The organism is Kitasatospora sp. NPDC036993 (genome assembly GCF_055607525.1).
Window position 1 is genome coordinate 115344 of the sequence record NZ_JBVJRP010000005.1, and the last position, 55772, is coordinate 171115.

Annotated in this window: 50 protein-coding genes and 2 pseudogenes (2 of these 52 cut by a window edge); 27 read left to right on the forward strand and 25 right to left on the reverse strand. The window is 74.2% G+C overall.

Annotated elements, in window-relative coordinates; genetic code table 11:
* The 3 genes in view from narH to narI are tightly spaced (each overlapping or abutting the next) and all read left to right on the forward strand, a layout consistent with a single transcriptional unit that may run on beyond the window.
* Positions 1-1102: the 3' portion of a nitrate reductase subunit beta gene (narH, locus tag ACZ7C5_RS12195; RefSeq protein ID WP_401081658.1), read on the forward strand. The gene continues 491 nt to the left of window position 1, outside the view; the window shows 1102 of its 1593 coding nt (coding positions 492-1593); its start codon lies off the left edge, out of view; it ends in the stop codon at positions 1100-1102.
* Entirely contained in the window at positions 1099-1770 is a 672-nt protein-coding gene (narJ, locus tag ACZ7C5_RS12200) for a nitrate reductase molybdenum cofactor assembly chaperone (protein ID WP_401081661.1), read from the forward strand. The genes narH and narJ overlap by 4 nt, the downstream gene beginning before the upstream one ends.
* Positions 1770-2495, forward strand: coding sequence for a respiratory nitrate reductase subunit gamma (narI, locus tag ACZ7C5_RS12205; RefSeq protein WP_401081664.1), 726 nt, complete (start codon positions 1770-1772; stop codon positions 2493-2495). Before narJ ends, narI begins: the two co-directional genes overlap by 1 nt.
* Before the next feature lie 13 nt (positions 2496-2508).
* On the opposite strand, the gene ACZ7C5_RS12210 is transcribed toward narI, so the two are convergent.
* Entirely contained in the window at positions 2509-3354 is an 846-nt protein-coding gene (locus ACZ7C5_RS12210) for a siderophore-interacting protein (RefSeq protein WP_401081667.1), read from the reverse strand.
* 342 nt (positions 3355-3696) lie between these two features.
* On the opposite strand from ACZ7C5_RS12210, the gene ACZ7C5_RS12215 reads away from it, so the two are divergent.
* The 6 genes from ACZ7C5_RS12215 to ACZ7C5_RS12240 all read left to right on the forward strand — a co-directional run bounded on the left by ACZ7C5_RS12215 (position 3697) and on the right by ACZ7C5_RS12240 (position 13168).
* A complete protein-coding gene (locus ACZ7C5_RS12215) occupies positions 3697-6246 on the forward strand; it encodes a lantibiotic dehydratase (RefSeq protein ID WP_470322509.1) in 2550 nt (849 codons plus the stop codon).
* Between the two features lie 178 nt (positions 6247-6424).
* A complete protein-coding gene (locus ACZ7C5_RS12220) occupies positions 6425-9106 on the forward strand; it encodes a lantibiotic dehydratase (protein WP_470322510.1) in 2682 nt (893 codons plus the stop codon).
* On the forward strand, positions 9103-10371 hold the full coding sequence (locus tag ACZ7C5_RS12225) for an MFS transporter (RefSeq protein ID WP_401081676.1): 1269 nt from the start codon (positions 9103-9105) through the stop codon (positions 10369-10371). Before ACZ7C5_RS12220 ends, ACZ7C5_RS12225 begins: the two co-directional genes overlap by 4 nt.
* Before the next feature lie 39 nt (positions 10372-10410).
* Entirely contained in the window at positions 10411-11520 is a 1110-nt protein-coding gene (locus ACZ7C5_RS12230) for a hypothetical protein (protein WP_470322511.1), read from the forward strand.
* A complete protein-coding gene (locus tag ACZ7C5_RS12235; RefSeq protein WP_401081682.1) occupies positions 11517-12254 on the forward strand; it encodes an HAD family hydrolase in 738 nt (245 codons plus the stop codon). Before ACZ7C5_RS12230 ends, ACZ7C5_RS12235 begins: the two co-directional genes overlap by 4 nt.
* The gene (locus ACZ7C5_RS12240) at positions 12251-13168 is read left to right on the forward strand and encodes a phosphotransferase family protein (RefSeq protein WP_401081685.1); all 918 of its coding nucleotides are present in this window, start codon (positions 12251-12253) and stop codon (positions 13166-13168) included. Before ACZ7C5_RS12235 ends, ACZ7C5_RS12240 begins: the two co-directional genes overlap by 4 nt.
* A 78-nt stretch (positions 13169-13246) precedes the next feature.
* On the opposite strand, the gene ACZ7C5_RS12245 is transcribed toward ACZ7C5_RS12240, so the two are convergent.
* Together ACZ7C5_RS12245 and ACZ7C5_RS12250 are read right to left on the reverse strand one after the other, a co-directional pair.
* Positions 13247-13564, reverse strand: coding sequence for a hypothetical protein (locus ACZ7C5_RS12245; RefSeq protein WP_470322512.1), 318 nt, complete (start codon positions 13562-13564; stop codon positions 13247-13249).
* Between the two features lie 106 nt (positions 13565-13670).
* A complete protein-coding gene (locus tag ACZ7C5_RS12250) occupies positions 13671-15746 on the reverse strand; it encodes a heavy metal translocating P-type ATPase (protein ID WP_470322513.1) in 2076 nt (691 codons plus the stop codon).
* Positions 15747-15856: 110 nt separating this feature from the next.
* Here ACZ7C5_RS12250 and ACZ7C5_RS12255 point away from each other — a divergent pair, with 110 nt between their 5' ends.
* Positions 15857-16252, forward strand: coding sequence for an ArsR/SmtB family transcription factor (locus ACZ7C5_RS12255; RefSeq protein WP_401081694.1), 396 nt, complete (start codon positions 15857-15859; stop codon positions 16250-16252).
* Between the two features lie 107 nt (positions 16253-16359).
* Here the strand turns inward: ACZ7C5_RS12255 and ACZ7C5_RS12260 are convergent, their stop codons facing one another.
* Positions 16360-17814, reverse strand: a complete 1455-nt coding sequence (locus ACZ7C5_RS12260; RefSeq protein WP_470322514.1) for a carboxylesterase/lipase family protein — start codon at positions 17812-17814, stop codon at positions 16360-16362.
* Positions 17815-18149: 335 nt separating this feature from the next.
* Between ACZ7C5_RS12260 and ACZ7C5_RS12265 the strand changes: the two are divergent.
* The 5 genes and pseudogenes from ACZ7C5_RS12265 to ACZ7C5_RS12285 form a co-directional block, all read left to right on the forward strand.
* Positions 18150-18416: pseudogene (locus ACZ7C5_RS12265) on the forward strand (hypothetical protein); the annotation flags it as partial.
* The gene (locus tag ACZ7C5_RS12270) at positions 18413-19618 is read left to right on the forward strand and encodes a cytochrome P450 (RefSeq protein WP_470322515.1); all 1206 of its coding nucleotides are present in this window, start codon (positions 18413-18415) and stop codon (positions 19616-19618) included. The pseudogene ACZ7C5_RS12265 and the gene ACZ7C5_RS12270, both read left to right, overlap by 4 nt.
* 3 nt (positions 19619-19621) lie before the next feature.
* The gene (locus tag ACZ7C5_RS12275; protein ID WP_401081703.1) at positions 19622-19822 is read left to right on the forward strand and encodes a ferredoxin; all 201 of its coding nucleotides are present in this window, start codon (positions 19622-19624) and stop codon (positions 19820-19822) included.
* Between the two features lie 270 nt (positions 19823-20092).
* Positions 20093-20422, forward strand: coding sequence for a hypothetical protein (locus ACZ7C5_RS12280; RefSeq protein WP_470322516.1), 330 nt, complete (start codon positions 20093-20095; stop codon positions 20420-20422).
* Positions 20419-20616 (forward strand): hypothetical protein, encoded by a 198-nt coding sequence (locus tag ACZ7C5_RS12285; protein ID WP_401081709.1) that lies wholly within the window; start codon positions 20419-20421, stop codon positions 20614-20616. Before ACZ7C5_RS12280 ends, ACZ7C5_RS12285 begins: the two co-directional genes overlap by 4 nt.
* A gap of 109 nt (positions 20617-20725) precedes the next feature.
* Here ACZ7C5_RS12285 and ACZ7C5_RS12290 read toward each other — a convergent pair whose 3' ends face one another.
* Entirely contained in the window at positions 20726-22216 is a 1491-nt protein-coding gene (locus ACZ7C5_RS12290; protein ID WP_470322517.1) for an ATP-binding cassette domain-containing protein, read from the reverse strand.
* Between the two features lie 212 nt (positions 22217-22428).
* Positions 22429-23370: a GlxA family transcriptional regulator gene (locus ACZ7C5_RS12295; RefSeq protein WP_401081715.1), complete on the reverse strand. Its 942-nt coding sequence runs from the start codon at positions 23368-23370 to the stop codon at positions 22429-22431.
* A 71-nt stretch (positions 23371-23441) separates the two neighbouring features.
* Between ACZ7C5_RS12295 and ACZ7C5_RS12300 the strand changes: the two genes are divergently transcribed.
* Positions 23442-24074, forward strand: a complete 633-nt coding sequence (locus ACZ7C5_RS12300) for an HD domain-containing protein (RefSeq protein WP_401081718.1) — start codon at positions 23442-23444, stop codon at positions 24072-24074.
* Positions 24075-24091: 17 nt separating this feature from the next.
* On the opposite strand, the pseudogene ACZ7C5_RS12305 reads toward ACZ7C5_RS12300, so the two are convergent.
* Positions 24092-24208 (reverse strand): annotated as a pseudogene (locus ACZ7C5_RS12305) (polysaccharide deacetylase family protein); the annotation flags it as partial.
* 148 nt (positions 24209-24356) lie between these two features.
* On the opposite strand from ACZ7C5_RS12305, the gene ACZ7C5_RS12310 reads away from it, so the two are divergent.
* The 4 genes from ACZ7C5_RS12310 to ACZ7C5_RS12325 all read left to right on the forward strand — a co-directional run bounded on the left by ACZ7C5_RS12310 (position 24357) and on the right by ACZ7C5_RS12325 (position 29054).
* Positions 24357-25901 (forward strand): MFS transporter, encoded by a 1545-nt coding sequence (locus ACZ7C5_RS12310; protein WP_401081720.1) that lies wholly within the window; start codon positions 24357-24359, stop codon positions 25899-25901.
* 138 nt (positions 25902-26039) lie between these two features.
* Positions 26040-26429 carry an SCO5389 family protein gene (locus ACZ7C5_RS12315; RefSeq protein ID WP_188296784.1) on the forward strand — a complete coding sequence of 130 codons (390 nt, stop codon included), beginning with the start codon at positions 26040-26042 and terminating at the stop codon, positions 26427-26429.
* A 208-nt stretch (positions 26430-26637) separates the two neighbouring features.
* Positions 26638-27675, forward strand: a complete 1038-nt coding sequence (locus ACZ7C5_RS12320) for an LLM class flavin-dependent oxidoreductase (protein WP_470322518.1) — start codon at positions 26638-26640, stop codon at positions 27673-27675.
* 371 nt (positions 27676-28046) lie between these two features.
* A complete protein-coding gene (locus ACZ7C5_RS12325) occupies positions 28047-29054 on the forward strand; it encodes an NADP-dependent oxidoreductase (protein ID WP_470322519.1) in 1008 nt (335 codons plus the stop codon).
* 92 nt (positions 29055-29146) lie between these two features.
* Here the strand turns inward: ACZ7C5_RS12325 and ACZ7C5_RS12330 are convergent, their stop codons facing one another.
* The 4 genes from ACZ7C5_RS12330 to ACZ7C5_RS12345 all read right to left on the reverse strand — a co-directional run bounded on the left by ACZ7C5_RS12330 (position 29147) and on the right by ACZ7C5_RS12345 (position 33911).
* The gene (locus tag ACZ7C5_RS12330) at positions 29147-30583 is read right to left on the reverse strand and encodes a WGR domain-containing protein (protein WP_470322667.1); all 1437 of its coding nucleotides are present in this window, start codon (positions 30581-30583) and stop codon (positions 29147-29149) included.
* Between the two features lie 157 nt (positions 30584-30740).
* Positions 30741-32816 (reverse strand): HEAT repeat domain-containing protein, encoded by a 2076-nt coding sequence (locus tag ACZ7C5_RS12335; protein WP_470322520.1) that lies wholly within the window; start codon positions 32814-32816, stop codon positions 30741-30743.
* Positions 32817-32963: 147 nt separating this feature from the next.
* Positions 32964-33260 carry a WhiB family transcriptional regulator gene (locus tag ACZ7C5_RS12340; RefSeq protein ID WP_401081736.1) on the reverse strand — a complete coding sequence of 99 codons (297 nt, stop codon included), beginning with the start codon at positions 33258-33260 and terminating at the stop codon, positions 32964-32966.
* Between the two features lie 357 nt (positions 33261-33617).
* Positions 33618-33911, reverse strand: a complete 294-nt coding sequence (locus ACZ7C5_RS12345; RefSeq protein WP_401081738.1) for a helix-turn-helix transcriptional regulator — start codon at positions 33909-33911, stop codon at positions 33618-33620.
* A gap of 166 nt (positions 33912-34077) precedes the next feature.
* Here ACZ7C5_RS12345 and ACZ7C5_RS12350 point away from each other — a divergent pair, with 166 nt between their 5' ends.
* Both ACZ7C5_RS12350 and ACZ7C5_RS12355 read left to right on the forward strand, forming a co-directional pair.
* The gene (locus ACZ7C5_RS12350) at positions 34078-34569 is read left to right on the forward strand and encodes an STAS domain-containing protein (RefSeq protein ID WP_470322521.1); all 492 of its coding nucleotides are present in this window, start codon (positions 34078-34080) and stop codon (positions 34567-34569) included.
* 170 nt (positions 34570-34739) lie between these two features.
* Positions 34740-35705 (forward strand): alpha/beta hydrolase, encoded by a 966-nt coding sequence (locus tag ACZ7C5_RS12355; RefSeq protein WP_470322522.1) that lies wholly within the window; start codon positions 34740-34742, stop codon positions 35703-35705.
* Between the two features lie 58 nt (positions 35706-35763).
* On the opposite strand, the gene ACZ7C5_RS12360 is transcribed toward ACZ7C5_RS12355, so the two are convergent.
* The 11 genes from ACZ7C5_RS12360 to ACZ7C5_RS12410 form a co-directional block, all read right to left on the reverse strand.
* Positions 35764-36381 (reverse strand): response regulator transcription factor, encoded by a 618-nt coding sequence (locus ACZ7C5_RS12360; RefSeq protein ID WP_470322523.1) that lies wholly within the window; start codon positions 36379-36381, stop codon positions 35764-35766.
* On the reverse strand, positions 36378-37607 hold the full coding sequence (locus tag ACZ7C5_RS12365) for a sensor histidine kinase (RefSeq protein WP_470322524.1): 1230 nt from the start codon (positions 37605-37607) through the stop codon (positions 36378-36380). Before ACZ7C5_RS12365 ends, ACZ7C5_RS12360 begins: the two co-directional genes overlap by 4 nt.
* Positions 37608-37622: 15 nt before the next feature.
* The gene (locus tag ACZ7C5_RS12370; RefSeq protein ID WP_401081750.1) at positions 37623-38036 is read right to left on the reverse strand and encodes a hypothetical protein; all 414 of its coding nucleotides are present in this window, start codon (positions 38034-38036) and stop codon (positions 37623-37625) included.
* Between the two features lie 101 nt (positions 38037-38137).
* Positions 38138-39406 carry a hypothetical protein gene (locus ACZ7C5_RS12375; RefSeq protein WP_470322525.1) on the reverse strand — a complete coding sequence of 423 codons (1269 nt, stop codon included), beginning with the start codon at positions 39404-39406 and terminating at the stop codon, positions 38138-38140.
* A 58-nt stretch (positions 39407-39464) separates the two neighbouring features.
* Entirely contained in the window at positions 39465-40103 is a 639-nt protein-coding gene (locus ACZ7C5_RS12380; protein ID WP_470322526.1) for a GNAT family N-acetyltransferase, read from the reverse strand.
* The gene (locus tag ACZ7C5_RS12385; RefSeq protein ID WP_401081761.1) at positions 40087-41022 is read right to left on the reverse strand and encodes a class I SAM-dependent methyltransferase; all 936 of its coding nucleotides are present in this window, start codon (positions 41020-41022) and stop codon (positions 40087-40089) included. Before ACZ7C5_RS12385 ends, ACZ7C5_RS12380 begins: the two co-directional genes overlap by 17 nt.
* 122 nt (positions 41023-41144) lie before the next feature.
* On the reverse strand, positions 41145-41597 hold the full coding sequence (locus ACZ7C5_RS12390; protein ID WP_401081764.1) for a Pycsar system effector family protein: 453 nt from the start codon (positions 41595-41597) through the stop codon (positions 41145-41147).
* Between the two features lie 155 nt (positions 41598-41752).
* Entirely contained in the window at positions 41753-42706 is a 954-nt protein-coding gene (locus ACZ7C5_RS12395; RefSeq protein WP_470322527.1) for a hypothetical protein, read from the reverse strand.
* Positions 42690-44954, reverse strand: a complete 2265-nt coding sequence (locus ACZ7C5_RS12400) for a hypothetical protein (RefSeq protein ID WP_470322528.1) — start codon at positions 44952-44954, stop codon at positions 42690-42692. The genes ACZ7C5_RS12395 and ACZ7C5_RS12400 overlap by 17 nt, the downstream gene beginning before the upstream one ends.
* Positions 44951-45925, reverse strand: coding sequence for a hypothetical protein (locus tag ACZ7C5_RS12405; protein WP_470322529.1), 975 nt, complete (start codon positions 45923-45925; stop codon positions 44951-44953). Before ACZ7C5_RS12405 ends, ACZ7C5_RS12400 begins: the two co-directional genes overlap by 4 nt.
* A gap of 124 nt (positions 45926-46049) precedes the next feature.
* Entirely contained in the window at positions 46050-46742 is a 693-nt protein-coding gene (locus ACZ7C5_RS12410) for a Crp/Fnr family transcriptional regulator (RefSeq protein ID WP_470322530.1), read from the reverse strand.
* Positions 46743-47175: 433 nt separating this feature from the next.
* Between ACZ7C5_RS12410 and ACZ7C5_RS12415 the strand changes: the two genes are divergently transcribed.
* From ACZ7C5_RS12415 to ACZ7C5_RS12435, 5 genes are all read left to right on the forward strand, one after another.
* Positions 47176-48885: an ATP-binding protein gene (locus tag ACZ7C5_RS12415; protein WP_470322531.1), complete on the forward strand. Its 1710-nt coding sequence runs from the start codon at positions 47176-47178 to the stop codon at positions 48883-48885.
* Positions 48886-48902: 17 nt separating this feature from the next.
* On the forward strand, positions 48903-49289 hold the full coding sequence (locus tag ACZ7C5_RS12420) for a roadblock/LC7 domain-containing protein (protein ID WP_188296815.1): 387 nt from the start codon (positions 48903-48905) through the stop codon (positions 49287-49289).
* Between the two features lie 104 nt (positions 49290-49393).
* Entirely contained in the window at positions 49394-49756 is a 363-nt protein-coding gene (locus ACZ7C5_RS12425; protein WP_401081781.1) for a DUF742 domain-containing protein, read from the forward strand.
* Entirely contained in the window at positions 49737-50354 is a 618-nt protein-coding gene (locus ACZ7C5_RS12430) for a GTP-binding protein (protein WP_470322532.1), read from the forward strand. Before ACZ7C5_RS12425 ends, ACZ7C5_RS12430 begins: the two co-directional genes overlap by 20 nt.
* Before the next feature lie 67 nt (positions 50355-50421).
* On the forward strand, positions 50422-51909 hold the full coding sequence (locus tag ACZ7C5_RS12435) for a cytochrome P450 (RefSeq protein WP_470322533.1): 1488 nt from the start codon (positions 50422-50424) through the stop codon (positions 51907-51909).
* 30 nt (positions 51910-51939) lie between these two features.
* On the opposite strand, the gene ACZ7C5_RS12440 is transcribed toward ACZ7C5_RS12435, so the two are convergent.
* From ACZ7C5_RS12440 to ACZ7C5_RS12450, 3 genes are all read right to left on the reverse strand, one after another.
* Positions 51940-53586, reverse strand: coding sequence for a purple acid phosphatase family protein (locus ACZ7C5_RS12440; protein ID WP_401081786.1), 1647 nt, complete (start codon positions 53584-53586; stop codon positions 51940-51942).
* 5 nt (positions 53587-53591) lie between these two features.
* Entirely contained in the window at positions 53592-54407 is an 816-nt protein-coding gene (locus ACZ7C5_RS12445; RefSeq protein ID WP_470322668.1) for an SAM-dependent methyltransferase, read from the reverse strand.
* Between the two features lie 160 nt (positions 54408-54567).
* On the reverse strand, positions 54568-55772 hold the 3' portion of the coding sequence (locus ACZ7C5_RS12450) for an MFS transporter (protein WP_401081789.1). The gene runs 148 nt beyond the window's last position; only the last 1205 of its 1353 coding nucleotides appear in the window; its start codon lies beyond the right edge, outside the window — the gene reads right to left on this strand; the stop codon is at positions 54568-54570.

Here is a 55772-nt window from a genome sequence, read left to right on the forward strand (position 1 = left end):
GCAGGCCGAGGAGAAGGTGCGGTTCGCCTTCGAGGAGAGCTTCATGTTCTACCTCCCGCGGATCTGCGAGCACTGCCTCAACCCCTCCTGCGTCGCCTCCTGCCCGTCCGGGGCGATGTACAAGCGCGCGGAGGACGGCATCGTCCTGGTCGACCAGGACCAGTGCCGCGGCTGGCGGCAGTGCGTCACCGCCTGCCCGTACAAGAAGGTCTACTTCAACCACCGCACCGGCAAGGCCGAGAAGTGCACCTTCTGCTACCCGCGGATCGAGGTCGGCCTGCCGACCGTCTGCTCGGAGACCTGCGTCGGCCGGCTGCGCTACCTCGGGGTGCTGCTGTACGACGCCGACAAGGTCACCGCCGCCGCCTCCGTCCACGACGAACGGGACCTCTATGAGGCTCAGTTGGGCGTCTTCCTGGATCCGGCCGACCCGGCGGTGCGGGCCGCCGCCGAGCGCGACGGCATCGCCCACGACTGGATCGAGGCGGCCCTGCGCTCCCCGGTGCACGCCCTGGTCTCGCGCTTCCGGGTCGCGCTGCCGCTGCACCCGGAGTTCCGCACCCTGCCGATGGTCTGGTACGTCCCGCCGCTCTCCCCCGTGGTCGAGGCGCTCACCGCCACCGGCTTCGACGGCGAGGACGCCGGCAACCTCTTCGGCGCCATCGACGCGCTGCGCATCCCGGTCGAGTACCTGGCCGGCCTGTTCACCGCGGGCGACCCGGAGCCCGTCCGGGCGGCCCTCGGCCGGCTCGCCGCCATGCGCACCCACCAGCGCGCCCGCAACCTCGGCGAGGTGCCCGACCCGGCCGGGCCCGGCGCCGTCGGGCTGACGGCGGAGGACGTCGAGGAGCTGTACCGGCTGCTGGCGATCGCCAAGTACGAGGACCGGTACGTCGTCCCGACCGCCGCCCTGCCCGACGCCCGGGCGCTGGAGGAGTCGGCCGTCCCCACCGAGTGCGCCGTCGGGCACCAGGACGCCCCGGGCGGCAGCGGACCGTTCGGCGAGAACTCCGGCCGCCGGGCCCTGCCGATGGTCTCGCTGGAGTCCTTCCACGCGCTGCGCCGCCGCCAGCGCGCCGACCACGAGGAGGACGCCCGGTGACGCTCCGGGGACGACTGACGACCGGCCGCGCCCACCGCCGCGCCGTGGTCCGCCAGGCCGCCGCGCTCTGCCTGGTCCACCCGGACGCCGAGCTGTACGAGCGGCTGCCGCTGCTGCGCGAGGCCGTCACCGGCCCCGCGGCCGACGGGCTGCGGCGCTTCCTCGACCACGCCGAGCGGGTCGGCCCGGCCGCCCTGGCCGAGCACTACGTCGAGGTCTTCGACTTCACCGACCGGCACAGCCTCTACCTGAGCTGGTGGACCGACGGCGACACCCGGCGCCGCGGTGCCGCCCTGCTCCGGTTCCGCGAGGCCTACCGGCGCCACGGCCTGGACCAGGCCGGCGGCGAACTGCCGGACTACCTCCCGGTCGTGCTGGAGTTCGCCGCCGCCACCCGCACCGACGACCTGCTGCGCGAACACCGGCCCGGGCTGGAACTGCTGCGCCTGGCCCTGCTGGAGGCCGGCACCCCCTACGCCGGCCCGCTCGCAGCCGTCTGCGCCACCCTGCCGGGCCCCCGCCCCGCCGACCGCGCCCAGGCGCTCGCCCTCGCCCGCTCGGGCCCGCCCCGCGAGGAGGTCGGCACCGGAGCCCGACTGCCGCCGTACGGACAGCTGCCGCCGTACGGACACCTGCACCAGCTCCCCGTGATCGCCGGAGACCGCTGATGAACACCTTCCTGTGGGGCGCGCTGCCCTACCTCGCCTTCGCCTCCCTCGTCCTCGGGCTGCTCTGGCGCCACCGCTACGACCGGTTCGGCTGGACCACCCGCTCCAGCGAGGTGTACGAGTCCCGGCTGCTCAACTGGGCCTCCCCCGCCTTCCACTACGGCATCCTGTTCGTCCTCGCCGGGCACCTGCTCGGCCTGTTCGTCCCCGCGGGCTGGACGGACGCCCTCGGCGTCGACGAGCACGCCTACCACCTGCTGTCGCTGATCGGCGGGACCGTCGCCGGCGTCCTCGCGGTGGCGGGCCTGGCCACCCTGCTCTACCGCCGGCGCACCAACACGCCCGTCTTCCGGGCCACCACCCGCAACGACAAGGCGATGTACCTGCTGCTCTTCGGCGAGATCTGCCTCGGCCTGTACGCCAAGCTCGCCACCTCCGACCTCAGCGGGGGCTACGACTACCGCGCCACCATCGCCCCCTGGGCCCGGAGCCTGTTCACCCTGCGGCCCGACACCGGTTTGTGGGACACCGTCCCGGCCGTCTTCCAGGCCCACGCCGTGCTCGGCATGCTGGTGATCGCCGTCGTCCCGTACACCCGGCTGGTGCACATGTTCAGCGCTCCGTGGTTCTACCTGTTCCGTCCGTACCTCGTCTACCGCGACCGGCCCGCCGGGCGGCCGGCCGAACGCCCGGCGCGCCGCGGCTGGGAGGGCATCGACACCTGAGCGGAGTCCGGCCTCAGTCCTCGGTGTCCGCCGGGCCGTCCTCGGCGCGCTGGTCCTCGGTGCGCCCGGCCCGCCAGTAGCCCATGAAGCAGACCGCGCGCCGGTCGATTCCCCGCTCGCCCACCAGGTGCCGGCGCAACTCCCGGACGCAGGAGGCCTCTCCGGCGATCCAGGCGTACGGCCGCCCGGCCGGGAACCGGGCGGCGCGCACCGCCTCCGGGAGGCCCGGCGCGCCGGCCCGGCGGTGGAGCCAGACGGTCTCGACGCCCGGGCGACGGGCCGGGAGGTAGGCCTCGTCCTCCGGTCCTTCCACCTCGGCGAAGATCCGGACCGGCAGGTGCCCGGGCAGCTCCTCCAGGATGGCGGCGATGGCCGGCAGCGCGGACTCGTCCCCGGCGAGCAGGATCCAGCCGGCGTCGTCGGGCAGCCGGAACTCCACGCCGCCGGCCTCCTCCACGGCCGGTCCGCAGACCACCACCCGGTCGCCGGGGCGGGTCCTGACGGCCCATCGGGAACCGGGGCCGAGGTCCCCGTGCACGGCGATGTCGATGTCGATCTCGTCGGGGTCGCGGCGCTGGGCGCGGACGGTGTAGGTGCGCAGCACCGGGCGCACCTCGGCGGACATCCCCCGCCAGTTCTGGTACCAGCCGAACTCGCCGTCGCCGGAGGGGATCAGCGGCTCGGTCTGGCCGGCGAGCGGCAGCAGCAGTTTGATCCGCTGGTCGAGGCCGCCGTTGACGAACCCGGCGAGGCTCTCGCCGGTGAGGGTGATCCTGACCAGGTGCGGGGTGAGGGTCGTGGTGCGGGCGACGCGCAGGGGGAAGAGCGCGAAGCGGGCGGGGGCGGTGACGGTGGACATGTCGGGCTCCTTCCGGCGAAACGGGCTGACGCCGCGGCCGTGCCGGTCCGTACACCGTCGACACACACCGTAGCTTAGGTGAGGCTAACCTAAGATCTCCATCGAGGACACCCACCCCGGCCTGCGAAAGCTTGACGACAATCACACGTGACCAGGTCTTGGAAGAACACGGTCAAGCTGAGTACGATCCATCGAAGTTACGAATCCGGGGGACTACACGGAGCTACCGGCTCAAGGTCATCCGCCGGTCCGTGCGGCACTGTGGCACCAGGCACCGGTCCCGCACCACGACCGGCGACGACCCGAGGCCCGGGCACCTCCGTGCGCAATGGGGGATGAGTCATGGCTGAAACCTGGACCGCGATGAGCCACGGGCTCCTGCGACAGGCGGGCTTCGCACTGGACACGCTGGATCCGCTGGCACACGACCTCGCCGCCGAGCTCTCGGCGATCCGGGCCGCGACCGGCCGCGCCACCGAACTGGCCGATCGACTGGCGAAGACGCTGCGCCAGGGCGACGTGGGCGGCCGGCAGCGCGCGCTGTCCCGGCTCGGCCTGCTGCGCGACCTCACCGGGGAGGACACCGCCGGACTGCCGGCGGACGTCGCCGCGCCGCTGACGGAGTACCAGGACGCGGTACTGGCCCTGAAGAGAAGCGTCTCCGCCCTGGAGCAGCGGCACGCCGCGGCACTGAAGGACTCCCGGCACCACGTCGCCCGGCTGTTCCGCGAGGACCCCGCGCTGCGGCAGGTGCTGCTGCTCTCCAACGAGGCCCACTACCCGCGCTTCGAGGCCTGGCTGGACCGGGACGGCGAGATGGCGGACCGCACCGCCCGCCGGATGACCGACCTGCTCACCATGTACCTGCAACGGGTCGCCTCCAAGAACGAGACCACCTCCCACTTCGGGCCGGTCAGCGTGGCCTCCCTCACGACCGGGGCCGAGGCCGGGACCGGCGACCGGGGCGCGGACGACGGCCTCGACTGGACGGACACCCCGATCGAGCGCGTCGCCTTCTTCAGCCACTGGGCGGCCGAACGCCTCGCGGAGACCTTCAGCGCCGACCCGCGGCTGCGCGGCCACGTCCGCCCCCGGCTGCGCCCGCTGGCCTTCCGGGACGGCGACCGGATCGACCTGTTCGCCTTCCGCACCGAGACCGGCATGCCCGGCGACTGGCGCTTCGTGGTCGTCGGCAGCTCCCCCGTGGACGAGGCGGCCGACTGGCTCTGGCGCCACTGCGACGCCCGGCGCACCGTCGGCGAACTCCACCGGGACTGGGCGGCGGACACCGCGCGCCCCGGCACCGACCTCGACGAGGCGCTGCGCAGGGCCGCGGCGGACGGCTGGCTGGTGACGGTGGCGGAGATCCCGATCGGCGCCGTCCGGCCGCTGGAGACGCTCCGCGAGCTGGTCGCGGAGGCCGGCGGCGAGGCGAGCGACCTCGGCGCGGCCCTGGACCGCTTCGACCGGTTCCTCGCGGAGTTCCCGCTCGCCGCGGCCGCCGACCGGCCCGCCCTCCTCGCCTCGCTCAGGTCCGACTTCGAGACGCTCACCGGCGGCGCCGCCGAACGGCCCGGCGGCACCCACTACGCCGACCGCTCCCTCTTCTACGAGGAGGCGCACGGCCCCCAGCGCGACCTGACCGTCGGCCCCGGCCTCACCGACTTCGTCACCGGCGAGCTGACGCCCGTCTACGGCCTCGTCCTGCTCGCCCCGCGCCTGCGGATGCGGCGCGAGCGCGCGATCCTGACGCGGTGGGCGCAGCACCGCTTCGCCCTCGGCACGGACGTCCCGCTGCACCACTTCTACCAGGCGTTCTTCGCCGACCGCCCGGAGCTGGAGGCCGCCTGCGCCGAGGTGGACGCCGAGATCGCCGCCGTGGAGCGCGAGCTGCGGCAGGTCCTGCTCCCGGACGGGCAGCAGGACCGGCGCGAGGTGCGGGCCGACCGGGCGCGCCTCGAAGAGCTGATCGCCCGGCACGCCGGTGACGTGCCGGCCCTGTGCAGCCCCGACGTGATGCTCGCCGCGCGGGATCTCCGGGCCCTGGCCGACGGGGACTTCACGGCCGTGGTCGGCGACTGCCACGCGCTGCGCGACCCGCTGACCCACTCCAGCCTCGCCCCGCTGCTGGCCGCCCGCGCCGACGGCATCGTGGCCGAGGCGCAGCAGCGCTACCAGGACCTGCTGGACCCCGACGAGGTCATCGTCGACCTGGCCCGCGCCCACCTCGACAAGACCGGTGCCCAGCTCGCTTACCCCTGCCTGGACGTCGAGGTGCACGGACGCTCCGGCAAGCCGCGCGACCGGGTCGTCCAGCCCGCGCAGCTGTCGATCACGGTGACGCCCGAGCGCCTCGAACTGCGCGCCCGCGGGGTCTCCGGCCGGCTGCGCCTCAAGTCCCCCTTCGCCGGCGGGCCCGGCATCCGGCACGATCCGCTGTCGGTGTTCGCCTTCCCCCGCCACTTCGGCGGGATCGGCATCCGCACCGACGACCTGGCGCACGTGCCGCGGATCCGCTGCGGCCGGGTGGTCCTGCGGCGCGAGAGCTGGCGGGTGCCCGTCGCCGAGCTGCGCCCGTGGTCGCCCGGCGGCCACCCGGTGGCCGCGGACGCGGCGGCGCACCTGGGGGCCGTACGGCTGCGCGAGCGGCTCGGGCTGCCCCGGCACTGTTTCGTGAAGATCCCCGGCGAGCCCAAGCCGGTCTTCCTGGACTGGGAGGCGCCGCTGCTGGTGCGTCAGCTCGTCCGGCTCGCCAAGGGGACCGAGGGGGCGCTGGAGTTCAGCGAGATGCTGCCCGGGCCCGACGAGCTCTGGCTCGACGTGGCCGGGCACCGCCACACCAGCGAGCTGCGCTGCACGGTCTTCTCCCGGACGGACGCGCCGCCCGCGTAGTCCGGAGCCCTGTCGCGGTCCGGTCCACCCGTCGGCCCGCGCCTCTCCCCTGCCCCCTTCTCCCCTTTCCCCGCATCTCCGTACCCGTTCGCACCCGCCCGTCGGCGGACCCGCGGCCGGTCGGTGTGCCCTGCCCGCACGGGCTCCCCACCCTCCCACGAGCCGAGAGGTTCCCCTGATGGCGACCACGGACAGCCCGGACCGGCCGGCCCGGCCCGGTTCCCTCCCAGCCCCGAGTTCACCACGGTGGTCACTGGCGCCGACCGCGCTCGTCCGCCAGGCCGGGTTCCCGCTCGAACTGCTCTCCGGCCTGGTCGACGGGGGCGCCGACGCCCAGGCCCGCGCCCTGCTCGACCGGCACGCCGCGCTGCTGGAGGCGGCGGCCGCGGCCAAGGAGGAGCTGAAGCGCTCCCCGGTGGCCCTCAGCGGGCCCGTCGTCAACGCGATCGGCAACTCGATCGGCATGCTGCGGCCGCTGACCGAGCCCGACCTGGCGGCGGCGCTGCGCGAACTCGGCCCCCGCAGCGGCCCGTTGGCCGCCTTCCAGGAGGCCGTCACGGAACTGCGGCGCACCTGCCGAGAGTTCACCGAGGCCCACGCGGAGCGGCTGTGGGCGGGCCGGCTGGCCGTCGCCGGGGCCTTCGCCGACGAGCGGCTCAGGGACGTCCTGCTGCTGTCGAACGACGCCGCCGCGCCCCAGTTCCTCGCCTGGCTGGACGCCTTCGACCCCACGGTGACCGGGCGCCGGCGCGCCCACGCCCAGAAGATGACCGACCTGCTGACGATGTACCTCCAGCGCGTCACCATGAAGAACGAGACCCACTCGCACTTCGGGCCGCTGAACGTCGCCCGGGTCGGCGGCGAGGGGATGCTCGACTGGACGAGCGGATCCGCCGTCCGGCGCCGCGCCCACGTCAGTCACTGGGCGGCGGCCCGGCTGGCCAGGAAGCTCGGCGAGGACCCCGCGCTGCGCGGACTCGTCCGGCCCCGGCGGCTGCCGCTCGCCCTCCTCGGCCGGGGCGACGGCGACCGAGGAGTCGTCGACCTCTACTCGTGCGGGGTGGAGGCCGCCCCGGGCGTCGACTGGCGGTTCGACCGGATCGGCGGGTTCGCCGTCGATCCGCCGCAGGAGTGGCTGCTGCGCCACTGCGACGGCGTCCGTACGGCCGAGGAGCTGGCCGCCGAGTGGAACGCGAGGTTCGGGCCCCTCGGCTGCTCCACCGACGACGGCTCCGGGTTCGACAAGGCGCTGGCGGACCTCGCCGACCGCGGCCTGGTCACCGCGTGGCCCGAGGTGCCCGTCGGCGACCCGCGGCCGCTCGTCGCCCTGCGCGGACAGCTCCTCGCCGCCGGCGCCGGGGACCACCCCGCGATGGAGTGGACAGCCGGCCTGGAGGCCGCCGTCGCCGCCTTCACCGAGGCCCCGTACCCCGAGCGGCCGGCCGCGCTCGCCGCCCTCAAGGCCCGCTTCGAGGAGCTCACCGCCGGCCCGGCGAACCGCTTCGGCGGCCACCACTACGCCGACCGCAGCGTGGTGTGGGAGGAGGCCCACGGCGAGCTCGACGACCTGCGGATCGGCTCCGGGCTCGCCGCCGTGCTCAGCGAGGAGCTGGCGTTCGTCTACGAGATCGCCCTCGCGGCCCCCCGCCTGCGGCTGCGGCTGGAGACCGGCCTCCTCACCCGCTGGTTCCGCGACCGATTCGGCCCGGACCGGCCCGTGCCGCTGGCCGACTTCTACCGCGCGTTCGTCGAGGACCGCGAGCGACTCGCCCTGCGCTGTGCCGAGGTGACCGTCGAGGTGGACCGGCTGCGGGCCACCGTGGCCGGTCACCTGCTTGGCACCGCCGACCCCGCGGCCCGCGAGGTGGTCGTCCCGGACCGGGCCGTCCGCGAACTCAGGGCCGCGCTCCCCCGCGAGCCCGCCGCCTTCTGCAACCCGGACGTGCTGCTCGCCGCGGACGGGCCCGAGGCCCTGGCCGCGGGCGAACTCCAGATCGTCGTCGGAGAGTTGCACGCCGGCCGGGACCTGCTGACGCACAGCAGCATGTCCGTCCAGGCCGCCGAGCGCTCCCCTCTGCTCGCCGAGGAGGTGTACGCCCACTACCGGACCCTGGTGGACGAGGACGAACTCCTGGTGGACGTGCTACGCGGCCACCAGGACAAGACCGCCTCCCAGCAGCGCTTCCCCGGCCCCGACCTGGAGATCCTCGGCCGCTCGCCGAAGGACCGCGCCGACGTCCTGCACCCCTCGGACCTCCACCTGGTGCTCGCCGGCGACCGGCTGGAGCTGCGCGCCGAGGGCCGGCCCGGACGGCTGCGGCTGCTCGCGCCCCCGGCCGGCGGCTACACCCTCATGGACGACCCGCTGGCGCCCTTCGCGTTCCCCCGGCTGCACGGCGGCAACGGCCTGGAACTCGACGGGCTCCCGCACGTGCCGCGGATCCGCCACGGGCGCACCGTCCTCCAGCGCGAGCTGTGGCGGGTGCCCGCCTCCGAGCTGCGCGGCTGGTCACCCACCGGCAGCCCGGTGAAGGCCGACGACGCGGCCGAGTACCTCACCGTCTGCCGGCTGCGGGCCCGGTACGGGTGGCCCCGCCGGGTGTTCGCGAAGCTGCCCGGCCAGCCCAAGCCCGTCTACGTGGACTGGGACGCCCCCCTGATCGTCCGGCAGTTCTTCCGGCTGGTGCGCGGGGTCGAGGGGACGGTGGTGATCTCCGAGCTGCTGCCGACCGCCGAGCAGCGCTGGCTGCGGGTGAACGGGGCCTCGTACACCAGCGAGCTGCGCTACGCCGTGTTCGCCGGGCCCGCGGCGGCCTCCGCCGCGGGCGGTGCCGGGGCAGCCGACGGGCAACCGGCATGAGCCGGACCGCGGGGAGCGAGACCGCCTACCGGCGGCTGCTCACGGCCTCGACCGTCTCCGCGCTGGGCGACGGCGTGCGCTTCTCGGCCCTGCCGCTGCTCGCCGCCGCCCTGCTCGGCTCCCCGTTCGCGGTGAGCCTGGTGACGGCCGCCTCCACCCTGCCCTGGCTGCTGCTCAGCCTCCCGGCCGGCGCCCTCGCGGACCGCTGGGACCGGCGGGCGCTGATGGTCGCGGCCGACCTGCTGCGGGCCGGCGCGCTCGCCGTCGCCGTGCTCCTGCTGCTGAGCGACGCGCTGCGCCTGTGGCCCCTGGTCGCGGTCGCGCTGACGCTCGGCATCGGCGAGGTCCTGTTCGACTGCGCGTCGTTCGCCGTGCTGCCCGCGCTGGTGACGGCCGAACGCCTGCCGGCCGCGAACGGGCGGCTGTTCACCTCCCAGACGCTCAGCCGGGACATGGTCGGGCACGTCCTCGGCGGCTGGCTCTTCGGGCTCGGCCAGTTCGTACCGCTGCTGGTCAACGCCGTCTCGTTCCTGCTGTCCGCCGGCTTCCTCAGCGGCCTTCCGGCCAGCCGGTCGAGCCGTCCCGACGCCCCCCGCAAGCTGCGCCAGGAGATCGCCGAGGGCATCGCCTTCGTCGCCCGCGACCGCCTGATGCGGGCGCTCACGCTCGCCGCAGGACTCGTCAACGCCGTCTACCTCGGGCAGATCGCGATCTTCGTACTGCTGATCAGGGAGGTGCTGCACGCCCCCGCGTCCAGCTACGGCCTGTTCGTCGCCGCCTCGGCGCTCGGCGGCGTGCTGGGCGGCGCGGTCGCCGACCGGATCACCCGCCGGCTGGGCCGCGCCCGCGCGCTCGCCGGCGCCCTCGCGGTGGTCACCGCCTGCGGCCCCGCCATCGCGGCCACCACCAGCCCGTGGGTCGTCGGCGCCGCCAACTTCGCCTCCGGGGCCGCCATCATGGTCTGGAACGTGGTGGCCGTCTCCGTGCGCCAATCCCTGGTGCCCGAGGAGCTGTTGGGGCGTTCCATCGGCGTCTACCGGCTCTTCGCCTGGGGCACGATGCCGCTCGGCGCCGCCCTCTACGGCCTGCTCGCCGACCTCTGGGGCACCCGCGCCGCGTTCCTCGCCGGCAGCCTCCTGGCGGTGGCCGCCCTGGTGCTCGTCGTCCCCGCCCTGCTGGCCGAGGCCCGGCTCGCCCGGACCACCCCGGCCGCGCCCGCCGACGGCCGATCGTCGGATTCCCAGTCCTGCGATGACCTGCGATGACCTGTGTTGACCCGCGATGAAGGGACAGTTGTGATCCTTGTGGAGAATGAGGCCGCCCTGGTCGGCATGGCGGTGTTCCGTGCCGCCGCCGCGGTCAGGAACCGGACCGTCGTGACCGCCGGCGGGGAGCGCCATCCCGTCTCCCCGGTGTCGGGCGGGTTCGTCGCGCTGCGGCCCCGCGGGTTCGAACAGGACCTGACCGCCTCGCTCGGCGCCCTCGGCTGGGGCCGTCCGGTCGCCTTCGTCGGGGACCGGTGGGGGCTGGCCGGGTTCGCCGCCGCGGCCACCGAGTCCGCCCTGCTGGAGGCACCGCCCGGGGCCGGCCCGGCCGGGGTGTCCTTCGTGATGCCCGACGCGTTCCTCGCCCGCAGGAGGACCGCCATCGAACGCCGACTGGAACGATGTCGCCCGAGGCCCCAGGGCGCCGTCCAGACCGTCCGGGCCGTCGGCGTCGGCCCCTGGACCGTCACCGACACCCGTGACGCCGTCCGGGCCCTGGAGGGCGTCGAGGACATCGTCATGTCGGACTGGACGTACGCCAACACCTTCCCGCTGCTGCCGGACCACGACCGGCTGACCGCGCACGTCCTCCCGTACGAGTTCGGCGACTTCGACGCCAACATCCACCACGTGGACGACGCGCTGCGCGGCCTCCACGAGAAGGGCGTCGACCGGGTCGGCCTGCTCATCGAGGGGAACCCGGACACCTACGACGTCCTGGACGGCCTGCCCGTCACCAACCGGGAGATCGAGGTGACCCCCGGCGTGCCGATCGGCCTGCTCGCCGCCTCCCGCAACGCCGACCGCTTCCGCACCGACCCGTTCGGGCGCTCCTTCGCCTACTTCTCCGGCCTGCACAGCCGGCACAAGCTCCCGGCCGAGCAGTTCCTCGGCGAACTCACCTGCTACCTCGCCGCCGGCATCACCTGCGTGCTGGTCGAGATGTACAAGGGTGACGTCGAACTCGCCCTGCGGGCCGCCCGGTTGAGCGGACGTCCGGCCACCGCCGTGCTGATGAGCGACTACTTCTCCGGCTCGGAGAAGACCCTCGTCCTGAACCGGCCCGACGCCGAGGCGGCCCGCAGCGCCGCCGAGGCCACCCGGGGCGGTCTGTGCACCATGCTGATCACCGACGAGGAACTGCGATGACCCCCGCGCCGACGCCCGGCCCCGCCCTCCCCGCCGTCCTGTTCGACGCCGCCGACACCCTCGTCGAACTCGCGCCCTCCATCCCCGAGCTGCTCACCACCGCCTGGCTCGGCGAGGCCGGCGCCCCCGACGCCGCGGCCGTCCGCCAGGCGCTGTGGGCCATCGGCTCCGAAGGCGACTGGCCCGACGACGAACCCGACCCCGGACGACGGCAGGCCATGTGGAGCCGGTTCTGCCGCGAGGCCCTGCGCAGGGCCGGGGGAAGCGACTCCGCCGAGGCGGCCGACCGCGCGGCCCGGCACATCCTCGACCCGGCCCAGTACCGCGCCTACCCCGACGCCGTGCCCTGCCTGCGGGCGCTGCGCGCGGCCGGCCACCGGCTCGCCCTGGTCTCCAACTTCGACCGGTGGCTGCGCGACATCCTCGACGGCACCGGTCTCTCCGGGCTCTTCGACACCGTCGTCATCAGCAGCGAGGTCGGCCTGGAGAAGCCCGGCCCCGGGATCTTCGCCCTCGCCTGCGAGCGCCTCGGCCGCCCGCCGCAGGAGTGCGTCTTCGTCGGCGACTCGGTCGTCATCGACGTCGAGGGAGCCCGGGGGGCGGGTCTGCACCCCGTCCTGCTCGACCGCTACGCTCGCTTCCCCGACTTCACCGGACCGCGCGTCACCACCCTGGACGGCTTCGCCGCCCTCGCCGCCCGGCTCCCGATCCCCGCAGGAAGGACCGTCCAGTGACGACCGACTCCCAGCACGGAGAGCTGGACACCCGTCGGGTGGCCGTCCGGGTGGCCGAGGAGCGGGGGCTCGAACTCCTCGGCCTCGCCGGGGAGGGCGTGGACTTCGCCGTCCACCGCGCCCGCTGCGCCACCCACGGCGAGGTCGCCCTGCGCATCCCCCGGCACCGGGTCTACTCCGCGCCCTACGGCGAGGTCGACGCCGGCGACCTGGTGCGCCAGGAGCACGAGATCGCCCGGCTCCTCACCGGCCGGGGCCTTCCCGCCGCGCCCGCGCTCGAACTGATCACCCTGGGGGACGGTCTGGTCGTCTCCCTCGCGGGCTACGTGGAGCACGACGGGCTGCCCGTCGCCCCGAAGGAGGTCGGCCGCTTCCTGGCCGCTCTCCACCGGCTGGAGCCGCCGACCGTCAAGCTCGCCTACCAGGAGCCGGGGGACTTCCCGTCCTTCCTCACCAGGCGGCTGACGACCCGGCACGCGCACCTGCGCGACCTCGACGCCGACCTGCCCGAGCTGCCCGGCCCCGGGGAGATCCGCGCGGTCCTCGAAGCCGAACCCGACGACCCGCGCCTGCTGCACCTGGACGTCCGCCGGCAGAACCTGCTCGGCAGCGGGGGCCGGCTCAGCGCCGTCGTCGACTGGTCCAACGCCCTGGTCGGCCCCGTCCTGATGGAACTGGCCCGGGTCGCCGAGTACGCCAGGCTGGCGGACAACGGCATCGACGCGGACGGCATCCTGGCCGGCTACGCCGACTCCGCCGACCTGCCCGACCTGCACTCCCGGGCGGCCCTGCTGCACCGGCTCGACACCACCGTGATGCTGGCCCTGGTCTTCCACTCGGTGGCGCCCGACCCGGCCCGCGCCGCCGACCTGGTCGCCCGCTCCCGCCACCTGCTGGAGCTGCTCGGGGGCTGATCCCGCCCCCGCCCCGGCGCACAGGACCGGACCGCCGCCCCCTGCCCGGGGACGGCGGTCCGGTCGTCGCGGTGCGCGCTACGAACCGCCGTGGACCCCGAACTCCCGGCAGACGGCGGCCAGGGCCTCCGCCGGATCGGTGGTGCGGATACGGCCGGCACCCTCCACGACGAACGGCGGCTGCCCGTGCTCGCCGGAATCGACCTGGACCCGCCCGGTCCGGGAGCCGACGCCGAGGAAGTACACGTTGTCGTCATCGCCCGGACGCGTCACGCGCAGCCGCTCGACCCCGAGGCCGGGGAGCAGCCGCCGGGCGCCGTCGAGAACCTCGTCCAGCGGCCCACCGCCGCGATCGGCGGGACCCCGTTCCCCGACCGGAATCACCTGTCCACTCATGACGTGCGTCCTCCCACCCGGGACGGCCCCGTGATGGTCCGTTGCCGCACCCGGATGGCGCAGCAGGGACAGTGGGACGGCCACCCCGCACGGGGACGGGCTCCGGTCAGGCCTTGGTCCAGGCGGCCTCGCGCAGCAGCCGCAGGCCGTTCAGGCCGACGATGACGGTCGAGCCCTCGTGGCCGAGCACGCCCAGCGGCAGCGGGAGGGTGGCGACCAGGTCCCAGACCACGAGGACGGTGATGAACACCGAGGCGATCACGAGGTTCTGCACCACGAACGACCTCGCCCGCCGGGAGAGCGCCACCACCGCCGGGACGGTGGCGAGTTCGTCGCGGACGATCACCGCGTCGGCGGTCTCCAGGGCCAGGTCGGAGCCGGCCCGGCCCATCGCGATGCCGGTGTGGGCGGCGGCCAGCGCGGGCGCGTCGTTGACGCCGTCGCCGACCACCAGCACCTTGCGCCCGGCCGCCTCCTGCTCCCGGACGGCGGCGACCTTGTCCTGCGGCAGCAGCCCGGCCCGGACGTCGGCGATGCCGACCTCGGCGGCCAGGTGGGCGGCGGCGCGGGGGTTGTCGCCGGTGAGCAGCAGCGGCGTGCGGCCGGTGAGTCCGGTCAGCGCGGTGACGGTGGCGGCGGCGTCCGGGCGCAGCCGGTCGGCGATGCCGAGCACGCCGACCGGGACACCGTCCGCCTCGACCAGGACGGCGGTACGGCCGGCCTCCTCCAACCCGGCGGCCAGTGCGGCGGCTTCGGCGGCCGCGGTGGCTGAGGTGGCTGCGGTGGCTGAGGTGGCTGAGGTGGCTGCGGTGGCGGCGGTGGCTGCTTCGGCGGGCGCTTCGGTGACGGCCTCGGTGACGGCCTCGGTGACGGCGGGCCCCCTGGTCAGCCGGGCGGGCGCGCCGACCGCGACCGCCCTGCCGCCGACGGTGGCGGTGACGCCGACGCCGGGGGTGGAGGTGAAGTCCCCGGCCACGGCGATCGTCAGGCCGCGGCCGCGGGCGGCGTCGACGACGGCGCGGGCGAGCGGGTGCTCGCTGGGGTGCTCGGCGGCGGCCGCCAGGGCCAGCAGTTCGTCCTCGGTGAGGCCGGAGCCGGTGAGCGGCCGCAGGTCGGTGAGACGGGGGGTGCCCTCGGTGAGGGTGCCGGTCTTGTCCAGCGCGACGGCGTCGACCTGGCCCAGCCGCTCCATCACGACGGCCGACTTGACCAGGACGCCGTGCCGTCCGGCGTTGGCGATGGCGGAGAGCAGCGGCGGCATGGTGGCCAGCACCACCGCGCACGGGGAGGCGACGATCATGAAGGTCATCGCCCGCAGCAGCGAGCCGGTGAAGGCCGCGCCGAAGGCCAGCGGGACGGCGAAGACCGCGAGGGTGGCGGCCACCATGCCGATCGAGTAGCGCTGTTCGACCTTCTCGATGAACAGCTGGGTGGGCGCCTTGGTCTCGGAGGCCTCCTCGACCAGCTTCACGATCCGGGCGATCACCGTGTCCGAGGCGTCCCGCTCGACCCGCAGCCGCAGGGCGCCGGTGCCGTTGAGGGTGCCGGCGAACACCTCGTCGCCGGGCTGCTTGGCGACGGGCAGCGGCTCGCCGGTGATGGTGGCCTGGTCGACGTCGCTCGCGCCGTCGAGCACCCGCCCGTCGGCGCCGATCCGTTCGCCGGGCCGCACCAGCACGGTGTCGCCGACGGCCAGTCGCCCGGTCGGCACGGTCTCCTCGCCGCCGTCGGGCAGCAGCCGGGTGGCGGTGGCCGGGGCGAGGTCGAGCAGTCCGCGCACCGAGTCGGCCGTACGGGCGGTGGCCAGAGCCTCCAGGGCGCCCGAGGTGGCGAAGATGACGATCAGCAGGGCACCGTCCATCACCTGCCCGACGGCGGCGGCGCCGAGCGCGGCCACGATCATCAGCAGGTCGACGTCGAGGGTCTTCTCGCGCAGCGCCCGGAGCCCGGCCCAGGCGGGTTCCCAGCCGCCGGTGGCGTACGCGAGGGCGTACAGCGGGGCCCAGGACCAGGCGGGCGCGCCGGTCAGCTGAAGCGGCAGCGCGACCAGGAACAGCACGGTCGCGGCGGCGGCCCAGCGGGCCTCGGGCAGCGCGAGTACCCGGGTGCGCCGCCGGGGCGCGGCGTCCGGTCGCGGCGCGGCCGGGGGCGCGGGGCGCTCGGTCAGGGTGGTGAAGGACATGGCGGGCGGGACCCTTTCGGGGCGGGCCTGGACAGGGCGGGGCCGATGGGCCACTCACGATACATGAACATATGAACGCTCCTTCATTCATCAGTTGTACTATGGCCCGTATGGGTCATGGAGCCGCCCCCGCCACCGCCGTCCCGCACACGCGCCTGGACGCCACCAGCGCTGCCCGGGTGGCCACCACCCTGCAAGCCCTGGCCACCCCCTCCCGCCTGCTGATCCTCTCCCGGCTGCGCGAGGGCCCCTGCGCCGCCACCGAACTCGCCGCCGAGGTCGGGCTGGAGCAGTCCGCCTGCTCCCACCAGCTACGCCTGCTGCGCAACCTCGGCCTGGTCGTCGGCCGGCGCAACGGCCGCCAGGTCGTCTACGCGCTCTACGACAACCACGTCGCCGCACTGCTCGACCAGGCCGTCTACCACATCGAGCACCTCCGGCTGGGCCTCAGCGACGCCCTCGACGGACAGGACGCGGACGAGCCGGCCGCCGCCCCGGCCCGCTGACCTCCGCGCCGATCCGATCGCCCCGCCGGCACCGCACGGGCCCGGCTCGGAGGGGCTCCGGGTCGGGCGCGCGGGCTCCGGGTCGGGCGCGCGGGCTCCGGGCCCCCTCAGGTGAGCCAGATCTCCCGGACGGTGCGCAGCGGGTCGTGTTCCACCCGGGGTTCGGTGTGCCAGCGCATGGTGGCGCGGCCGTCGCCGTACGGGGGCCAGGCGGGGCCCGGGTCGAGGTCGCGGACGAAGGCCACCCAGGCGGCATGGACGGCGTCGGCCAGTGACCGCGGCGGGTGGGCGCCGAGGGCGGCGGTGACGCCCTCGGCGTCCAGCAGGTCGAAGGCGAACGGGAGGTCGATGCAGTGGAAGGCCTGCCCGGTGCGGCCGGGCGCGGCACCGGACCAGTCGAACTGGTAGAGCCAGGTGGGATGTCGGCGCTCGCCGCGGGCCTCGGCGATGGCCAGGGCGGGGGCACGGAACAGCCAGTCGGTGATCGCGTCGCCGCCGGCCGCGCCGGGCCGCTCGGCGAGGAAGCGCGCGGACCGGCGGTCGTCCAGGCCCAACCCGGCCAGCAGGCCGAGCAGTTCGTCCACCTGGGGCGGCGGCGGGGTGCCCTCAGCGGCCGAGGCGGCGAACTCGTGCGCGGTGAAGCCGAGCAGCAGCGGAACGCCGGCGTCGGCGAGCGCCTCCGGCACCGGCAGTGGTACCAGCTCGCCGTCGGCGAAGGGCGCGACGGGCAGCGCCGGCAGTCCGTCGGGGTCCGGCCCGCCGGCGTCGAGGGTGTCCTGGAGGGCCAGCAGCTCGGTGTCGGTGGTGCCCCGCAGGGCGGCCGCCGTGGCGGGCACGCCGGTGCGGGCGGCGAAGGCCCGGCTGACGGCCTCGGCGGCGGCCCGGTCCTGCGGGCGCATCACGGCGCCGGAGGCCGAGATCGCCGCGCGGAACAGCCCCCGGGCGGCCGGTGTGGCGAGCAGCGTCTGGACGGCTCCGCCGCCGGCCGACTGTCCGGCGATGGTGACCTTCGCCGGGTCGCCGCCGAAGGAGGCCACGTTGTCCCGTACCCATTCCAGGGCGGCGATCCAGTCCCGCACGCCCCGGTTGTCGGGGGCGTCCGGCAGGTGCAGGAAGCCCTCGACGCCCAGCCGGTAGCCGATCGAGACCACGACCACGCCGTCCCGGTTGAAGGCGGTGCCGTCGTACCAGGGGCTCGCCGAGCAGCCGGCCACGTAGCCGCCGCCGTGGATCCAGACCAGTACCGGCAGGCCCGCCGCCGGGGCGAGGTCAGGGGTGAAGACGTTGAGGTTGAGGGTGCCCGCGCCCGCGATGGTCGGCTCGGGGATGGTGGTGACCTCGCCGAACGGGCGGCGCTGCGCCGTCGGCCCGTAGGCCGTCGCGTCCAGTACCTCGGTCCACGGCCGGGGCGGCACGGGTGCGGCGAACCGCAGTTCGCCGACCGGCGGCCGGGCGTACGGGATGCCCAGGAAGCGGGTGCTGCCGTCGGCCCTGCGCTCGCCGCGCACCTGGCCCCGGCGGGTGGGGACGACCGGCTGCGGCTGCGGGCTCGGGGTGGTCATGCGGGTCCTCCTGTGCGGGGCACGGGCGCGGTGCCTCGTGGTCGATGTGGCGCCGGAGCCGGTTCGGCTCCTGGGGGCGGCCGTCCGGACACCGTAGGCCCGGACGGGGATGACGAGCGAGACGGAGATCCGGCCAGGCGGGACGACCGAGGCCGCCGGGGTCGTTCCCCTCCGGCACCCGGCCGGGCGCCGGGGCGATCACGGCGCGGATCCCGGACCGGATCCCCCGAGCAGGCGCCTTATGTCAACACCATTGACGTTGAACCGCGCACGAAGGGGACCGCTTCGGCCTCGGCTTCGACAGCTGACGGCCGGTCGTCGGGACCTTCACCCGGGCCCTGCTCGGCTCGGTGAGCACCCACTGCGCGCAGTACGCGACCTGCCCGGTGGTCATCGTCCGCGCCCGGGACCGATCCGCGCCGGCATTGCCTTCGCCATCCTTCATTGCAACGCGCCATTGCATTCGCATTCAGCGTCATTGCATCAATTTGCCGATTCTCACCTGGGCAATCGCCTTCAAGGCGATTGACACCCCGTCAAAACGCAACGTAGCTTTCCAGTATCGCAAACGCTCGGCAACGCGAAACGAGGAATGGCCATGAGCGAATCCCCGCACACCCTCGCGGCAATGCCGACGACACGTCGGGCCGACTGCCCCTTCGACCCGCCGGCCGAGCTGACCGACGCCCGCCGGCACGCTCCGATGAGCCGCTTCACCTTCCCCGGCGGAGAGCCCGGCTGGGTGATCACCGGCTACGACCTGGTCAGGTCGGTGCTGGCCGACTCCCGGTTCAGCTCGCGCAAGGAGCTCATGCTCCACCCGACCATCGACTACGGGGGCATCCAGGTCCCTCCGGCGCCGCCCGGCGAGTTCCTCCTCATGGACGAGCCCCTGCACAGCCGCTACCGGAAGCCGCTGACCGGCAAGTTCACCGTACGGCGGATGCGGCTGCTCGCCGAGCGCGTCGCCCGGATCACCACCGAACGCCTGGACGCCATGGAGGAGACCGGGCCCCCGGCGGAGCTGGTGACCGCGTTCGCCAAGCCCATCCCCGCCATCGTGATCTGCGAGCTGCTGGGAGTGCCGTACCAGGACCGGGACTCCTTCCAGGAGCAGGTCGACTCGTTCATGAACGGGGAGACCAGCGACGAGGACATGCTGGCCGCCTACACCGCGACCCAGGACTACCTCGCCCAGCTGGTGGCCGCCAAGCGCGCGCACCCCACCGACGACGTGCTCAGCGACCTCACCGACAGCGACCTCACCGACGAGGAGCTGAAGGGGATCAGCCTGATCCTGCTCGCGGCCGGGCTCGACACCACCGCCAACATGCTGGCGCTCGGCACGTTCGCGCTGCTGCGCAACCCGGAGCAACTGGCCGCGCTGCGCGCCGATCCCTCGCTCACCGGCCGGGCCGTGGAGGAACTGCTGCGGTACCTGAGCGTCGCCAAGACGTTCATGCGGACGGCACTGGAGGACGTCGAACTCGGCGGCCGGACCGTCCGGGCCGGCGAGCGGCTGATCCTCTCGTACAACACCGCCAACCGCGACCCCGACCGCTTCCCCGATCCCCACGCGCTCGACCTCCACCGGCAGAACGGCGGGCACCTGGCCTTCGGCCACGGCATCCACCAGTGCCTGGGCCAGCAACTGGCCCGCGTCGAGATGCAGGTCGCCTTCCCCGCCCTGCTCGACCGCTTCCCCACACTGCGCCTGGCCGTCCCGCCGGAGGACGTCGCGCTGCGCCCGGAGATCGCGGACATCTACGGGGTCAAGAGCCTCCCCGTCACCTGGGACGCGTGACCGATGAGGATCACCGTGGACTCCGAGCGCTGCATCGGCTCCGGAATGTGCGTGCTGACGGCGGGTGAAGTGTTCGACCAGCGCCAGGAGGACGGCACGTCCTTCGTGCGGCAACCCGAGCCGCCCCCGGAGGCGCTGGAGGCGGTCCGCGAGGCCGTCGACCTGTGCCCCGCCTCGGCGATCACCCTGTCGACCGGCCGCTAGGCGGCCCCGCCGGGCCTCCCGGGCCTTGCGCCACCAGCCCTCCCTGGCCCCGCCAACCCGCTCGCGCGCGACACCTGCCGTCGCGTCAACCGCACGCGCGGGTTGGACAACCTGACATCTGACGTCACATCAACTACGTGCGGGAACAAGGTAGTCCAGCGGGCGACGACCGCGTGTGGGCTTTGTGCTTCGTGCCACGCGGCCGGGCTCGCGCAGCTACTGCCGGTACACCGGCGAACGTGTCCCGCGGAGGGAGCGAACATGGTGGGCATGGAGCTGGTGGTCGGGTATCTCTTCGCGTGGGCCGTGGGCAAGGCGAAGCGGGTGGCGGGCCGGGTGGCGCCGCGCCGGCGGGCGTGGGAGGGCCGGCGCCGGGACCCGGAGCGGGTGTCCCGCTGGCTCGGCTTCCTCGCCCGGCACCTCGAACAGCGCGGAAAGCCCGACCTCGCCTGGTGGGAACCGGGCACCTCCATGCGGCTCGTGACGCGCATGACCATGACCGGACTGGTCTCAGGGGCGTGCATCGGACTCCTCATCGGGCCCATGGACGGGCCCTCACCGCGTACACCGCGGGCGGGCTCGGCACCATGCTCAGCGTGACCGCGTGGGGCCAGTGGACGGTCGTCGCACGCGTCTGGCTGCCGCTGACCGGACGGCTGCCCGGGGCGGCGATGACGTTCCTGGAGGACGCCCACCAGCGGGGCGTGCTGCGCAAGGTCGGCGCGGTCTACCAGTTCCGCCACACCCGCATCCGGCACCACTTCGCCCGGCTCCCGGACCGGCGCCACCGGTGACCGGCGGCTCCGGTGACCGGCGGCTCCGGTGACCGGCGGTTCGCACTCCCCCGCGCGAGCAGCGTGACGCCGTCCGCCTGACGGCCGAGGAGGCGGGCGTGCGGGGCCGTCAGGGGTTCCCGGCGCGGGGGCCCGGGATCCGGCGGTCGTTCTGCAGGGTCCACAGCTCGTGGAACAGGCCGCCGGTGTCGGCGACGAGGTCGGCGAACGTCCCCTGCTGGATGATCCGGCCCCGGTCGAGGACGACGATCCGGTCGGCGATGGCGACGTTGGCGAGCCGGTGCGTCACCAGGACGACGGCGCGGTCCTGGGCGAGCCCGCGCAGGCCCGCGAAGATCCGGTGCTCCGCCCGGGCGTCGAGGGCGCTGGTCGGTTCGTCCATCACCAGGAGGCCGGCCTGCCGGTGGAACGCGCGGGCGATCGCGATGCGCTGCCACTGGCCGCCGGAGAGCTCCTCCCCTCCCCACCACTCCCTGGCGAGCAGGGTGTCCAGGCCGGAACGGAGTCCGGCGACGACCTCGTCCGCGCCGGCCGCCTCCGCCGCCGCGAGGACCGCGGCGTCGCCGCGTGCGGCCGGCTGACCGAGATGGATGTTGTCGCGGGCGGACATCGGCCAGCGGGCGAAGTCCTGCGGCACCACGGCCACCCGGCCCCAGAGCGCACCGGGTTCGATGTCCGCGATGTCGGTCCCGTCCCAGCGCACCGTGCCGCCGGTGGGGAGGTAGAGCGCGGAGATGACGCGGGAGAGCGTCGTCTTCCCGGCGCCGTTCTCGCCGACCAGCGCGAGGATCTCGCCCCGGCGGACGGTCAGGTCGATCCCGCTGAGCGTGTTCTTCTCGCTGCCGGGGTAGCGGTAGTCCATGGCGCAGATCGCGATCTCCCTCGGATCGCCCGGCGCCTTCCGGCCGCGCGCCATCCGATGGCCGCCGGCCTCCTCCAGGAAGTCCGACCAGTCGTCCAGGTAGAGGCCCGTACGGAACAGCCGGGTGCCCTCGCCGATGATGCCGCGCACGCCGGCCGTGGCCGTCTGGAGGCCGATGACGGCCGTCCCGGCGGACGGGATGCTGATCCGGCCGCTCGCCATCAGCAGCACCAGGGCGCCCCACACCACCACGGAGCCGGCACCGCCGCCGAGCGCCCCGACGGTGGCCGCCTTGGCGCCCTTCCAGACGGCGCGGTCCATCGTGCGGTCCACCCGTGCCCCGGTGGACCGGTAGTGGGAGAGGAGGAAGCCGCCCATGGTGTTGGAGCGGATCTGGTCGGCCGCGTGCTTGTCGACGACGTACCAGCGCAGCATGCCCAGCATCCGGCGGTCGGAGTTCGTCTCGACCGACGACAGGTAGTGCACCCGGGCCGCCCGGATCGACGCGACGCCCTGCGGAAGGCCCGCCAGGACCAGCAGCGGCAGCAGGACCGGGTGCAGGTAGGCGAGGACCCCGGCCGCGCCGACCAGCGAGGCGGCGGCCGCCATGATCGTCTGCGACTCGCCGAGGAGGTCGGGCGCCACGTCCGCACCCCGGTCCGCGGCCTCCCAGCGGTCGTTGTACCCGGCGGTGTCGTACGCGCACAGCTCGGCGTCCAGGGCCGCCGTCAGGAGCATCAGCTCGGCCTCCCGGCCGATCCGCGGCGCCAGGCGCCCGTTCAGCCGGCGGAGATCGGAGCGACGAGGCTACGGGAGGGCCGGCAGCGCCTCACAGGTAGTCGTCCACACGCACTCGATCGAGTGAACACCGATGCGTAACACGCGGTCCGAGCAGCACAGTTGGCCCGTTTCGCCGCCCACGGGGAAGGCGCCGGGCCCACGCGGCCGCGCTACGCCCTGAAGGTGGCCCGATAGTCCGCGGGGGACGTGCCGACATGGCGGTGGAAGGCCGCGCGGAAGGCGGCGGGGCTGCCCAGTCCGCTGAGCCGGGCGACCTGTTCGACGGGGGTCGTGGTCGTCTCCAGGAGTTCCCGCGCCCAGTCGATGCGGGCGGCGGTGAGCCAGGCCATCGGGGAGCTGTCCGTCTCCTGCTGGAAGCGGCGGATGAACGTCCGCCGGGACATGTGCGCGCGCTGGGCCAGCTCGTCCACGGTCTGCCGGCGGGCGAGGTTGTCGAGCATCATGGCACGGACCGGCGCGAGTTCCTCGCCCCGGTCGGGCGGCCGGAACCGATCGATGAACTGCGCCTGGCCGCCCGGGCGTTGGGGCGGGGCGACGAGGGCCCGGGCGCGGGCGTTGGCGGCCGCGGCGCCGAAGTCCCGCCGGATGATGTGCAGGCACAGGTCGACGCCCGCGGTCACGCCGGCCGAGGTCAGGACGTCGCCGTCGTCGACGTAGAGCCGGTTGGGCCGGACGTCGATCCGGGGGTACCGGCGCTGGAGCGCCGCGGCGTCCAGCCAGTGGGTCGTCGCGGGGCGCCCGTCCAGCAGCCCGGCGGCCGCCAGGGCGAACGCCCCCGTGCAGATCGACACCAGACGGGCTCCGCGCGCGTGCGCCGAGCGGATCGCCGCCAGTGCCGCGGCGGGAGGCGGCTCGTCCGGGTCCTGGCAGCCGGGGACGACGACCGTGCCGGCGCCCTCCAGCGCCTCCAGCCCGGCGTCCGCGGCGACGGTGAACCAGCCGCTGCGCACCGGCCCGGCCGCCGGATCGGTGCAGACGGTGACCTCGTAGTGCGGGTCAGGCCCGAAGGCCTGCACCGGGATGCCGAGGTCGAGCGGGAGGACCCCGGGAAGTGCCAGCACCGCGACCCGGTGCGCTTCGATCGCCGTCATGGCACGATCCTAGCGACCCATGGCCCGCGTGCCACTGTCGAGGCCGCGGGCCCGGTTCCTAACCTTCGGCCATGGACTTCTCACTCGACCTGCCGACCGGCCCCCTGGCCGAGGCCATCCTCGCCGCCGTGCACGCCTCCGAGACCCCGCCGGTGGCCAACCACAGCGTGCGCAGCTTCCTCTTCGCCGAGCTCCTCGCCGCCCACGAGGGCTGCCTGGACGACGCCGCCTACGACCGTGACCTGCTGTTCGCCGCGACCGTCCTGCACGACCTGGGCACCGGCACCCTGGCGAAGGGCGAAGCCCGCTTCGAGGTGGAGGGCGCCGACCTGGCGGCCGACCTGCTGCGCGGCCACCAGGTGCCCGAGGCCGACATCGACCGCGTCTGGGAGGCGATCGCGCTCCACACCTCCCCCGGCATCGCCGAGCGCCGCGGGCTGCTGAGCCACCTCACCCGCGAGGGCGTGGGCGCCGACTTCGGACGCAACGCGGCCCTCGTCTCCCGGCAGGCGGAGCGGATCCACGCCGCCTACCCCCGCCTGGCCATGGTCCGCTCGCTCGTCGACGCGATCGTGGAGCGGGCCGCCCGGTCGGACGCCGCGGCGCCCCGCCACTCGCTCGGCGGCGAACTGCTCCGCGAGCGCCGGGCCGGCGGCGTGACCGAGCTGGAGCGCTCCGCCGCCTCCTGCCCCTGGGGCGAGTAGGCGGCGGCCCCCGCGGCTCACCGCTGGGGGAAGCTGAAGGCGTAGCCGTTGTCCTTGAGCCAGGGCAGGAGCTGTTCGAGGGCGGCGAGGGTCTGGGCACGGTTGCCGCCGCCGTCGTGGACGAGGACCGGCCCGGGTGAGCACGGCGCCCACGGTGCCGGCGGGGCCGCGATGTCCGTAATGAACGATTGTGTTCCCTATCCCCCGGGGATACCGTCGGCAGTGGTGAACGAATCCGTCCCCTGCCCGTCGTTCACCCCCGAACCCATTGGGGGACCTGCCATGGCCACCTCGCGCGCTCTGGCCGAGGCTTCGCCCGCGACCGCACGTCGGGGCCAGCACCCGGGGATTGCACTCACCGTCATCGCGGCCACACAGCTGATGGTCGTGCTCGACATCACGATCGTGAACATCGCGCTGCCGCACATCCAGCGGGCGCTGAGCTTCAGCACCACCGACCTGTCCTGGGTGATCAACGCCTACACCCTCACCTTCGGCGGGCTGCTGCTGCTCGGCGGACGGGCCGGCGACATCCTCGGGCGGCGGCGGGTGTTCATCGTCGGCGTCCTGGTCTTCAGCATGGCCTCGCTGCTCGGCGGCGTCGCACAGTCCTCCGGCTGGCTGCTGGCCGCCCGGTCCCTCCAGGGACTGGGCGGCGCCATCGCCTCACCGACCGCGCTCGCGCTGATCGCCACCAACTTCAGGGAGGGCCCGGAGCGCAACCGGGCCTTCGGCGTGTTCTCCGCCGTCGCCGGGGCCGGCGGCGCGATCGGCCTGCTGCTCGGCGGCATGCTGACCTCCTGGCTGTCCTGGCGCTGGGTGCTCTTCGTCAATGTGCCGATCGGCATTGCGATCGCGCTGCTGGCACCGCTCTACATCAACGAGTCCGAACGGCACCCCGGACGCTTCGACCTGGCCGGCGCGTTCGCCGCCACGGCGGGCATGGTCTCGCTGGTGTACGGCTTCATCCGCGCCTCCGCGCACGGCTGGACGGACCCCGTGACGCTGACCGCGTTCGGCCTGGCCGTGGTGCTGCTGACGGCCTTCCTGGTCCACGAGCGGCGGGTGCCGCAGCCGATCACCCCGCTGCACCTGTTCCGCAACCGCAACCGCTCCGGCGCGTACGCGCTGATGCTCTGCGTGGCCGCGACGATGTTCAGCATCTTCTTCTTCATCACCCTGTTCGTGCAGGAGATCCTCGGCTTCAGCCCGCTGCGGGCCGGCTTCGCGTTCCTGCCGATCAGCGTCGCGATCGTGGCCGCCGCCCAGTTCGCGGCCCGCACCCAGGTGCGGTTCGGCGCCAAGCCCTTCCTGGTGGCCGGTTCGCTGCTGGTGCTGGGCGGGGTGATCTGGGCGACCAGGATCGACATCGACAGCAGCTACGTGGGCGGCATCCTCGGGCCGACCCTGATGTTCGGCTTCGGCATGGGCTCGATCTTCGTCCCGGCGCTGCTGACCGCCGTCTCCCGGGTCGCCCCGCACGAGACCGGCGCCGCCACCGGCATGCTCAACACCACCCAGCAGGTCGGCGGCTCGCTCGGACTGTCGATCCTCGTCACCGTGTACGGCACGGCCGGCCGCAACGAGGCCCGGCAGCAGGCCGCCGCGTTCCTGCGGCAGGCCACCCCGCAGCAGGCCGCCCAGTTCCGGGCCACCGGCCGGCTCCCGGCGCCGTACTCCTCGCAGGTGCTGGTGCACGGCATCGGCAGCGCCTTCCAGATGGGCGTGGTGTTCGCCGCACTGGCGGTGACGATCGCGGTGTTCGTCATCAAGGCCGGCCGGCTGCCGCTGCCGCCCGCCGTCAGCTCTTCGGGGGGCAGTGCTTGACAGGGCGTCAGGGTGACCGGGAGAGTCTTTCTTGCAATGGTTTTCATCTTCGATAAACCGTTGCGGGCGGCTGCCGCCTGCCCACCTGCGGGTGAGCGCCGCCCATCGAAGCCCACGCCCTCCCGAAAGAGGACCGCCATGTCGCTCGACGTCTCCCCCGCCCTCCTCGACCAGGCCCGGCAGGGCCGCGTCGACGAGGCCGAGTTCCTGGACACCGTCCGGGCCTCGCTCCCGTACGCCTACCAGGTCGTCGCCGGGCTCAGCACCGAACTCGCCGCCGGAGAAGAGGAGTTCACCACCGACAACACCACGCCCAGCGACGAGCAGCGGGCCCAGCTGCTGCGCGCGCTCGCCAGCAACGCGATCCGCGGCAGCCTGGAGGACCACTTCGGCGTGAAGCTCGCCTTCGTCAACTGCCACCGCGTCGGTGCCTTCCGCCCGGGCACCGAGGACAGCGCCGCGTACCGCGAGTTCACCTCGCTGCACAACCAGATCCGCAACCAGAGCCCGGAGCTGCGCAGCTGCTGACGGCGGCCGGACGCGACCTGCCCGCGGCGGCTCCCACCCAGGTTCCGAGGAGGTGGGAGCCGCCGCACGTGTCGCCGTGTTGCGCCCCGTTGCGGGCCGGTGTCGGGATCGCGCGGCGATCTTGTCGCACGGCCCGGCGCCTGCGTACGTTCGGAACGCACCACCAGACCGGCCCGCCCCGGGCCGCCCTCACCCCGCGGAGCCCACCATGTCGCCGGACCCTCGCCCACTGCGGAAACTCGGCTTCCTGACCATCGGGCTCTTCGACGAGGCGGACCCGCGCCGGGGCCACGAGTCCACCCTGGAGATCATCGCCCTCGGCGAACGGCTCGGCTTCGACAGCGCCTGGCTGCGCCACCGCCACCTCCAGTACGGCATCTCCTCCCCGGTCGCCGTCCTCGCCGCCGCCACCCAGCGCACCAGCCGCGTCCAGCTCGGCACCGCCGTCACCCCGCTCGGCTGGGAGAACCCGCTGCGGCTCGCCGAGGACCTGGCCACCGTGGACGTGCTCTCCGGCGGCCGGCTCAACCCCGGCTTCAGCGTCGGCCCGCCCGTCCACTACGAGCACGTGCGCGGGGCGCTCCACCCCGACACCGCCGAGCAGGAGGACTTCAGCCCCCGGCGCGCCGAACGGCTGATCGCCCTGGTGCGCGGCGAGGACGCCTCCGACTTCGCGGGCACCGAGGGCATCGAGGTCTACTCCCGCCGGGTCCAGCCGCACTCCCCCGGCCTCGGCTCCCGGCTCTGGTACGGCGCCGGGAGCCTGCGCTCGGCCCGCTGGGCCGGCGAGCAGGGGCTCAACCTGCTCACCAGCAGCGTGGTGAAGACCCAGGACGCGGCCGGCCCGGGTCCGCTCGACTTCGCCGCCATCCAGGCCGCCCAGATCCGCGCCTTCCGCGAGCGCCACCCCGACGGCGAGCGCGCCCGGGTCTCCCAGGGCCTGGTGGTCATCCCCACCGACAGCGCCACCCCCGACCAGCGCGCCAGGTACGAGGCGTACGCCCTCGCCCGCACCCCGCGCACCCTCGCCCCGCAGGGCCCCGCCCGGATGCTCTTCGCCCCCGACCTGGTCGGCACCACCGAACAGCTGGTCGAGCGGCTGCACGCCCACGCCGGCTACCGCGAGGTCGACGAGGTCGCCTTCGCCCTGCCCTTCTCGTTCGAGCACGAGGACTACGTGCAGATCCTCACCGACCTGGCCACCCGCCTCGGCCCCGCCCTCGGCTGGAGCCCGGCCGAGGGCTGAGGGACGGCTCCCCGGAAGCCGCCGTCCGGGTACGTCCGCCACGAGCGCCACAGCCCTGGCACCGGCCTCACGGGAAGCGGTGGCTCGCCCTGTCCGCGTCGACGTCGGCCCGGGCGCGCGGGGTGACCAGAGGTCAGCCTCAGAACTCGCTGGTGTCGATGTCGAGTTCGAACGGCTCGGGCAGCGCGTCGATGGTGTGCTGGTGGGCCCAGGAGTGCGCCACCGGGGTGGCGACTCCCTCGATGGTCTCCGTTTCCACGGGAGGAAGCCCATCGGCGTTTCCGAGGATCACCGGCTCTGGTCAATGGAATAAGCGCTTGCTTGGAATCGGGCGCGTGCAGCCGTGGAACCCGAGCGCTCCAGGAGATGTCATGGCCGGAACCAACCGTCAGATACGCCTCGCCCGTCGGCCGGTCGGGGAGGTGCGGCCGGAGGACTGGACGCACGGGGAGGAGGCGGTTCCGGAGCCCGGGGACGGGGAGTTCCTGGGGCGGACGCGGTACGTGTCGCTGGATCCGGCGATGCGCGGGTGGCTGGACGACCGGCCGTCGTACCTGCCGCCGGTGGGGCTCGGCGAGGTGATGCGGGCGGGCTCGGTGGTGGAGGTGGTCGCGTCCAACCACCCGGGGTTCCGGGTCGGCGACCACGTGGTCGGCAGCTTCGGGGTGCAGGAGTACGCGGTGTCGGACGGCAGGGGCGCGCTCACCGTCGATCCCGCGCTCGCGCCGCTGTCGACGTACCTGGGCGCCCTCGGGTTGCCCGGCATGACGGCGTACTTCGGGCTGCTGGAGGTCGGGGCGCTCAAGGAGGGCGAGACCGTCGTCGTCTCCGGCGCCGCCGGGGCCGTAGGCAGCCTGGTCGGGCAGATCGCCAAGGTGAAGGGCTGCCGGGTGGTCGGCATCGCGGGCGGCCCCGCGAAGTGCGCGCTGCTCACCGGGGAGCTGGGCTTCGACGCCGCGATCGACTACCGCGCGGAGGACGTCCGCAAGGCGCTGCGCACCCACGCCCCGGACGGCATCGACGTGTACTTCGACAACGTCGGCGGCCCGGTCCTGGACGCCGCACTGACCCGTCTGGCGCTGCACGCCCGGGTGGTGGTCTGCGGCGCGATCAGCCAGTACAACAACGAGGGCGCCGTGCGGGGCCCGTCCAACTACCTGTCCCTGCTGGTGCGGCGGGCCCGGATGGAGGGCTTCGTGGTGTTCGACTACGCCCGCCGGTACCCGGAGGCGGCCGCCGAACTCGCCGGCTGGATCGCGGACGGCCGGATCAAGGTCAGGGAGCAGGTGGTGGAGGGCACCGTGGACGACTTCCCGGACACCTTCGGGATGCTGTTCCGGGGCGAGAACACCGGCAAGCTGGTGCTGCGCCTGGCGTGAGGCTCCTCGGGCGGCCGCCACCCCGTACGGCCGCCCGAGTTCACCAGGCCGACAGGTCACCGAGCCGACGGCAGGTCAGAGCAGGCGGCAGGTCAGAGCAGGCGCTTGATCTCGCCGCGCGCCCGGTAGAAGCCGCCGGAGGCGGACTCCCGCACCTCGGCGACCAGGTAGCGGGCCCCGGCGATCCGGACGTCCTTGGGGAACTGCACCCGCCAGGACGGGTCGTAGCCCTGCGACACCACCCGCACCCGCAGCCGGGCGCCGTCCTGGACGCACTCGACCTCGATCTCGCCGCCGGTCCTCTCGGCGGTCACCGTGACCGTCTCCAGTCCGGCCCCGGCCAGCACCGGCTCCCGGTCCGCGCCCTTGACCTCGGCGGTCTTCGGCAGCGTGCCGCCCTCCGCCGCCCGCACCGCCTGCTCACTGGCGTCCAGGCAGGCCAGCGAGCCGTCCGTGGTCACCAGGTAGAGCCGGCCGTCCCGGTACTGCATGCTGTACGCCGAGCCGCAGCCGGTGGCGAGCTTCCACAGCCGGGTGCCGTCGGCGGCGAAGCAGTACACCGAGGAGTGGTTGTCCCCGGCGAAGACGTACTCGCCGTCCGGGGAGGCCGCGCAGGAGAAGACGGCGGCGTCGCAGCGGTAGGCGGCCACCTCGGCACCGTCCGACTTGCGCAGCCGGTGCACCCAGCCGCGGCCGGTGCCGGCGAACACCTCGTCGGCTTCCTGCCAGCCGAACAGCACCTCGCCCTTGGTCGGGGTGTGCCACCGCGGGTCGCCGCTGCGGTTGTCGTAGCGGGCGACGCCGCGCGAGTGGCCGTGGTAGACGCCGTCGGCGTCGCAGCGCACCATCCAGCCGGCCCGGCCGTCGGCCTGGCGGCGCCACTGGAACTCGTCCTCGTGGTCCACCGTGGTCAGTCCGCCGCGCTCGTCGGCGACGCCGAGCACGCCGTCGTGGATGTCGAGCCAGAAGATGTCCACGTCCTGGGCTATCTCGTACGCCACCCGCGGGACCTTGCCGCCCAGGTCGTACACCTTGCCGTCGTCGCAGCCGGCGTAGATCCACCAGTCGTCCGCGACGATGCACTTGACGCCGTCCGGCAGGCCGTAGCGGGCCGTCACCTCGCCGTCGTGGGTGAGGGTGTAGACGTCGCCGCGCTCGTTGCCGACCCAGGCGTGCTCCTCGCCGACGAAGATCCCGAAGGCGGGCGAGCCGGAGCGGAAGCGCCAGAGCAGCGGCGCCTGACGGGCGGTCGAGCCGCTGCTGACGATCTGCCGCCTGGTCACCGACCGGCGCTGGCGCACACCCCGGACGGCCGGGGCGTACCCCTTGCGGACCTTCTCGCCGATCTTCTTGGCCGCCGACGCGGACGCCTTCTCCGGGCTCGGGTACGTGGTCGACTTGCTCTGCCCGGGCTCACCGATCCGCCCATACCGCACCGTCACCACCTGGCCGGCGAGCCGCACCTCGTAGAACTTGTGCGCGCTCCCCTCGTCCTCGGACAGTTCGAGGTACGTGACCTGCTCTTCCACGGCGACGGACACGGCGGGGTCCTTTCGGGCAAACGGAGATGGGGGCGTCGGGCGGGACCGGCCCGCCGACATCACCAAAGCTATCGCCAGGCACCGACAGCCGGCCCTGGTGGGTGCCGGCGGGTGCCGGTCCCGACGCTCCGCGGACCGCCCGGGGTCAGTACAGCCCGGCCAGGAGGGCGCGCAGCCGCTCGTCCTCGCTGATGATGTCGTACGCGAGGCCGGAGGTGACGATCCGGCCGTCGCGTTCGACGAGATCGCCGACGTACCGGCCCAGGTCGATGTCCCCGGCGGCGGCGAGCGTGTGCAGGGCCTCGCAGCCGCCCGTCACGTCGGCGCCCGACTCGACCGACCGGAGCGCGGCCTCGGCGAGGCGGCCGAGGTCCACGGTGTCGGGGCCGGCGATGTCGAGCAGCGCGAGGACGGCGCCGGCGGCCTTCTCCGGGTCGTCGAGCAGCGCCTCCAGCCGGGGTATCAGGTCCCGGCCGGCCGCGCCGAGGGAGGCGGCGGCGCGCAGGGCGCGGACCACCGTCCAGCGGGCCCACAGCCGTGTCCCGGTGGTGCGGTCGAGGACGGAGGCCAGGATCCGGACGGCCTCCTCCGCGTCGCCGTCGATCTGCCAGAACGCGCGGGCCGTCGCGATGTCGGCGTCCAGCTGCGGGGCGGTCGGCTCCGGGTCGTCGCCGACCGCCGCGAGCAGGGCCGGGAGCAGCCCGGCGGCGGCCGCGCCCAGGTCGGCGGCGGCCTGCGCCGCCTCGGCCCGCTCGCGCGAGGACGCCAGCCGTTCGGCGACGGCGTCGAGCAGGAGGCCGGGTTCGCCGGTGACGTCGTAGTGGGCGCGGGCCACCTGGAGCGGACCTGCCGCGGACCGCAGCCCCTCGGCGGCCCGGTCGCGCACCTCGGGTGGGCCGCCCGCGGCGACGGCCGTGACAGCGGAGGCCGCGTAGGGGAAGTGCGGCAGCACCGCGCACAGTTCGGGCAGGCCGACAACCGCCCGCGGGCCCCACTGGCGCAGCAGGTGGACCAGGTCGGCGGTCTCGTTGTTGCCGAGTCCCTCGACGGCCAGCCGGGCGCGGACGGCGGCGAGCAGGTCCCGGTCGAAGGGGAAGGCCGTGGCCCCGGAGTCACCTGCGGCGGCGCGGGCGAGCGGGCGTCTTTCGAGGTCGCGGGCCAGCAGCGGGGCGGCCTGCCGGGGGTCGATCCGGACCAGCGCGGCGAGGGCCCGGTCGGCCGCCGCGTCGTCGGGCAGGCCCGCGAGTCCGAGCAGCCGGGGCGCGGCCTCGGCGGCGAGCGGGCCGAGCTTGGCCAGCAGGCTCGCCGCCGCGTCCTGGGCGGCGAGCGGGGCGATGGCCGGGATCAGCCGCGGCGGGGCGCTGCGCGAGACGTAGCAGGCGTGGTCGGCCGCCCACAGGGCCTCGGCCCGCACCTCGGGGCGCGGGTCGCCGAGTGCGGCCTCCAGCAGGGCGAAGGCCGCCTCGCGGTCGGCGTCGGTGTCGCGGTCCAGCAGGGTGTCGACGACCGTGTGCAGCAGTTCCTCGTGGTCCTGGCTGTAGTGGTCGACGGTGTGCTCGCGGGCGGGAAGCAGGCCGAGCACGGCCGCGTGGTGGCCGGGCCCCCAGCGTTCCCCGTTCCTCAGGCAGACCAGGACCGCGGCCAGCCGCAGTGGCACCGCGGTCTCCTCACCGAGCAGTGCCCGGGCCGCGTCGGCGGCCGTGCCCGGGTCCAACCGGCCGAGGGCGACGAGCAGTTCGGCGGCGACGTCCGGATCCCGCTCGGCCGCCCAGCGCTCCCGCAGGGCGGCCACCGCCCCGCTCTCGCCGGTGTGGCCGACGGCCCAGGCGGCGGTCAGCCGGACGGCCTCGTCCGGATCCGACAACATCGGGAGCAACAGCGGAAGTTGGGCGACCACCGCGGCCCGGACGGCGCCCTCGGCGGCCTCCCACTCGTCCTGGCTCTCGGCCAGCCCGCCGAGCAGGCCCAGCACATCCACCGTCCGGATCCCGGCGGCGGCGATCCTGGCCAGGAACGGCACGGCGTCCACGCTTGCCGAGTACACCGTGCCCTGGTGGAGGATGCTGCCGTACAGCTCGGAGACGGCCTCCCCGGCCGCCCCGTCGTCGCCCTCGGCGAGTTCGCGCAGCAGGTCGGGCAGGTCCCCGGCGGGGCCGTAGGCGTGCGAGACGGCGGCCCAGGGGTGGTCGTCGAGCCCGGCGAGGGCGGCGGTGAGATCCATGGGCGCGATCCTCGCAGCCGGGACCGACAACTCCACCGGCCGGCCGGTGAACCCGGTGGCCCGCTCCGCCGCCGGAGGGGGCCGTTCGGTGGAACGTGTGGACCGCTCACCCCCGTACGGGTGATCAGCTGTCACGGGGGCCTGCTGTCACGCCGCCCGGTGCCCGCGTGCGGGGCCGGCCAGCAGGTCGGCCCGCTCGTGCTCGGTGAGCCCGCCCCACACGCCGTACGGTTCACGGGTCAGCAGGGCGTGCCGGCGGCACAGGGCCAGCACCGGGCACCGGCGGCAGACCCGCTTCGCCGCGTCGTCCCGCTGCTCGGCGGCGGTGCCCCGCTCGTTCTCCGGATGGAAGAAGACGGTGCTGTCGGCAGTGCGGCAGGCGGCGCTCAGCTGCCAGTTCCAGTGGTGCTCGACCGCCCCGGGGAGTCGGGAGACGTCTGTCATGGCCGTGTGTCCCTTCAGGTGAGCGACCGTCACAGGTCGGTGTGCCGTGCGTGTGACCCGATCCGCCGGGTTCATGCACGGCACTTCGCGGCCGGATCCCCGGACATCGCGGCAGACCTCTCGGACGCGGGACCGGAGGCGGCCGGCATCGCGAGGGGGCGTTGTCAGTGACCCGCGTTAGGCTCCCAGGACCCTGAGGAAACACCGGGGCCCGCTCCCTCGAATTCGCCTACGGGGAGCGGGCACCGGCTCGCACCGGTGTGCCGTGGGCCGGGCACGGTGGCCCGCGGGGCCCGGGGCGGGCACTGCCGACGACCGGTGCCGGCGGTTCGCCGAACGGCCCGCGGCGGGGCGGCTTCAGCGCAGGAGGGTGGCGAGGAGTTCGGCGATGGTGGGGCCGGCGTCGGCGGGGTGCCGGAGCTGCTTGCTGGTGATGACGCTGTAGTGGTTGGTGCGGCCGCGGCGCTCGTGGCTGAGGTATCCGGCCTGTTCGAGGTCGACGATGATGCGCTGGACGGCGCGTTCGGTGAGCAGGCAGCAGGCCGCGATGTCGCGCACCCGGATGCCCGGGTCGCGGGCGATCTGGACCAGCACGCGGGCGTGGTTGGTCAGGAAGGTCCACTGCCGTTCGGTCGCCGTGCCGTTGTCCATGCCTCCACGATAGGACCCAGGTTTCCTGACAGGCGAAACACGACAGAAGATTCGTGCATTGGTTGACATGTCTGCCGGACGGGCGAAGAGTGGGGGGAGAACCCGCACCGCTTCCGCAGCACGACCGTGCGGAGGCCGTCGTCTGGAGATGGTGTGCGTGGACCCGATGAACAGGCACGAGCCGGAGGGACTCGGGTCCCTGCCGGCCGAACGCACCGGCCCGCCCGGCGAGCCCACCCGGGGCTCGCTCCTCGTGCCGCTCCAGCCGGGCGCCCGGCCGAGGCGGGCGACGGCGCTTCCGTGCCTGGTGGCGGAGACCGTCCGGGTCGGTGACGCCCTCGTGTGCTCCTTCACCGGGGACATGATCCTGGACAGCGAACCGGTGGCCGCCCGAGCCCTGGGCGCGGCACTCGACCGGCGCCCTGCCCTGCTCGCCGTCGACCTGGCCGGCGTGGAACTCTTCACCTCCACCGGCCTCAACCTGCTCCTCACCGTCCGCCGGCGTGCCCTGGACGCCGGCGTCCCGCTCGTCCTCGTCGCCCCCTCCACCAGGACACTGCGGGTCCTGGAGCTCACCGAGACCACCGCGCTGTTCCCGGTCCACGCCACCGCGGAGGAAGCCCTGCGGCACCGGCCGCCGGACACGCCGTCCGGATGACCGGACCGCCCTGGCCCGGCCGGGCGGCCCTCCCGCGTCGGCCGGGAGAACCGTCCGCGGGGGCGCCGCTCGTCGACGCGGGCCGGGCTGGCAGGCTGTGCCGTTCGGGGCGCTGCCGGGCGCCCCTCGGCGAGGGGGTACCGGTGGTGGACGGATCGGCGGATCGGCGCGTGCCGCCTCTGGACCCGCAGGTGCGGGCGGCCCTGACGGCCGCCGGCGAGCGGGCCCGGCAGGTGCTCACCCCCGAGGACCTGGTGGCCTGGCAGGAACGGGACGCCGCCGCCCGGCCGCGTCCGGCGCTCGACCGGCTGCGCGACGACGGCCGGTTCGAGGTCGAGGAACTGCGGGTGCCGCGGGGCGACCGCGAGGGCGAGGTCACGCTCGTCAGCGCCCGGCCCGCCGGGGTCCGCGAGGAGCTTCCGCTGCTGTACTACCTGCACGGCGGCGGGATGGTGACGGGCAACGCGTGGTCCGTCCTGCCACGGCTGCTGCGCGGGTGGGCGCTGCCCCTGGGCCTGGCCGTCGTTTCCGTCGAGTACCGGCTGGCGCCCGGCACCCGCTTCCCCGGCGCCGTGGAGGACTGCTACGCCGGACTCGTCCGGGTGGCCGGGCACGCGGACGGGCTGGGCGTGGACGCCCGGCGCGTGGTCGTCGGCGGCAAGAGCGCCGGCGGCGGCCTCGCCGCGGCCCTGGCCCTGCTGGCCCGCGACCGCGGCGGTCCGGTGCCGGCCGGCCAGCTGCTGCTGAGCCCGATGCTCGACGACCGCGGCGACACCTTCTCCAGCCACCAGATGACCGGCCACGACACCTGGGACCGCACCTCCAACGCCACCGCCTGGCAGGCCGTGCTCGGCCACCGGTACGGCGCCGCCGACCTGTCGCCGTACGCCGCCCCGGCCCGCGCCACCGACCTGTCCCGGCTGCCCGCGGCGTACGTCGAGGTCGGGTCCGCCGAGACGTTCCGGGACGAGGCCGTCGCCTACGCGAACGCGATCTGGCAGGCGGGCGGCGAGGCCGAACTGCACGTGTGGCCGGGCGCCTGCCACGGCTTCGACACCCTGGCCCCGCACGCGGCCCTCAGCCAGGACGCCCACGACGCCCGCACCCGCTGGCTGCGGCGCGTCCTCCGGCGGTGAGCCCGGCTCCGAGCGGTCCGACCGGCGCCGAGCCGCGCACGCCGGCCGGACTCGCCGGTCAGAGCCAGCCGCGCTCGTCGGCGACCCGCAGGGCCTCCGTGCGGTTGCGGGTGCCGGTCTTGGCGATGGCCGAGGAGGAGTAGTTGCGGACCGTCCCCTCGGACAGGTAGAGCTTCGCGGCGATCTCGGCCACCCCGGCGCCGGGGCGGGAGGCGTTCAGCACGTCCCGTTCGCGGGCGGTGAGCGGGGAGGAGCCGGCCGCGAGGGTGGCGGCGGCCAGCTCCGGGTCCACCACCCGCTCACCCGCCGCGACCCGGCGGATCACGTCGGCCAGCACCTCGGCCGGGGCGTCCTTGACCACGAAGCCGAGCGCGCCCGCCTCCATGGCCCGGCGCAGGTAGCCCGCGCGGCCGAAGGTGGTGAGGATGACGACCCGGCACCACGGCGCCCGCTGAGCCAGTACGGCGGCCGCCGCCAGGCCGTCCAGTCCCGGCATCTCGATGTCGAGCAGGGCGACGTCCGGCCGGTGCTCCGCGGCCGCCTCCGCGACCTGGTCGCCGCGGCCGACGGCGGCGACCACCTCGAAGTCGTCCTCCAGGTCGAGCAGGGCGCGCAGCGCGGTCCTGACCAGTTCCTGGTCCTCGGCGAGCAGCAGGCGGATCGTCCGGATCGTCATCTCGTCCCTTCGTTGCCGGTCCCGGGCCTGCCGGGGTCAGGACCGTCCGGCGGGACGGTGACCAGCAGCCGCCACCCGTGCGGGTCCAGCGGGCCGGCCTCGACCGTACCGCCCGCCGCGCCGACCCGTTCCCGCAGGCCGGTCAGGCCCTTGCCGGCGGTTCGGTCCAGGCTGATGCCGCCGCCGTGGCCGCCGGTCCCGTCGTCGCGGATCTCCACCGTGGTGGCGGTGAGCAGCACCGAGCAGCGCCCGGCCCTGGCGTGCCGGACCACGTTGGTGATCCCCTCGCGCAGCACCCAGCCGAACAGTTCGCGCTCCCCCGGCGCGACCTCGTCCGCCGCCGTCGGCAGGTCGGCCACCACCCCGGCGGCGCGCAGCAGTTCGCGTCCGCGGGCGAGTTCACCGGCCAGGGTCACCTCTCGGTAGCCGGTGACGGCGGCGCGCACGTCGGACAGCGTCTGGCGGGACAGCGTCTCCACGGCGGCCATCTCCGCCACCGCCTGGTCCAGGTCCTTGACCGCCATCCGTTGCGCGAGGCGGGACTTGACGGTGATCGCGGTGAGCGAGTGCCCCAGCAGGTCGTGCAGGTCCCGGGCGATCCGGTTGCGCTCGGCCTCCGAGGCGAGCCGCGCCACCTCGGCCCTGGCGGCGACCAGGGCGCTGTTGGTGGCGGCGATCTCGGCGAAGGCGCCGCAGGTGAGCGAGGTGAACAGCAGGGCCAGCGCCTGGAATCCGCCGGGCCCGGTGTGCCAGGGACGCACCGCCCAGGGCACCACCAGCGCGGCCACCGTACCGGCCGCCACCGCCCTCGCCGCGTACCCGCGCCACCGGATCGCGACCGCGGAGACGACCACGGTGGCGAGGAAGAAGGAGTCCTCGTGGGCGAACGGCAGCACGGCCAGGAAGAGCGCCGTCATCACCGCCAGCAGCGGGGCGATCCAGCGCGGCCGACCGCGCCCGAGGGCGAGGGCCAGCAGCGCGTAGCAGAGGCAGAACGCGACGACCACGGCGTACCCGGCGATCGCCGCCGCGCCGGAGACGGTGCCGTTCACGGCCACGGCGGTGAGCGCGGGGAAGACCATCATCCCGCTGCCCAGCAGGAGGCGCCGCCGGCCCTGCCCCCAGCCCTCGACGGGGTGCGGCGGGCCGTCCCGGCCGGGGGCGGCGGCCGGGCTCTCGTGCACGGGGTCACTCCCGTGCACGAGGTCGTGGTCGCGATCGGTCACCCTTGCGTCCCCTCCTCAGAGCCTGGCGAACAGGCTACGCAGGTGCCGTCCGTTGACCACCGCGGCCACACCCAGCAGGGCGAGCCCGCACACGGCCTGCTCGGCCTTCATCCACACCGGGAACGTCCCGGGCAGGGCGACGATGGCGGTGATCGCGACGATCATGACGGCCGAGAGGATCCGCAGCCGCCGGAAGGCTGCCCGGGAGCCGTTGGCGGCCCGGCCGGTCAGCAGGAGGGTGAGCGCGGCGCTGGCCACGACGATGGTGCCGCGGACCAGCACCGCGTCGTTGACCACCGCGTGGTGGTCACGGAGGGCGATGGCGGCCACCAGCGTGACGACGCTGAGGCCGAGGTAGGCGAGCACGAGCCGCCTCACGGTACGGAAGGCCCGACGGGTGTCGGGGTGGTGCAGGTCGGTGGTGGTCATGGCATCCATGCTGCTCGCCGACCGGGTGCGCGCAGCAGTGTGCTCGCGCACCGGTACACCGTGACAATTGTCAGTGCCCGGCGGACTGGTCGACGTGGGGATCAGGCCGTGTAGCGGGCCGTGTGGTAGCCGCCGCGGGCCGTACGGTCCACCTCCTCGGCGCCCCAGGTGTGCGGCACGGCCAGGTTCCAGCGGGCCCGCAGGACCGCGTGCTCCTCGCGGTTCCCGGTCACGTACCACTGCCCCATCCGGCACCACGCCAGCGGCTCGTCCGCCTCCGTGGCCACCGCCCGCACCAGCTGCGCCGCCTGCCGGGCCACCTGCGCCTCCAGCGCGGCGTCCTCCGCCTCCAGGATCTGGTTCATCCGGTACGTGGCCTGGTCACCGTGCTGGAACATGGCGTACTCGGAGTCGTCCGTCATGTGCAGCCTGCCGTTCTCCAGCGCCGCCGTGCCGCTGCGCACCACCGCCTGCCGGGTGTCCCGCGCGATCCCGGCGTTGAGCCGGTTGAGCAGCCTGACCTTCTCGGGGGTGGCCTCCGGGATCTGGCCGCCGCCCGTGCCGCCCTGCGCGGAGTACACCTCGTGCAGGTCGTAGTCCCCGGTGTAGAGGTACTGCTTCCACCGCGGAACGGCCTTCAGCTGGGCCAGCTCCGGGCCGCCGTCCCGCGCGTTCATGTCGATCGGCACGTACGGCTCGCCGCCCGCGCCGGTCCGGACGATCCCCAGGACCTGGACCGCCGGGGGCGGGTTGTCGATCCGTACGCCGATCAGCCCCTGCGCGTCCCAGTGGCCGACGAAGCCGCTCAGGTCGTGCTCCTCCAGCCAGTTCAGCACCAGCTCCGAACCGCCCTCCGCCCGCGCGTACTTCTTCTCGACGGACGAGGGCTTGATGGAATTCTCCAGGATCGTGTGCGGCTTCGGCTTGGCGCCTTCCTCGATGCGACGGATGGAGAACTCCCCGGTCTCGCGGACGGCGATGGTGTACTTGTGCCTCCGGCACACCGCGGAGATCGGGGCCCAGTGGTCCTTCCACACGATGTCCCGCAGGGCGGCGGCCCGGCCGCGGGACGTGACGTCCCGCCCGTCGTACGTGGCGGCCTCACAGACCCTCAGCACGTTGTCCGGGGTCAGCTGCCGCGGCCGCGTCGGCGCGGCGGCCCGGCCGTCCGGCGCGCGCTGGATCCCCGGCAGTGCCCGGCCGTCCGCGCCTGTGCCGTCCCGGTGCCCGGCGATCATGCGCGCCGTCGCCGCGTTGCCGACGGTGCGCTGGAGGGCCGCGCCGGACTGCGCGGACGCGGCCCCGTCCTCGGGTCGTGCTCCGGTGCCGGACCGTCGGGCCCGGGCCCCGTCGCGACGAGGATCCCCCACCCTCTCCGGCTGTTCCCTCAGGTGCATGCCGAACCCCCTCGGTCCCGTTCGGCTCCGTTTATACAGCGGGAGCCGGGCGGGCGCGGAGTGCGGTTCCGGACCCGGCCGCCGGATCCGACGGTTCGTAACACCCGGCCGACGCCGCCCGTTCCGCGTCCAGCAGGCACACCATGTGCAGCTTCGCGACCGCCCGCCCGTCGACCAGCACGGCCCTCGGCTCCCGCCCCCACACCTCGAACCCGCAGGCGGTGTAGACCCGCAGGGCAGGTTCGTTGCCCTCCGAGACCGTCAGCAGCACCTGCCGCAGCCGCCCGTCCCGCGCCGCCGTGCGCAGCACCTCGCGCACCAGGGCCCGGCCGATCCCGCGGCCGGCGGCACCGGGGGCCACCGCCATGCCGTACAGCGTGCCCTTGTGCCGCTCCTGGCTGCGCCCCGGCACCTTGAGCCCGGCGGTGCCGACCAGCACGCCGGTGCTGTCGAAGGCGCCGAACAGCGCGCCCGGCCCGTCCCCGGCCTCGGCCAGCCGGCGCAGCGTCGCGGACAGCGGCCTGCCCGCCTCCTCCGCGTGGCTGGAGGTGAAGGCGCTCGGCGACTCGCGCAGCGCCGCCAGCCGGAAGGCGCGGTACGGTGCGGCGTCCGCCACGCCGAGGCGGCGCAGCAGCACGGGGCTCCGGTCGCGTTCAGCCGAGGCGGACACGGGTGCACCTGGTCACGTACGGCAGGGCGATCTCCTCCCGGCCCGCGAGGTCCGGGTGGGTGGCGAGCAGCTGCTCGACGTCGGCCAGCAGGCGCACCCGCTCCTCCTCCGGCAGCGCGATCACATAGCTGCGCGAGGCGACCATGTCGACGATCCCGGCCCGGGTGGTGACGTGCTCCCAGCGGATCTCCAGCCGCTCGGGCTCGCCGAACGGCGCCGGGAGGACCGGCCGGGTGTCGATCCGCTGCGGTGCCGAACGGTGCATCAGCACGCCCAGCGCGGCGGCCCACGGCTCGGACTCGTCCCGGACGTTCCACACCAGCGCGAGCGTCCCGCCGGGGGCGAGCACCCGGGCGATCTCCGGCACCGCGACCGCCGGGTCGAACCAGTGCCAGGCCTGCGCGACCACCACGGCTTCCACACTGCCGTCCGGCAGCGGGATCCGTTCGGCCGAGCCCGCCCTGACCGCCGCCTTCGGCACCGCCGCGGCCAGCCGCGCCCGCATCCCCTCGTCGGGTTCGACCGCGACCACGTCCAGCCCCGCCTCGACCAGCAGCCCGGTCAACTTGCCCGTCCCGGCGCCCAGATCGAGCACCCGCCGCGCCTCCCGGGGCACCGCCGAACCGACCAGCGCCCGCGGGTAGCCCGGCCTGCCGTGCTGGTAGGCATCGACCGCGACCCCGAAGGACCGCGCCCGCAGCCGCCCCGCCCACCGCCGGGTGGCCCCCTGCCGTGTCATGCCGCAGGCCCGCCCGATCTCCTCCCAGGTCGCCTCCCGCCCGCGCCGCAGCTCCTCCACCAGCTCCGTCCGCCGCTCCTCCAGCGCTTCGATCACCTCCGACAACCGCCGCAGGCCCTCCGCCCCGCCCCCGCCGGCCACGTCCTCCGCCACTCGCCGTCCACGATCGCCTGTGCTCATGGCCCGGCACTGTACGGGCCTGCGGCGGAGGACGTCAACAGTCATTGCTGGTGAAGGCAACAGATGTTGCCTGCCTTTCGGGCCCCGGCCATGGTGCGACCGGGGCCGCCGGCGGTCCGTCGTCACAGCCGGAGGGTGAGCGCGAACTGGGGCAGCGCCAGCAGGAGCAGGACCGTCCCGGCCTCGATCCAGCGGTACTTCGCGCGGATGATCGCACTGGTGCCCGCCAGTGCCGAGAGCAGCGGACCCGCCGGGTCGTGTCCGGCCCGCTCGAAGGCCCGGCGCAGCCGCTCGGGACCGGCGCCCGGGGTGATGTGCTCGAAGTAGCCGGGACCGTCCGCGCCACCGCCGCGCCCCTTGCGGTGACGCGGCACGAGCGCGGAGGCGAAGCAGCCGACGGCCAGCAGCGCGCCGGCCACGGCGCTCCAGCGCAGCAGCGGGACCGTCCAGGCCGGAGATCCGGGGCCGACCCCGCCGTCCGAGGGGATGAAGGTGGCGAGCACCGCGCCGGTGAAGGCCAGGAAGACGGCGGCCTTGGTGTCAGCCCGGACGAGTTCCGCGCTGTTGGCCGCCATCAGGCGCTCCATCGCCGAGAGCGAGGACGGGGACGGGGACGGGCCTGGCGGCGCGGCGGGCCCGCGGGACCGGACCACGGGCAGCCGGGGCGCCCTGCCCACGGAACGCCTGCGGGCGACGCGCCGCGCCGGCTCGCGGCGCACGCCGGCCCGGGTCACCGCGGCACCCCGTTCGGGACACCGCCGGACCAGCCGTTGACGTGGGAACGAACCTTGGCGAAGTCCGGCCCCGGAGCCTGCGGGGCCGGACCGGGGACCTTCCGGCCGAGGGCGACCAGGCGGTCGCGCAGGATCCTGGACAGCTCGTCCTGCTCCTGTGCCGTCAGCGTGCCCAGCATGCCCGCCATGTCGTCCTGCCAGGTGGTCTCGCCCCGGAGCAGTTCGGCGTGCTTGACCACCCAGTCGAGGACGTCGCGCACCTCGTCGGGCTTCCTGGCGAGCCACAACCCCGCGAGCGCGAGCGGGCCGTCCTGGACGGCCCGCCGACAGAATCCGTACTCCTCCTGGCTCTTGGCCATCCAGTCGAAGGGCACGTCCGTCGCATCGGGCTCCCCCAGCCTCAGTTCGTTCCCGTGCTCGCGGGCGAACACGTCCGTGACGCGGTAACTGAGACCGAAGTGGGGCAGCACGTAGGGGGCCGCGAGGTACTGCACCAGTTCCTCGGGGCCCAGCCTGGCCTGCGCGGCGGCGAACTGCTCGTTGAGCTGGCGCAGGCGGCCTTCGAGATCCTTGCGGACCGGCAGCCAGCCCCGGCTGGTCCGGGTGCGCACGACCTGCGCGGCATCGTGGACCCACCACAGGACGTGGACCTCCACCGATTCCGTCCCGTACGGAGTGGGGCGACGGACCGCCCGGATGTCCGGGCGCTCGTCCAGCTCGACCAGGTACGCCCGGTCGAATCCGCGCAGTCCCAGCCGAGGGGCTGCTCCGCTCTCCTCCTCCGCGTCGGCCGGCCCCGGGCGGATCTCCCCCAACTGGTGGTGCATCCCGGCCCGGTCCCGCAGGACCAGGGCGAGGTCGCGCCGCCCGGACCAACGGTGCCGGAGGATCTCCCGCCAGGGGGCACGCGTGGCCTGGGTGTAGACGGGCGGGTCAGTGTCGACGGTCATCGGGTCCTCCGGACACGGGGTCGGTGGGGTACGGCTGCGGCTCGCCGTGCCGCCAGGCCTCCAGGGCGCGGTGGGCGATGTCACGGCCGACCAGGTCGGGGTCGTCGCTGCGATCGATCTCGACAAACAGCCTCAGTTCACCGGGGCGCATCTCCTGGGCGAGCACCGTCAGGAGCAGCTCCACGGCGGCACGGAGCGGCTCGGCCCAAACCGCCGCGCGGCACCAGCCGAGCAGCCTGTAGCTCGTGCGAACGAAGAGCTTCTCGTCGTTGAGGGAAGCCCTGACACAGGAGATCACCGCGTCCGTGAACTCACCTTCAGGACTCAGCTGTCGTTGGAACCAAGACGGCTCCCACAGCAGTTCGGGGAATGCCATGTGCGCGAGTTCGGCGTCGCGCCCCCGTTCGACTGACCACTCCATGAGCTGGCGGAAGACCGCCGACTGGTTTCCTGCCGTGAACAGCCTCTCCAGGGACGAGTGCACTGCCCTGGCGACCGCGCCCTCGTCCTCTTCCTCTCCTCGGTAGCAGCGCCGGAGAAGTGAGAGCGCAAGCTCCGGCCGCGATACCCCGAAGTCCCTGCCGCAGGCATCGGCCACGGTGGAACGGAGCCGCCAGCCGCCGTTGACGCTCCACCTGCTGAGACGGAACTTCACCTCGCCGGCGAGGATCGGGTCCTGTGCCGCGATCCCCAGCGCGTACGCGGCCGTGCTGCGGCTCTGAAGGTGCTCGGACCGGGCCAGGTCGTGGATGTGGCGAAGCGCCCGCCGACCACCGCTCCATCCGGTGGACAGACCGACCACACGGCCCATGGGCTCGGCGAGGTCGGGCTCGTTACCGGGGACATTGTCGATCCACTCGGTCAGGAGCCCGGACACCTCTCCGTACTGCCGCCACACGTACCGCAGCACCGTCTCGGCCTGCCGGTGCCGCTTGAAGTGGACCGGCTCCACCGTGTAGGCGTAGCTTGAGGTCTCCCGCATCTCGCCCGGCGAGCACTCGGCGCGGATGGTCTCCAGCAGTTCGTCCAGCGATCGGCGGAAGACGAACCGAGGGTTCGGACTGGGCTCCTCACCGCGTCCGCTCCGCCCGTGCTCACCATCGCCCTCCGCATTCGCCCGCAGGACCAGGTCGAGGCGGCCGTCGGCCAGCTTCAGCAACCGGTCGGTCTCCTCCCGGACGATCCGGTGGTCGAGCCCTTCCAGGACGCTCGTCACCAGCAGGAATGCCAGAGCGTCCGGGTCCTCTCGGAGCTTCTTCAGGAGGTCGGGAACCTCCGTCTCCGCGAGGAAACTGAGCCGCTGGCCGAGGTCGGCCAGGTCGGGGCCGTCGTCACCGGAGCGGCCTACCTCGTCGACGAGTTCGGCGACCTGGGCCGGCATCAGCTCGGGTGCCAGGAGCTCGTCCAGGTCCGGTTCCAATCGGTCCAACAGCGCCTGGCGTCGCCCCTCGTCGAGCACCACAGCCTCCAGACGCGAGTCGAAGACCGCACGCGGCAACGGGGGCGTGTAGTTCACCGGGCTGATGTCCGCGTCGCGCGCCAGGCCCCGCAGCCGGTCGGCGTCGCAGGGAAGCATGACCACCATATGGGCCTCGGCGTCGTTCAACCGCTGACGAAGCCTGGCGATCGCCGCCGGCCCGAGTCGCACCGCCGGCGACAGGCCGTGCACCAGATATCCACGCACCCCGTTCTGGCTGGGCTGCCAGGAAGACAGGTCCGAGTCACTGTCGAGCGCGCGGAGCGCCACGCTCTTCCCGCTGCAATCGAACAGCAGGTTCAGGGCCGTGGTCCGGCGTCCGCTGCCGGGTTCCCCGGCGAGGAAGAGCAGGCGGGAACTCAGCCTCCTCTTCGCCTCCGGGAAACAGCCCGGCTCCGCGAAGCCGGTCCGGGCGGCCAGCACCTCCTGCACGGAGATGGGTCCGTCCTGCGCCTCCACCCGCTCGGCGCCGCCCGGGGCGGCCCCGGCACCGTTCTCGACGCGCTGGCCCCCGTGCACCGAGCCGGTGTTGATGTTTCCGTTCGGCGCGAAGATGACGAACGGCGCCCTCCCGCGTCCGCCCATGGCGCCGGACCGGTCCGCGAACTCGCCGTGGAGGTCCTCGAAGTCCTCGAACTCGAGGTCGTCCGCTTCACCCACCTTCCCGGCCGCGCCCGCGCCCGGCTCGGGCGCGGCACTCTCCGGCCCGTCCGACGGCCGGGCACCGCCGCCGGACGGCCCTTCGATCGCCGGGCGCTCGTCGGGGTTCACCGGTGGTGCTCGTTCTTGTCGCCGTGGACGGTGTCGCCCTTGTTCCCCGTCACGTAGTCGCCGCCGAAGCCCCCGAGCGAGTCCCCGCGCACGAAGTCGCGCCCCGCGTACGGGCCGCTGGCGTTGGTGACGCTCTGGCCGCCGTGCACCGTGCCGGAGTTCAGGTTGCTGCCGTCGCCCCGCTGGGTCACGACCGTCCGCGGTGCGCGGCGGCCCTCCGGGCGTCCGGCCCGCGGTTCGCCCGGCTTCCGTCCGTCCTGCCCCTCATGTTCCGCCACGACGGCGTCGCCGAGGATCCGCCGGTCGTACAGGTTCCCCGACGGCGTGGGCACGTACAGCCACGCCTGCTGGTCGAAGCGCTTGCCCTCCACCGTCGCCGGCACCTCGATGAAGTGGTCGGGGTGGCGCCCGGTGTAGCCGCCGGCCACCGCGTCCTGGTAGCACCGGTCGGACAGGATGGCCGCCACGTGGGTGATGCTCTCGTTGGAGGCGGCCAGCATCGCCTTCACCGGACGGGAGTCGAGCAGCCGGTGGGTGTCGTTGCGCGGGGTGCCGTTGCCGTCGAACTCGCCGCCCTCGTCCGGGAGCGGGCCGATGTGGAGGCTGACCCGCAGCCGGATGCGCACCGTCCCGACGGAGTGCACGTTGAACTCCGTGAGCACCTCCTGGAGGGTGTTCAGCCAGGGGTGGATCAGGAAGGGCATCCAGGCCGGGTCGAAGCCGAACACGTACCCGTCGCCGGTCGAGTTCGGGAACCGCCGCTCCTGCCAGACCTCGGCCAGTCCGGCCCGCTCGAAGGACCACTGGAGCACCTCCGGCACGGACTTGCTGATCACGCCGTGCTCGATCGCCGGGTACCCGGTGAAGTCCTTGGCGTCCACGGCGACGATGCCCCGGTACGGCGGGAGGTGCCGGCTGCGGCTGTACGGCAGGGCGCTGGCCTCGGGCATCGGCTGGTCGAACTCGGTCATCTCTGCTCCTTCGTCGTTCCGTGCTGACCTTGCGTCACCAAGCTTCGCGAGCCGGCGCCGCGCGGTGTGCCCAGTCGGTGCGGAAAGCGGGTGACGGAGGTCACACGGGAAGGAGGGCTGGGCGTCAGCCACCGGGCGGCGCGGCCGCGCTGCGGAGGGCGGGGAGATCGCCGAGGGCGATGGACTTCCGGCCGGCGTCGACACCGTTGGCGGCCAGGGCCCCGAGGGCCGCGGTGACGGTGTTCCGGGACACCCCGAGGTGCTGGGCCAGTTCGTCCCGGGTCAGGGCGAGTTCGATCCGGCGGCCGGCCGTCGCCGCGGGGCCCGCGGAGAGGTCGGCGAGCGCGACCAGGGCTGCCGCCAGCCGCGGCACGACGTCGCCGCCGATACGGGCCAGGTCGGATTCCCGCAGCCGGCCCATGGCGTAGCGGACCATCACGGGGAACAGCTCGCGGTCGGCGACGAAGCGCAGGAAGACCGCCTTGGCGAGGACCGCGACCGTGCAGTCGGAGATCGCCTGGACGCTCGCCGAGCGGACGCCGTCGTCCAGGACGGCCACTTCCCCGAGGAGTTCGCCCGGGCCCCGGAACGCCAGCAGCCGGACGTCGCCGTTGCGTTCCCGCCGGCTCACCTTGGCCACTCCGGCCAGCAGGGCGAGGACGTGGGTGCCCGGTTCGCCCTGGCGCAGCAGGGTGGCGCCGATCGGGTGGCGGCGCTCGAACGCGTCCTCCAGCATGTCCGTCCAGACCGCGTGGCCCATGAGGTGGCGCAGGGTCCGGCCGGGCCGGTCCGGTGGGCGGCTGCCGTGATCTGTCATGCGGTGACCCTAGGGTCACCGCGCCCGGCACGCAGGGGAATCCGGGCCCCGGGGCCGGGTTCGGCAGGCCCGGCGGTGCGGCCTCGTCCGGGTGGTTGCCATGTGTCGGGTTGACCGGGTTGGCCGCCGTAGCACGAACTCCTCGGGAGGTGGCTGGACTTGGCGAGGAAACCCTTCACATGAGCGAATCCGGAGCGGGTCGGCGGCGCGCGGGCGCCGGGGCGAGAAGCCTGGTGGATGGGCGCCGGCCGGTCCGGTTGCGACTGGTGTGCGAGATGTCGGGGTTGTCCGGCACGTTGACACAAGTCGGTTGCGGGACGGTATTTTTGACTTTGGGTCAGGATGTCCTGAACTTGGCTATGCTGCACCACCACGCCACCGGAGCCGGTCACCGCCCGTCCCCCGTACTGTTCCGATCGTCTGAGGATGCTGAATGCTTCGAGCTGGATCGTCACCCGCCAGACGGCGCCGCGCGCCACTGCTCGGCTGGCTGCTGCCGACGGCCGTGATGGCCTCGGCCGTGGCGGTCGCCGCGGTGGTGGTGTCCGCCGGGGCCAGGGCCGGGGTGCTGTGGTGCGGGGCGACGGGCACCGTGCTGGTGGCCGTGGTGGCCGCCGAGTCGGCCCGCCGGGGGCGGGTGCTGAGTGAGTCACGCGACCGGCACTCCCGGCAGCTGGAGGAGTTGCAGCGCCGCCTGGCCGGCCAGGAGGACGAGCTGGACCGGCTCGGCCGGGGCGAGCTGGGCAGGATCGTCGCCGGGGCCCGGTACGGGTACTCGTTCGACGTCCTGACCCGCCCGCTGGAGACCGGCGACGCGCCAGTCTCGCCGCGCTTCCGCCGCTCCCTGGTGAACCTCGCCGAGGGCGTCGCCAAAGCCGTCGACGACGAGGCCAGCCGGCGCGACTCGGCCGAGCGCGCCTTCGTCAACATCGCCCGCCGGGTGCAGGCCATCATCCACCGGCAGGCCAAGGACCTGCGGGAGATGGAGGACCGGCACGGCAACGACCCCGCCGTCTTCGACGACCTGCTGCGCCTGGACCACGGCAACGCGCTGACCGGCCGGCTGGCCGACAGCATCGCCGTGCTGTCCGGCGCCCGCCCCGGCCGCCAGTGGACCCGTCCGATCGCGCTCTACAGCGTGCTGCGCGGCGGCATGTCCCGGATCCTGGAGTACCAGCGGGTGGACCTCCACCCGGTGGCGCAGATCTCGGTCACGGGACCGGCCGTCGAGCCCCTGATCCACGCCGTCTCCGAACTGCTCGACAACGCCACCCGCTACTCCCCGCCGCACACCCACGTGCACCTGAGCGCCTCCGAGGTGCAGAGCGGCATGGCGATCGAGATCGAGGACGGCGGCCTCGGCCTGACCGACGAGGCCAGGCTCCGCGCCGAGCGGGCGATGCGCGAGGCGATGGTCTCCAAGGACTTCGACGACCTCACCGAGTCACCCCGGCTGGGCTTCGCCATCGTCGGCCGGCTCTGCCAGGCGTACGGCTTCCAGGTCTCGCTGCGCCGCTCCGCGTACGGCGGCGTGCGGGCGGTGCTGGTCGTGCCGCAGGAGCTGCTCACCACCGCGCCGCCGACCGGGCGTGCGCACGGCATCGGCGCCTTCTCCGGCCCGCGACCGCTTCCGCCGAACCCGCCGCGGCACGCGGCCCCCGGCCGCCCCTGGGGCGCCCGGACGACCTCGGCGGGCGTCGGGCCCTCGTACGGCTCGACCAACCCGTGGGGGCCCTCCGTCTCGGCCTCCGGGGACGATGAGGTGATCGTGACCGAGTGGACGCCCAACGGCCTGCCGCAGCGCCGGCGGAGCCGCCCTTCGGTGCCCAGGGGCGGGTTCGCCGCCAGGCCCGCGGGGCCGCCGGCCCAGGCGCCGCGCCATGCCTCCGCCCCGGCCCCGACTCCGGTCCCCGCCAAGGAACCGAAGCAGCCGGGCCTGTGGCTGGAGGCGTTCATGGACGGCATCAAGGGCACCGGCCCCGCACCGTCCGGGCGCACCCCGGACGCCGGGCGCGGCACCGACGGCGGGCAGACCGGTGCCGGACAGCCAGGCCCCGGACAGCTTGGCCCCGGACAGCCGGATGCCGGGCACATCAGCGCCGCACAGACCACTGAAGAGACGGCAGGGAAAGGCGAGCAGTGATTCCGCACCGCAGCAACATGGACTGGATCCTCAACGACCTCGCGCACAGCGTCCCGTGCGTACGCCACATCATCGTGCTGTCCGCCGACGGCCTGCGGATCGCCCAGTACGGCACCGACCCGGACACCGCCGACCGCCTCGCCGCCGCCTGCGCCGGGCTGCAGAGCCTGGCCGGCGCGATCGGGCACGAGTTCCCGCACGGCGACGGCTCGATGCGGCTGGTGGTGATCGAGGTGGACGGCGGCTACTTCTACCTGATGGCGGCCGGTGACCGGGCCTACCTCGCGGTCCTCGCCGACGAGGGCGTGGACGCCGGGCTGGTGAGCCACCAGATGCGCGACCTGGTCGCGAGGATCGGCGAGCACCTGTCCACGCCGCCGCGCAACCCCGAGGTGGTCGCGTGAACCGGCGCCCGGCACGGCCCGCCGCCACGGGCTTCGGCGGCGGGGCGGGCACATGAACGAGCACAGCGGGACGGGTACATGAACGAGCACAGAGAGGCGGTGGCATGACGGCCGAGCAGGGCGGCTGGGAGGGCCCCGAGCCCGACCGGCTGTACGTGATCACCCGGGGCCGCAGCAGCCCCGCGGGGCCGGGGGTCTTCGACCTGGTCACCCTGATCGTCTCCCGCGCGGAGCCGACCCTCGCCCACCAGCCGGAGCACGCCGCCATCCTGCGGCTGTGCCGCTCCCCGCTCTCGGTCGCGGAGGTCTCCGCCTACCTGGAGCTGCCCGCCAGCGTGGTCACCGTCCTGCTGGCGGACCTGCTCGACGACGGGCTGATCGAGGCCCGCTCCGCCGCCGTGCCCGCGGCGGAACTCCCCGACCGTGCCCTGTTGGAGGCGGTGATCCATGGACTTCAGCGGCTCTGACACGGTGGCCGGTCCGGCCGGCGCGGACCTGCTGCCCGACACCGTCACCACCGCCGTCAAGGTGGTGATCGTCGGCGGCTTCGGCGTCGGCAAGACGACGCTGGTCAGCGCGGTCAGCGAGATCCGTCCGCTGACCACCGAGGAGACCATGACCCAGGCCGGCGTCGGCGTGGACGACCCGACCGGCGTCGAGCAGAAGACCTCCACCACCGTGGCCATGGACTTCGGCCGGATCAGCATCAGCGACCGGCTCGTCCTGTACGTCTTCGGCACCCCCGGCCAGGAGCGGTTCTGGTTCCTCTGGAACGGCCTGTTCGAGGGCGCCCTGGGCGCGGTGGTGCTGGTGGACACCCGCCGGCTGGAGGTCAGCTTCGAGGTGATCGGGCGGCTGGAGGAGCGCGGCGTGCCCTTCGTGGTGGCCGTCAACAGCTTCCCGGAGTCGCCCTCCGTCCCGCTCTACGAGCTGCGGAACGCGCTGGACCTGCCGGCCGAGGTGCCGATCGTCGCCTGCGACGCGCGCAGCCGGGAGTCCAGCCGGGACACCCTGATGACCCTGATGCACTACCTGTACGAGCTGGCCGCCCCGCGCACCGGCTGATCCGACGGCCCGTCCGTCCGACGCCCGTGCCAGACCCCCGCGACCGACCCCCGCGACCGGAGACTCCGTGACCACCCCCTTCCCCGAACCCTCCGTCCCCACGTACACCGCTGCCGCCCCGCCGCCCGGGTGTCCGGCCCACGCGGGCGGCGTCGGCCCGACCGGCCCCGGCGGCCTGCGCCGGCTGTACGGCCCCGAGGCCGAGACCGACCCGGCCGGCCTGTACGAGAAGCTGCGCGCCGAGCACGGCGAGGTGGCCCCGGTGCTGCTGCACGGCGACCACCGGGCCTGGCTGGTGCTCGGCCACGGCGCCAACATCACCGTGATGCGCACCCCCTCGCTGTTCTCCCGGGACTCCCGGCTGTGGAGCGCCTTCCGCAACGCCGAGGTGCCGGCGGACTCCCCGCTGCTGCCGGTGGTCGCCTGGCAGCCGATCTGCGTGTTCGCGGACGGCGAGGAGCACCGCCGGCTGCGCGGGGCGCTGCTGGACGGCCTGAACGGCTTCGACCGGCGCGGCATCCGCCGCCACGTCCGCCGCTTCACCACCGACCTCGTCCAGGTGGTCGGGCCGACCGGCGAGGCCGAGCTGATCTCCCAGTTCGCCGAGCACCTGCCGATGCTGGTGATGACCAAGCTGCTCGGCATGCCCGACGAGTACGGTCCGCAGCTGGTGACCGCCGCCCGGGACCTGATGAAGGGCACCGAGACGGCGATCGCCAGCAACGAGTACGTGGTCGCCGGTCTGCGCCGGACCATCGCCATCCGGCGCGACAGCCCCGGGGACGACCTGACCAGCCGGCTCCTGGCGCACCCCGCCGGGCTGACCGAGGACGAGGTGATGGAGCACCTGCGGGTGGTGCTGCTGGCGGCGAACGAGACGACCGTCAACCTGATCGCCGACTCGCTGAAGATGGTGCTGACCGACCCGCGCTTCCGCGCCCACCTCTCCGGCGGGCAGATGACCCTGGGCGAGGCGCTGGACCAGGTGCTCTGGGACTCCCCGCCGATGTCCCTGGTGGCGGGCCGCTGGGCGACCGCCGACACCGAGCTGGGCGGTCAGCTGATCCAGGCCGGGGACCTGCTGCTGCTCGGGCTCGCGGCGGGCAACGTCGACCCGGTGGTCCGGCCCGACCTGGCCGCCCCGCTGTACGGCAACCGCTCCCACCTGTCCTTCGGCGCCGGGCCGCACGAGTGCCCGGGCCAGGACATCGGGCGGCACGTCGCCGAGGCCGGGATCGACATCCTGCTGACCCTGCTGCCCGACGTGCGGCTCGCGGTGCCGGAGGAGGAGCTGAGCTGGAGCTCGGCCTGGATCTCCCGGCACCTGACGGCGCTGCCGGTGGAGTTCACCGCCCGCGACATCGAGCCCGACCCGGTCTCGGTGGCCGAGGCGGAGCGGGCGGCGAACGAGGCCGCGGAGCGGGAGTCCGGGGCCCCGGCCGTCCCGGCGACCCGGAGCGCCGAGGCCGGCGGAACGCCGGAGCCGGTCGCCCCGGCCGTCCCGGCGCAGCGCCGCGGTTGGTGGGACGTGCTCACGGGCCTGTTCCGGCGCTGACGGGGGCCACCCCGACAGCGATCGGACCCGTCAGCCCCGCCCGTCGGTCCGGCTTCGGTACAGCGTGAAGGTGTCCACCGGGCTGAGGTCGCCGTGCGGACCGTCGAAGGTGTAGTAGGTGACCCGCATGGTGGTGGTGCCGCCGCGCCGGTCGCCGGGGTCGACGTCGAAGGCGGCGAACCCGTGGGTGTGGGTGCGGTCCTGGTGGGCGGCCCACGGCGCCTCCTCGGTGAGCCAGACCGACTCCCGGTACGGCGCCGGCGGACGCGGCGAGTCCTCCAGGGCGACCACCACCCGGCCCCTGGGCTCGGGGAACAGGTCGTCCTGGGTGGTGGCGGCGTTGCCCCCGGTGCCGATGACCATGTGGACGGTGCCGCGCCCGGTGTCGATCAGGTCGGTCCTGGTGTCGACCGGCACCGGGGTGCGGGTGTCGTTGGGCAGGGTGCCGCGGACGGCGTGCGAGCGCTCGTAGTAGTGCTCGTGGCCGCAGACCACCAGGTCGACCCCGTAGGCGTCGAACAGCGGCCCCCAGGCCTCGCGGACCCCGAGGTCGCCGCCGGCGCCGTGCCGCGAGCTGGACATCATCGGGTGGTGCATGCACACCACGATCCAGTCGATCGACCTGTTGCCCCGTGCCGCCCGCAACTCCCGCTCCAGCCAGCGCTGTTGGGCGCCCCCGGAGTAGCCGCGCAGGTAGCTGTCGCCGGAGTCCTGGACGGCCACGTCGTCGTTGGCCAGGCTGACGAAGCGCACCGAGCCGACCGTGAAGGCGTACCACATGCCCCTGGTCTCCTCGTCGGCGGAGGCCGTGGGGTCGGGCAGCGAGAAGTAGGTCTGGTAGCCGAGGGCGCCGATCGGCCCGTTGCCGCCCTCGTTCTCGCCGTTGCCCGCGCAGGGCATCCAGGGGCGCAGCCGGGCCGAGCGGCTGTTGTTGATGAACCAGTCGGCCCAGGTGGCGGTGCGGCCCTGGCCGTGCCGGCCGCTGTAGGAGGCGTAGCAGAGGTCGCCGTTGACCAGGTTGAACAGCGGGCCGACGCGTTCCACGGCGGCGACGATGTCGGCGGAGTGCGCGGTGCCGACCTGGCTGCTGGTGAACACCGGGTACTTGCCGAGCGGCGAGGGCACGCCGTCCGGGAAGACCACCCGGCGGCGGAGGTTGGGGGTGGCCTGGTCGCCGAAGCTGGTGAAGGTGAAGGGTGCCCGGCCGCGCGGGGCGGTGGTGAAGCCGCCCGTCTCGGGGTTGGCGCCGTCGTGGCCGGCGCTGTAGAGGTACGTGGTGCCGGGGCGCAGGCCGGTGAGGCGGGCGTGGTGGACGTACACCTCGGCCTGGTCGACGGCGTCCCGGTAGGTGCGGGTCTCGGCGTCGACGGAGCGGCCGAGGCCGCCGTCCGGCGAGCCGTAGCGGACCCGCGGGCGGCGTACGGACTGCGGGGTGAGCCAGGAGACGGTCATCTCGGTGGCGGGGTCGGTGCCGAACTGGAGGTGGAGCCCGGTCACGCTGGGCGCCCCGGTGCGGTGCGGGGTGCTCAGCAGCAGCGGGCCGGCGGGCGCACCGCCGTCCGGCGCGTCCTCGGCGGGCCGGGCGGCGGCGTTCGGTGCGGCCCCGGCGCCGGCCGCCACCAGGGCGGCGCCGGCCACCGAGGTGCCCCTGAGGAGGGATCTGCGCGGGATCGTCATGGTGTTCAGGCCTTGCGGCCGACTCCGCCGTACGCCGAGACCTTGTGTTCCGTCACGGCCGCGTCGGCGTCCGGGTGCCAGTGGTTGACCGGGACCACGCCCGGCTCGTCCAGTTCCAGCCCGGCGAAGAAGCGTTCGACGCGTTCGCGCGTGCGGAAGTGCAGGGTGATCCCGGCCTCCGCGTAGCGGCGGGTGGCCTTGTCCATGCGCTCCGGCGCGATGTCGGCGGTCCCGGCGGTGAGGGCCAGGAAGCTGCCGGCGGGCAGGGCGTCGAGGATCTTGCGGACGGGCGGGTGCGCGGCCTCGTCGGAGAGGAAGTGGACGATGTTGATCAGGGTCAGCGCGACCGGCTGGGAGAGGTCCAGGGTGGCGCCCACCCCCGGGTCGGCGAGGAACCGCTCGGGTTCCTGGAGGTCGCCGTGGACGTAGGCGGTGCGGCCCTCGGTGGTGCTGGTGAGCAGCGCGCGCGAGTGGGCGAGCACGATCGGGTCGTTGTCGACGTAGACGACGCGGCAGGCCGGGTCGACGGCCTGGGCGATCTCGTGCAGGTTGGGCGCGGTGGGGATGCCGGTTCCGATGTCCAGGAACTGGCGGACGCCTTGCACTTCGGCGAGCCGGCGGACCATCCGGTGCATCACCGCGCGGGCGGCGGTGGTGTCGGCGCGCGCGCCGGGCAGGTCGGCCATCACGCGGTCGCCGACCTCGCGGTCGGCGGGGAAGTTGGTCTTCCCGCCGAGCAGGTAGTCGTAGACCCGGGCGGAGTGCGCCCGGTCGATGCGCAGGTCCACCTGCGGCGGTGTCTCGAAGCCGGGCTCGGTCAGCCAGCTGTCCGACACGAACGTGTCCTGTGCGTCGGTGTCCTCCGTGCTGCGGTGCGGTGCGTTGGTGTCCGGTGTGTCCGTACCCGATGCGCTGGTGTCCACGCTCGCCCTCCCCGATCGGCGTTGTGTTGACCACTCAACCACATGGGATGACTGTCCGTCAGGCGGTTCCAGGCGTCCGCTGAACCGTGCGTTCCGTATCCAGGACCGCCGCGGCGAAGGACGGCACCCGCATCGCCGTCAGCAGCCCGAGGGCCGGGCCCGCCGCGCAGACGGTGACGTACCAGGGGATCACACCCAGCCAGTGCCGGTCCGACAGCCACTCGGCGAGCAGCGGGAAGGTTCCGCCGAACGCGGCGATGGTGGCCGCGTTGACCACGCCGAGGCCGACCGCCCGCACTTCGGTGGGGAACAGCAGCCCGGTGAAGACGTTGAGCGTGCCGAGCACCGTGGCCACCAGCATCCCCAGCAGCACGGCGACGATCTGGAACGGCAGCCAGCCCTGGCGCAGTCCGGCGAGCAGCACGCCGACCAGCGGGATCGGCAGGGCGAACCCGATCCGGGCGACCGGCAGCAGGCCGTAGCGGTCGGCGGCGGCGCCGGTGAGCAGCATGGTGGCCAGGACCGCGCCGAGCACCACGGTCATGAAGGAGGCCGCCTCCTCCTTGTCGATCACGTGGTAGGCGGCGGCGTACTGCGGCAGGTAGACCAGCGCGAAGTAGTAACCGACCGTCCCGCCCAGGGTGTTGAGGAAGACGGTGAGCACCGCCCAGCGGTGTTCGCGCAGCACCCGCAGGAACGGCGGGCGGGCGGTGTGCCGGGCGCGCTCGCGGGCGCGGTGGAACTCCGCGCTCTCCGGAGCCCGTCGCCGCACCCAGACGGCGGCCAGCCCGAGCAGCGCGGCGACCACGAAGCCCCAGCGCCAACCGCCGTTCTCCAGGCCGGACTTGCCGATGGTGTGGATCAGCAGGGTGAGCACCCCGAAGGAGAGCAGCGAGCCGAGGATGATGCCGCCGTAGGAGACCGAGCTGAACGCGAAGCGGTGCCGGGGCGGGGCGGTCTCGGTGACGTACGCGGCGACGCTCGGTGCCTCTCCGCCGAAGGCGAGCCCCTGCACCACCCGCGCGAGCACGGCCAGCACCGCCGCCCAGGCCCCGATGGCCTGCTGCCCCGGCACCGCGGCGATGCCCAGGCTCGCGACGGCGATCACCGCCATGCCGAGGCTCAGCGCGAAGCGCCGCCCCCTGGTGTCGCTGAGCCGCCCGATCAGGTAGGAGCCGACCGGCCGGGCGACGAAGCCCACCGCGAAGGTGACGTACGCGCCGAGCACGCCGCTGACGCCGTGCTTGCCGTGGCCGAAGAGGT

Coding starts and splice junctions, on each gene's coding strand:
- ACZ7C5_RS12340 (WP_401081736.1), bottom strand. CDS start 33,260: ATGACAGACGTCTCCCGACTCCCCGGGGCGGTCGAGCACCACTGGAAC.
- ACZ7C5_RS12360 (WP_470322523.1), bottom strand. CDS start 36,381: ATGACGATCCGGACGATCCGCCTGCTGCTCGCCGAGGACCAGGAACTG.
- ACZ7C5_RS12260 (WP_470322514.1), bottom strand. CDS start 17,814: ATGACCACCCCGAGCCCGCAGCCGCAGCCGGTCGTCCCCACCCGCCGG.
- ACZ7C5_RS12310 (WP_401081720.1), top strand. CDS start 24,357: ATGGCCACCTCGCGCGCTCTGGCCGAGGCTTCGCCCGCGACCGCACGT.
- ACZ7C5_RS12280 (WP_470322516.1), top strand. CDS start 20,093: ATGGAGCTGGTGGTCGGGTATCTCTTCGCGTGGGCCGTGGGCAAGGCG.
- ACZ7C5_RS12410 (WP_470322530.1), bottom strand. CDS start 46,742: ATGACAGATCACGGCAGCCGCCCACCGGACCGGCCCGGCCGGACCCTG.
- ACZ7C5_RS12345 (WP_401081738.1), bottom strand. CDS start 33,911: ATGGACAACGGCACGGCGACCGAACGGCAGTGGACCTTCCTGACCAAC.
- ACZ7C5_RS12370 (WP_401081750.1), bottom strand. CDS start 38,036: ATGACCACCACCGACCTGCACCACCCCGACACCCGTCGGGCCTTCCGT.
- narI (WP_401081664.1), top strand. CDS start 1,770: ATGAACACCTTCCTGTGGGGCGCGCTGCCCTACCTCGCCTTCGCCTCC.
- ACZ7C5_RS12415 (WP_470322531.1), top strand. CDS start 47,176: ATGCTTCGAGCTGGATCGTCACCCGCCAGACGGCGCCGCGCGCCACTG.
- ACZ7C5_RS12390 (WP_401081764.1), bottom strand. CDS start 41,597: ATGGCGGCCAACAGCGCGGAACTCGTCCGGGCTGACACCAAGGCCGCC.
- ACZ7C5_RS12405 (WP_470322529.1), bottom strand. CDS start 45,925: ATGACCGAGTTCGACCAGCCGATGCCCGAGGCCAGCGCCCTGCCGTAC.
- ACZ7C5_RS12250 (WP_470322513.1), bottom strand. CDS start 15,746: ATGTCCTTCACCACCCTGACCGAGCGCCCCGCGCCCCCGGCCGCGCCG.
- ACZ7C5_RS12385 (WP_401081761.1), bottom strand. CDS start 41,022: ATGAGCACAGGCGATCGTGGACGGCGAGTGGCGGAGGACGTGGCCGGC.
- ACZ7C5_RS12225 (WP_401081676.1), top strand. CDS start 9,103: ATGAGCCGGACCGCGGGGAGCGAGACCGCCTACCGGCGGCTGCTCACG.
- ACZ7C5_RS12210 (WP_401081667.1), bottom strand. CDS start 3,354: ATGTCCACCGTCACCGCCCCCGCCCGCTTCGCGCTCTTCCCCCTGCGC.
- ACZ7C5_RS12315 (WP_188296784.1), top strand. CDS start 26,040: ATGTCGCTCGACGTCTCCCCCGCCCTCCTCGACCAGGCCCGGCAGGGC.
- ACZ7C5_RS12295 (WP_401081715.1), bottom strand. CDS start 23,370: ATGACGGCGATCGAAGCGCACCGGGTCGCGGTGCTGGCACTTCCCGGG.
- ACZ7C5_RS12335 (WP_470322520.1), bottom strand. CDS start 32,816: ATGGATCTCACCGCCGCCCTCGCCGGGCTCGACGACCACCCCTGGGCC.
- ACZ7C5_RS12220 (WP_470322510.1), top strand. CDS start 6,425: ATGGCGACCACGGACAGCCCGGACCGGCCGGCCCGGCCCGGTTCCCTC.
- ACZ7C5_RS12290 (WP_470322517.1), bottom strand. CDS start 22,216: ATGCTCCTGACGGCGGCCCTGGACGCCGAGCTGTGCGCGTACGACACC.
- ACZ7C5_RS12420 (WP_188296815.1), top strand. CDS start 48,903: ATGGACTGGATCCTCAACGACCTCGCGCACAGCGTCCCGTGCGTACGC.
- ACZ7C5_RS12350 (WP_470322521.1), top strand. CDS start 34,078: ATGAACAGGCACGAGCCGGAGGGACTCGGGTCCCTGCCGGCCGAACGC.
- ACZ7C5_RS12270 (WP_470322515.1), top strand. CDS start 18,413: ATGAGCGAATCCCCGCACACCCTCGCGGCAATGCCGACGACACGTCGG.
- ACZ7C5_RS12255 (WP_401081694.1), top strand. CDS start 15,857: ATGGGTCATGGAGCCGCCCCCGCCACCGCCGTCCCGCACACGCGCCTG.
- ACZ7C5_RS12235 (WP_401081682.1), top strand. CDS start 11,517: ATGACCCCCGCGCCGACGCCCGGCCCCGCCCTCCCCGCCGTCCTGTTC.
- ACZ7C5_RS12275 (WP_401081703.1), top strand. CDS start 19,622: ATGAGGATCACCGTGGACTCCGAGCGCTGCATCGGCTCCGGAATGTGC.
- ACZ7C5_RS12215 (WP_470322509.1), top strand. CDS start 3,697: ATGGCTGAAACCTGGACCGCGATGAGCCACGGGCTCCTGCGACAGGCG.
- ACZ7C5_RS12245 (WP_470322512.1), bottom strand. CDS start 13,564: ATGAGTGGACAGGTGATTCCGGTCGGGGAACGGGGTCCCGCCGATCGC.
- ACZ7C5_RS12425 (WP_401081781.1), top strand. CDS start 49,394: ATGACGGCCGAGCAGGGCGGCTGGGAGGGCCCCGAGCCCGACCGGCTG.
- ACZ7C5_RS12325 (WP_470322519.1), top strand. CDS start 28,047: ATGGCCGGAACCAACCGTCAGATACGCCTCGCCCGTCGGCCGGTCGGG.
- ACZ7C5_RS12395 (WP_470322527.1), bottom strand. CDS start 42,706: ATGACCGTCGACACTGACCCGCCCGTCTACACCCAGGCCACGCGTGCC.
- ACZ7C5_RS12430 (WP_470322532.1), top strand. CDS start 49,737: ATGGACTTCAGCGGCTCTGACACGGTGGCCGGTCCGGCCGGCGCGGAC.
- ACZ7C5_RS12440 (WP_401081786.1), bottom strand. CDS start 53,586: ATGACGATCCCGCGCAGATCCCTCCTCAGGGGCACCTCGGTGGCCGGC.
- ACZ7C5_RS12300 (WP_401081718.1), top strand. CDS start 23,442: ATGGACTTCTCACTCGACCTGCCGACCGGCCCCCTGGCCGAGGCCATC.
- ACZ7C5_RS12320 (WP_470322518.1), top strand. CDS start 26,638: ATGTCGCCGGACCCTCGCCCACTGCGGAAACTCGGCTTCCTGACCATC.